General features: G+C 69.4%; 54 protein-coding genes (1 of these 54 cut by a window edge). 33 read left to right on the top strand and 21 right to left on the bottom strand.

Annotation, left to right across the window (positions count from 1 at the left end; genetic code table 11):
- Positions 1-395, bottom strand: the 5' portion of a protein-coding gene (locus AVS7_RS05960) for a tripartite tricarboxylate transporter substrate binding protein (RefSeq protein WP_020227515.1). 601 nt of this gene lie to the left of the window's left edge; only the first 395 of its 996 coding nucleotides appear in the window; the start codon lies at positions 393-395; its stop codon lies off the left edge, out of view.
- A gap of 109 nt (positions 396-504) precedes the next feature.
- Between AVS7_RS05960 and AVS7_RS05955 the strand changes: the two genes are divergently transcribed.
- The gene (locus AVS7_RS05955; RefSeq protein ID WP_020227514.1) at positions 505-1,392 is read left to right on the top strand and encodes a LysR substrate-binding domain-containing protein; all 888 of its coding nucleotides are present in this window, start codon (positions 505-507) and stop codon (positions 1,390-1,392) included.
- A gap of 177 nt (positions 1,393-1,569) precedes the next feature.
- Entirely contained in the window at positions 1,570-1,893 is a 324-nt protein-coding gene (locus tag AVS7_RS05950; RefSeq protein ID WP_020227513.1) for a metalloregulator ArsR/SmtB family transcription factor, read from the top strand.
- Between the two features lie 12 nt (positions 1,894-1,905).
- On the opposite strand, the gene AVS7_RS05945 is transcribed toward AVS7_RS05950, so the two are convergent.
- Positions 1,906-2,319 carry a DsrE family protein gene (locus tag AVS7_RS05945; RefSeq protein ID WP_020227512.1) on the bottom strand — a complete coding sequence of 138 codons (414 nt, stop codon included), beginning with the start codon at positions 2,317-2,319 and terminating at the stop codon, positions 1,906-1,908.
- An 87-nt stretch (positions 2,320-2,406) separates the two neighbouring features.
- Positions 2,407-3,516, bottom strand: a complete 1,110-nt coding sequence (locus AVS7_RS05940; protein ID WP_020227511.1) for a YeeE/YedE family protein — start codon at positions 3,514-3,516, stop codon at positions 2,407-2,409.
- A gap of 47 nt (positions 3,517-3,563) precedes the next feature.
- Here AVS7_RS05940 and AVS7_RS05935 point away from each other — a divergent pair, with 47 nt between their 5' ends.
- The 11 genes from AVS7_RS05935 (at position 3,564) to AVS7_RS05885 (ending at position 13,449) form a co-directional block, all read left to right on the top strand.
- Positions 3,564-4,556, top strand: a complete 993-nt coding sequence (locus tag AVS7_RS05935) for an MBL fold metallo-hydrolase (RefSeq protein ID WP_234449973.1) — start codon at positions 3,564-3,566, stop codon at positions 4,554-4,556.
- A complete protein-coding gene (locus AVS7_RS05930) occupies positions 4,553-5,023 on the top strand; it encodes a hypothetical protein (RefSeq protein WP_020227509.1) in 471 nt (156 codons plus the stop codon). The genes AVS7_RS05935 and AVS7_RS05930 overlap by 4 nt, the downstream gene beginning before the upstream one ends.
- A gap of 137 nt (positions 5,024-5,160) precedes the next feature.
- Positions 5,161-5,472, top strand: coding sequence for a c-type cytochrome (locus tag AVS7_RS05925; RefSeq protein WP_020227508.1), 312 nt, complete (start codon positions 5,161-5,163; stop codon positions 5,470-5,472).
- A 40-nt stretch (positions 5,473-5,512) separates the two neighbouring features.
- Positions 5,513-6,868, top strand: coding sequence for a sulfite dehydrogenase (gene soxC, locus AVS7_RS05920; RefSeq protein ID WP_034690133.1), 1,356 nt, complete (start codon positions 5,513-5,515; stop codon positions 6,866-6,868).
- Entirely contained in the window at positions 6,852-7,910 is a 1,059-nt protein-coding gene (locus AVS7_RS05915) for a c-type cytochrome (RefSeq protein WP_020227506.1), read from the top strand. Before soxC ends, AVS7_RS05915 begins: the two co-directional genes overlap by 17 nt.
- Before the next feature lie 49 nt (positions 7,911-7,959).
- On the top strand, positions 7,960-8,427 hold the full coding sequence (gene soxY / locus AVS7_RS05910) for a thiosulfate oxidation carrier protein SoxY (protein WP_020227505.1): 468 nt from the start codon (positions 7,960-7,962) through the stop codon (positions 8,425-8,427).
- Between the two features lie 181 nt (positions 8,428-8,608).
- Positions 8,609-8,920, top strand: coding sequence for a thiosulfate oxidation carrier complex protein SoxZ (gene soxZ, locus AVS7_RS05905; RefSeq protein WP_024001025.1), 312 nt, complete (start codon positions 8,609-8,611; stop codon positions 8,918-8,920).
- 81 nt (positions 8,921-9,001) lie between these two features.
- Entirely contained in the window at positions 9,002-9,802 is an 801-nt protein-coding gene (gene soxA / locus AVS7_RS05900; RefSeq protein WP_024001024.1) for a sulfur oxidation c-type cytochrome SoxA, read from the top strand.
- Positions 9,803-9,819: 17 nt separating this feature from the next.
- Positions 9,820-10,500 (top strand): sulfur oxidation c-type cytochrome SoxX, encoded by a 681-nt coding sequence (gene soxX / locus AVS7_RS05895; RefSeq protein WP_020227502.1) that lies wholly within the window; start codon positions 9,820-9,822, stop codon positions 10,498-10,500.
- 16 nt (positions 10,501-10,516) lie between these two features.
- A complete protein-coding gene (soxB, locus tag AVS7_RS05890; protein ID WP_020227501.1) occupies positions 10,517-12,244 on the top strand; it encodes a thiosulfohydrolase SoxB in 1,728 nt (575 codons plus the stop codon).
- Between the two features lie 98 nt (positions 12,245-12,342).
- A complete protein-coding gene (locus AVS7_RS05885) occupies positions 12,343-13,449 on the top strand; it encodes a YeeE/YedE family protein (RefSeq protein WP_020227500.1) in 1,107 nt (368 codons plus the stop codon).
- Positions 13,450-13,455: 6 nt separating this feature from the next.
- Here the strand turns inward: AVS7_RS05885 and AVS7_RS05880 are convergent, their stop codons facing one another.
- The 3 genes from AVS7_RS05880 to AVS7_RS05870 are packed head-to-tail and all read right to left on the bottom strand — an operon-like array spanning position 13,456 to position 17,148.
- A complete protein-coding gene (locus AVS7_RS05880; RefSeq protein ID WP_020227499.1) occupies positions 13,456-15,090 on the bottom strand; it encodes an ABC transporter ATP-binding protein in 1,635 nt (544 codons plus the stop codon).
- Between the two features lie 2 nt (positions 15,091-15,092).
- A complete protein-coding gene (locus tag AVS7_RS05875) occupies positions 15,093-16,133 on the bottom strand; it encodes an ABC transporter permease (RefSeq protein ID WP_024001023.1) in 1,041 nt (346 codons plus the stop codon).
- Entirely contained in the window at positions 16,117-17,148 is a 1,032-nt protein-coding gene (locus AVS7_RS05870) for a microcin C ABC transporter permease YejB (protein WP_020227497.1), read from the bottom strand. Before AVS7_RS05870 ends, AVS7_RS05875 begins: the two co-directional genes overlap by 17 nt.
- Before the next feature lie 60 nt (positions 17,149-17,208).
- Between AVS7_RS05870 and AVS7_RS05865 the strand changes: the two genes are divergently transcribed.
- Both AVS7_RS05865 and AVS7_RS05860 read left to right on the top strand, forming a co-directional pair.
- Positions 17,209-18,150 (top strand): hypothetical protein, encoded by a 942-nt coding sequence (locus tag AVS7_RS05865; RefSeq protein WP_020227496.1) that lies wholly within the window; start codon positions 17,209-17,211, stop codon positions 18,148-18,150.
- On the top strand, positions 18,147-19,316 hold the full coding sequence (locus AVS7_RS05860) for a GGDEF domain-containing protein (RefSeq protein ID WP_020227495.1): 1,170 nt from the start codon (positions 18,147-18,149) through the stop codon (positions 19,314-19,316). Before AVS7_RS05865 ends, AVS7_RS05860 begins: the two co-directional genes overlap by 4 nt.
- 59 nt (positions 19,317-19,375) lie before the next feature.
- Here AVS7_RS05860 and AVS7_RS05855 read toward each other — a convergent pair whose 3' ends face one another.
- Entirely contained in the window at positions 19,376-21,196 is a 1,821-nt protein-coding gene (locus AVS7_RS05855) for an extracellular solute-binding protein (RefSeq protein ID WP_024001022.1), read from the bottom strand.
- A gap of 45 nt (positions 21,197-21,241) precedes the next feature.
- Here AVS7_RS05855 and fabI point away from each other — a divergent pair, with 45 nt between their 5' ends.
- Positions 21,242-22,042: an enoyl-ACP reductase FabI gene (gene fabI, locus AVS7_RS05850; RefSeq protein WP_020227493.1), complete on the top strand. Its 801-nt coding sequence runs from the start codon at positions 21,242-21,244 to the stop codon at positions 22,040-22,042.
- 135 nt (positions 22,043-22,177) lie between these two features.
- Positions 22,178-24,529 (top strand): arginine/lysine/ornithine decarboxylase, encoded by a 2,352-nt coding sequence (locus AVS7_RS05845; RefSeq protein WP_020227492.1) that lies wholly within the window; start codon positions 22,178-22,180, stop codon positions 24,527-24,529.
- 49 nt (positions 24,530-24,578) lie between these two features.
- On the opposite strand, the gene AVS7_RS05840 is transcribed toward AVS7_RS05845, so the two are convergent.
- Positions 24,579-25,475, bottom strand: a complete 897-nt coding sequence (locus AVS7_RS05840; RefSeq protein WP_024001020.1) for a DNA ligase — start codon at positions 25,473-25,475, stop codon at positions 24,579-24,581.
- Positions 25,476-25,617: 142 nt separating this feature from the next.
- Here AVS7_RS05840 and AVS7_RS05835 point away from each other — a divergent pair, with 142 nt between their 5' ends.
- From AVS7_RS05835 to AVS7_RS05825, 3 genes are all read left to right on the top strand, one after another.
- A complete protein-coding gene (locus tag AVS7_RS05835; RefSeq protein WP_020227490.1) occupies positions 25,618-25,842 on the top strand; it encodes a YdcH family protein in 225 nt (74 codons plus the stop codon).
- A gap of 165 nt (positions 25,843-26,007) precedes the next feature.
- The gene (locus tag AVS7_RS05830) at positions 26,008-26,781 is read left to right on the top strand and encodes a GGDEF domain-containing protein (protein WP_020227489.1); all 774 of its coding nucleotides are present in this window, start codon (positions 26,008-26,010) and stop codon (positions 26,779-26,781) included.
- A gap of 10 nt (positions 26,782-26,791) precedes the next feature.
- Entirely contained in the window at positions 26,792-27,643 is an 852-nt protein-coding gene (locus tag AVS7_RS05825) for a MinD/ParA family protein (RefSeq protein WP_020227488.1), read from the top strand.
- 69 nt (positions 27,644-27,712) lie between these two features.
- On the opposite strand, the gene AVS7_RS05820 is transcribed toward AVS7_RS05825, so the two are convergent.
- A complete protein-coding gene (locus AVS7_RS05820) occupies positions 27,713-28,597 on the bottom strand; it encodes a pirin family protein (protein ID WP_020227487.1) in 885 nt (294 codons plus the stop codon).
- A gap of 119 nt (positions 28,598-28,716) precedes the next feature.
- On the opposite strand from AVS7_RS05820, the gene AVS7_RS05815 reads away from it, so the two are divergent.
- The 4 genes from AVS7_RS05815 (at position 28,717) to AVS7_RS05800 (ending at position 33,505) form a co-directional block, all read left to right on the top strand.
- Entirely contained in the window at positions 28,717-29,271 is a 555-nt protein-coding gene (locus tag AVS7_RS05815) for a TetR/AcrR family transcriptional regulator (protein ID WP_020227486.1), read from the top strand.
- Positions 29,268-31,016, top strand: a complete 1,749-nt coding sequence (locus AVS7_RS05810) for an MFS transporter (RefSeq protein ID WP_020227485.1) — start codon at positions 29,268-29,270, stop codon at positions 31,014-31,016. Before AVS7_RS05815 ends, AVS7_RS05810 begins: the two co-directional genes overlap by 4 nt.
- Positions 31,013-32,131 carry an HlyD family secretion protein gene (locus AVS7_RS05805; RefSeq protein WP_020227484.1) on the top strand — a complete coding sequence of 373 codons (1,119 nt, stop codon included), beginning with the start codon at positions 31,013-31,015 and terminating at the stop codon, positions 32,129-32,131. The genes AVS7_RS05810 and AVS7_RS05805 overlap by 4 nt, the downstream gene beginning before the upstream one ends.
- 66 nt (positions 32,132-32,197) lie before the next feature.
- On the top strand, positions 32,198-33,505 hold the full coding sequence (locus AVS7_RS05800) for an efflux transporter outer membrane subunit (RefSeq protein WP_020227483.1): 1,308 nt from the start codon (positions 32,198-32,200) through the stop codon (positions 33,503-33,505).
- A 41-nt stretch (positions 33,506-33,546) separates the two neighbouring features.
- Here AVS7_RS05800 and AVS7_RS05795 read toward each other — a convergent pair whose 3' ends face one another.
- The 5 genes from AVS7_RS05795 to AVS7_RS05775 are packed head-to-tail and all read right to left on the bottom strand — an operon-like array spanning position 33,547 to position 37,183.
- Positions 33,547-33,993, bottom strand: coding sequence for an SRPBCC domain-containing protein (locus AVS7_RS05795; protein WP_020227482.1), 447 nt, complete (start codon positions 33,991-33,993; stop codon positions 33,547-33,549).
- Positions 33,994-34,001: 8 nt separating this feature from the next.
- Positions 34,002-34,982 carry an LD-carboxypeptidase gene (locus AVS7_RS05790; RefSeq protein WP_020227481.1) on the bottom strand — a complete coding sequence of 327 codons (981 nt, stop codon included), beginning with the start codon at positions 34,980-34,982 and terminating at the stop codon, positions 34,002-34,004.
- Positions 34,969-36,024 (bottom strand): tRNA adenosine(34) deaminase TadA, encoded by a 1,056-nt coding sequence (gene tadA / locus AVS7_RS05785; protein WP_020227480.1) that lies wholly within the window; start codon positions 36,022-36,024, stop codon positions 34,969-34,971. Before tadA ends, AVS7_RS05790 begins: the two co-directional genes overlap by 14 nt.
- 60 nt (positions 36,025-36,084) lie before the next feature.
- Positions 36,085-36,318: a hypothetical protein gene (locus AVS7_RS05780; protein ID WP_020227479.1), complete on the bottom strand. Its 234-nt coding sequence runs from the start codon at positions 36,316-36,318 to the stop codon at positions 36,085-36,087.
- Between the two features lie 52 nt (positions 36,319-36,370).
- Positions 36,371-37,183 (bottom strand): sulfite exporter TauE/SafE family protein, encoded by an 813-nt coding sequence (locus AVS7_RS05775; protein WP_020227478.1) that lies wholly within the window; start codon positions 37,181-37,183, stop codon positions 36,371-36,373.
- 167 nt (positions 37,184-37,350) lie between these two features.
- Between AVS7_RS05775 and AVS7_RS05770 the strand changes: the two genes are divergently transcribed.
- The 3 genes from AVS7_RS05770 to AVS7_RS05760 all read left to right on the top strand — a co-directional run bounded on the left by AVS7_RS05770 (position 37,351) and on the right by AVS7_RS05760 (position 41,388).
- Positions 37,351-39,339, top strand: a complete 1,989-nt coding sequence (locus AVS7_RS05770) for a U32 family peptidase (RefSeq protein ID WP_020227477.1) — start codon at positions 37,351-37,353, stop codon at positions 39,337-39,339.
- A gap of 61 nt (positions 39,340-39,400) precedes the next feature.
- The gene (locus AVS7_RS05765) at positions 39,401-40,015 is read left to right on the top strand and encodes a 3'-5' exonuclease (RefSeq protein WP_020227476.1); all 615 of its coding nucleotides are present in this window, start codon (positions 39,401-39,403) and stop codon (positions 40,013-40,015) included.
- Positions 40,016-40,107: 92 nt separating this feature from the next.
- On the top strand, positions 40,108-41,388 hold the full coding sequence (locus AVS7_RS05760) for an O-acetylhomoserine aminocarboxypropyltransferase/cysteine synthase family protein (RefSeq protein WP_020227475.1): 1,281 nt from the start codon (positions 40,108-40,110) through the stop codon (positions 41,386-41,388).
- A 42-nt stretch (positions 41,389-41,430) separates the two neighbouring features.
- On the opposite strand, the gene egtB is transcribed toward AVS7_RS05760, so the two are convergent.
- The 5 genes from egtB to AVS7_RS05735 all read right to left on the bottom strand — a co-directional run bounded on the left by egtB (position 41,431) and on the right by AVS7_RS05735 (position 46,320).
- Complete coding sequence (gene egtB / locus AVS7_RS05755; protein WP_020227474.1) at positions 41,431-42,690, bottom strand: ergothioneine biosynthesis protein EgtB; 1,260 nt, start codon at positions 42,688-42,690, stop codon at positions 41,431-41,433.
- Entirely contained in the window at positions 42,677-43,684 is a 1,008-nt protein-coding gene (gene egtD, locus AVS7_RS05750; RefSeq protein WP_020227473.1) for an L-histidine N(alpha)-methyltransferase, read from the bottom strand. Before egtD ends, egtB begins: the two co-directional genes overlap by 14 nt.
- Positions 43,685-43,844: 160 nt before the next feature.
- The gene (locus AVS7_RS05745) at positions 43,845-44,462 is read right to left on the bottom strand and encodes an OmpW family protein (RefSeq protein ID WP_034690117.1); all 618 of its coding nucleotides are present in this window, start codon (positions 44,460-44,462) and stop codon (positions 43,845-43,847) included.
- A 115-nt stretch (positions 44,463-44,577) separates the two neighbouring features.
- Positions 44,578-45,555: a DUF808 domain-containing protein gene (locus AVS7_RS05740; RefSeq protein WP_020227471.1), complete on the bottom strand. Its 978-nt coding sequence runs from the start codon at positions 45,553-45,555 to the stop codon at positions 44,578-44,580.
- Positions 45,556-45,654: 99 nt separating this feature from the next.
- Positions 45,655-46,320: a GntR family transcriptional regulator gene (locus AVS7_RS05735; protein WP_020227470.1), complete on the bottom strand. Its 666-nt coding sequence runs from the start codon at positions 46,318-46,320 to the stop codon at positions 45,655-45,657.
- Positions 46,321-46,475: 155 nt separating this feature from the next.
- Here AVS7_RS05735 and pcaC point away from each other — a divergent pair, with 155 nt between their 5' ends.
- The 5 genes from pcaC (at position 46,476) to AVS7_RS05710 (ending at position 49,983) form a co-directional block, all read left to right on the top strand.
- Positions 46,476-46,874 (top strand): 4-carboxymuconolactone decarboxylase, encoded by a 399-nt coding sequence (gene pcaC / locus AVS7_RS05730; protein ID WP_020227469.1) that lies wholly within the window; start codon positions 46,476-46,478, stop codon positions 46,872-46,874.
- 11 nt (positions 46,875-46,885) lie between these two features.
- Complete coding sequence (locus tag AVS7_RS05725; RefSeq protein WP_020227468.1) at positions 46,886-47,749, top strand: NAD(P)-dependent oxidoreductase; 864 nt, start codon at positions 46,886-46,888, stop codon at positions 47,747-47,749.
- 132 nt (positions 47,750-47,881) lie between these two features.
- Positions 47,882-48,856 (top strand): tripartite tricarboxylate transporter substrate-binding protein, encoded by a 975-nt coding sequence (locus tag AVS7_RS05720; RefSeq protein ID WP_020227467.1) that lies wholly within the window; start codon positions 47,882-47,884, stop codon positions 48,854-48,856.
- A gap of 13 nt (positions 48,857-48,869) precedes the next feature.
- Complete coding sequence (locus AVS7_RS05715) at positions 48,870-49,490, top strand: glutathione S-transferase family protein (RefSeq protein WP_020227466.1); 621 nt, start codon at positions 48,870-48,872, stop codon at positions 49,488-49,490.
- An 82-nt stretch (positions 49,491-49,572) separates the two neighbouring features.
- Positions 49,573-49,983: a hypothetical protein gene (locus AVS7_RS05710; RefSeq protein ID WP_020227465.1), complete on the top strand. Its 411-nt coding sequence runs from the start codon at positions 49,573-49,575 to the stop codon at positions 49,981-49,983.
- Here the strand turns inward: AVS7_RS05710 and AVS7_RS05705 are convergent, their stop codons facing one another.
- Both AVS7_RS05705 and purL read right to left on the bottom strand, forming a co-directional pair.
- Positions 49,984-50,916, bottom strand: a complete 933-nt coding sequence (locus AVS7_RS05705; RefSeq protein WP_024001014.1) for a hypothetical protein — start codon at positions 50,914-50,916, stop codon at positions 49,984-49,986.
- Complete coding sequence (gene purL / locus AVS7_RS05700) at positions 50,913-54,920, bottom strand: phosphoribosylformylglycinamidine synthase (protein WP_020227463.1); 4,008 nt, start codon at positions 54,918-54,920, stop codon at positions 50,913-50,915. Before purL ends, AVS7_RS05705 begins: the two co-directional genes overlap by 4 nt.
- A 256-nt stretch (positions 54,921-55,176) precedes the next feature.
- On the opposite strand from purL, the gene AVS7_RS05695 reads away from it, so the two are divergent.
- Positions 55,177-55,609 (top strand): helical backbone metal receptor (locus AVS7_RS05695; protein ID WP_144425054.1); only part of this gene is annotated, 433 nt, incomplete at its 3' end.

Here is a 55,609-nt window from a genome sequence, read left to right as displayed (position 1 = left end):
GAGCTGACCACCATGCCGATGGGCGCCAGATCCTTGAGCGTGTCGTAGGGCATCTTCGGCGTGAGCGACGGGTTGATCGCCAGCGACACGGTCTGCAGGCCGATGGTGTAGCCGTCGGCCGGGGCCTTGGCCACCATGTCCACGCCGATGTTGCCGCCCGCGCCGCCCTTGTTCTCGACGAACATCGTGCCGCCGAGCGCGCGGGCCCATTCGTCGGTGATCAGCCGCGCGGCGATGTCGGCGCTGCCGCCCGCCGCGTAGGGCACGACGAGCCTGACCGGCTTGGCCGGATAGCTTTGCGCCATGGCGCCCGTGGCGGCCAGGGCCAGGCCTGCCAGCGCACCCAGCGCGAAGCGGCGGGTGGCGCGGGGGAAAGAGGTGGAGTGGATGGTCATGGGCTTGTCTCCTGTGCTTGTGGGTATGGGGTGAATGGTATGAGTGAATAAAAATCGCATAAAGTCCTGCTGGTTTATTTCATTCATAAGTCAAACGCACGAATCTGCCATGGACGGCTTTTCAGACCTGCGCTTTTTCGCCCTGCTCATGAAGGAAGGCAGCCTCGCCGCCGCCGCGCAGCAGATGGGCCTGACGGCGCCCGCCGTCAGCCGGCGCCTGGCGCTGCTGGAAAAGCGCCTGGGCGTGCGCCTCCTGCACCGCACCACGCGGCGCATGCGCCCCACGCCCGAGGGCGAGACCTATCTGCTGGAGGGCGCCCGCGTGCTGGCCGAGCTGGATGCGCTGGAGCGCACCGTCTCCGGCGCGCGCAGCACGCCGCGCGGGCTGCTGCGCATTGCGGCCACGCTGGGCTTCGGGCGGCTGCTGCTCGCACCCGCGCTCTCGGCCTTCGCGCGGCGCTATCCCGAGGTGGAACTGCAGCTGCACCTGACCGACCGCCCCGTGAACCTCGTCGAACAAGGCTTCGACGCCGTGGTGCGCTTCGGCGAGCTGCCCGATTCGCGCCTGACGGCCCGCAAGCTCATGGACAACGAGCGCGTGCTCTGCGCTGCCCCCGCCTACCTCGACGCCGCCGGCGAGCCGCGCACGCCCGCCGACCTGCTGCGCCACCGCTGCATCGTGCTGCGCGAGGCCGACGAGACCTACGGCACGTGGCATCTGCGCCAGGGCGACCGGCAGGAGACGGTGAAGGTCGCCAGCCCCTTGAGCACCAACGACGGCGGCGCCGCGCTGGCCTGGGCGCTGGACGGCCAGGGCATCCTGCTGCGCTCGCTGTGGAACGTGGAAGATGCGCTGCACAGCGGCCTGCTGCGCCCCGTGCTGCCCACGTGGAAGCTTCCGCCGGCGGACATCTACCTCGTGCATCCCACGCGCAGCGAGCTGTCGGCCAAGACGCGGGCGCTTTCGGAATTTCTCTGCGAGTGGTTCGCACGCTAACCACCGCACTTCTCTTTCGATAGCTGCTTGCGCTTGTGCAGCAAGCGATCAAGCCCGATTTTTTCGCAATATCCAGATTTATATAGCGGTATAGGAGGCTATCGCGTATTCCCGCGTAGACTACGAACCCAATGGCACCGCAGGCCGTCCGGCTCGCGGGAAACAAGGCAGGCTTCCATGGGCACCACGCACACCACATCAACGGCGATCGAGGATGACAGCGTCTTTGAGACCGCTGCGGAACTGTTCCGCGCCATGGCCGCGCCCATGCGGCTCAAGATCATCAGCCTGCTGTGCAACGGCGAGAAGAACGTGAGCGAGCTGCTCGCCGAGATCGACACCACGCAGCCCAACATGTCCCAGCACCTCAACACGCTGTACCAGGCCGGCGTGCTGGGCCGCCGCCGCGAGGGCGTGAGCATCTATTACTTCATCACCAACGACAACGTCGTGCAGATGTGCCGCAGCATCTGCGTGCAGATCGCCATCGACCAGGAGTGACGGAGACGGCCCTCAAGGCTTGAGGTAGGCGTAGCCTTCCTTGGCCTGCAGGCGCGCCACCTCGGCCACGCCCGAGGGCACGACCTTGGCCTCCATCAGCAGGCGGCTCTCGTCGATCTTGCGCGACTCCATCGTGTTGCCGCAGGCGCGGAACTCCACCCCGCGCGAGGCCAGCGCGCTCACCTGCCCGCTGAACTCGCGCCCCTGGGCATCCTTGGCGTCGGAGAGCAGGAAGTCGATGCCCGCGCCGTGCGTCACGACCACGATCTTGGCCTTCGGATCGGCATTGAGATGGTTGGTGACGTTGCCCAGGATGCGCGACGCCGATTCGACGCCGGTGTTCACGTGGTACACGGCCTTGATGTCCTGCGCGCTGGCGGTGGCGGCGCAGAACGCGAACAGCAGGGCGAAAAAGGCTTGTCTCATGGTGTCGTCTCCTTGTGGTTCTGCGGGGCTTGCGGGATAGGCGCTTTTCAATCGCCCGTCACTTATATTAGCACCCGTAGATCCAGGTTAAGGCGCCACCGGCGTCACCACCGGCGCCTGCTGCGTGGGCGGCTGCGCGGTCTGCACCGGCTCGGCGAGCCAGCGCTCCATCAGGCCGGCGCCGCCCCACATGCCCAGCAGCGTGAGCCAGGCGGTCAGGGCGAAGATCGCGCCGCCGGTCATCCCCGCCCCCACGGCGCAACCGCCGGCCAGCATGGAGCCGAAGCCCATCGCCATCGCGCCGGCGATGTAGCGCGCCATGCTGTAGCCGTCCTTGAAGCCCTCGACCTTGAACTCGCGCCCCACCAGCGCGCCGATGAACGAGCCGGCGAACACGCCGGGCAGCATGCCCGCGTCGAATCCGAACGCCGGCGCCGGGCTCGCCAGCACGCGCATCAGCCATTCGGCCGAAGGGCCGCTGAAGGTCAGGCCCTGGATCTGCACCACGTCGAAGCTGGCCTGCGACACCGCATAGGTGAACCACCAGGCCAGCGCCACCGCCAGCCCGCTGCCCACGCCGCCCACCCACATCCACGGCCGGTTGCCGCTGCGCAGCGAGAAGAACACCGCCACCGCCATCCACGCGAGGCCGAAGGCCAGCCCCGCGAGGCGGCCCGCGCCGAGCAGGGCCAGCAGATCGCGCGACGCCCCGCCCTCCACCGTCCACCAGCCGGCGACCGCAAGGCGCAGCGGTGCCAGGCTGCCCGACAGCGCCGCCTGCGCCGTGACCGCGAACACAAGCCCCGACAGCAGCGCGCGCAAATTGCCGTTGGCCGACAGCACCAGCAGGCGGCTGGCGCAGCCGCGCGTCATGATCATGCCCGCGCCGAACAGCAGCCCGCCCGCCAGCGCGCCCGAGAGGCTGCCGCGGTTGGCGAGCTGGCGCGCGTTGCCCACGTCCAGCCCACCGGCCAGGATCAGCGCCTGCACGGCCACCAGCGCCGTCGAAAACGCCAGCAGCCATACGGAGAGCTTCTCGCCGAACTTGCCGTGCCAGAACTCGATCACCGCCGCGCGCAGGCAAAAGCGCGAGCGCTGCGCGAAGAAACCGAACAGCACCCCGATACCCGCGCCGCCCACGGCCAACGCAGCGCTGGTACCGTAGCGCTCCACCATGCTTGCCAGTTCGACCGCCATATTCAATAATTAAATAAGCAATAACTGATAAATAGTAAGGGGACTTCATGCGATCCGTGATTGATCGGCGTCAAATTCTCCAGCGCTGCGGTTGCGCGGCGCTGTCGGCGGGCCTGGGGCTGGCCTGGGCGCGCTATGCGGAAGCAGCCGCCAGTGGCCCCGCCGCTGCGCCGCCGATGGTGCCGCGCGAGGTGGCGCCCGGCTGCTGGTATGTGGAAGGCCTGTCGGCGCTGGGATCGCCGGCCAACCAGAACTTCATCTCCAATGCCGGCTTCGTGGTCACGCCCGCAGGGGTGGTGGTGATCGACGCGCTCGGCTCGCCAGCCCTGGCGCGCCGCCTGCTGGCCGAGATCGCCAAGATCACGCCGCAGAAGGTCACGCACGTGGTGCTGACGCACTACCACGCCGACCACGTGTACGGCCTGCAGGTGTTCGAGGAGGCCGGCGCGCGCATCATCGCGCACAAGGCCGGGCGCGAGTACCTCTACGCCGACACCGCGCAGCTGCGCTTGCAAGCTTCTCGCGAGGAGCTGGCGCCCTGGATCGACGCGCAGACCCGCCTGGTGGCCGCCACCGAATGGATCGACGGGCGGCGCGAACTCACCATCGGCGGCACGCGCCTCGTCGTGCAGCCGGTGGGGCCGGCGCACACGCCCGAGGATCTGGCGGTGTTCGTACCGGCTACCCAGGTGCTGTATGCGGGCGACCTCGTGTTCCGCAGCCGCATTCCCTTCGTCGGCCAGGCCGACAGCCGCAACTGGATCTCGTCGCTGGACAAGCTGCTGGCCTTCGGCGCCACGGTGGTCGTGCCCGGGCATGGGCCGGCCTCGACCGAGGCGGCCAAGGACATGCGGCTCACGCGCGACTACCTGGCCTACCTGCGCACGTCGATGGGACAGGCCGCACGCGACATGACGCCGTTCGACGAGGCCTACCAGGCGGCCGACTGGTCGGCATTCGCGCACCTGCCCCTGTTCCAGGCCGCCAACCGCATGAATGCCTACAACACCTACCTGCTGATGGAGCGGGAGGCGCAATGAATCCGACCTGGCGCCGGCGCGAATGGCTGCTGGGAGTGGGGCTCGCCGGCACGCTGCCTGCGGCGCTGGCCGCGGAGGGCGCGCTGCCCGTGCCCTCCTCCATGGCCGGCGCCCTGGCGGCCGCGCTGGCGCGGCGCGAGCCGCTGGTGGTGATGGCCAGCCTCGCAGGCTGCCCGTTCTGCCGCATCGTGCGCGAGCACTACCTGCTGCCGGCATGGCGCGAAGGCATGGCCGTCGTGCAGATCGACTTCCGCGACCCGCGGCCCGTGCGCGACTGGGAAGGCCGCGTGACCACGCAGGGCGCGCTGGTGAAGGAGCTCGGCGTGACGGTGGCGCCCACCGTGCTGTTCTTCGGCCGCGCGGGCCGCGAGGTGGCCGAGCGCCTGAGCGGAAGCTACATCTCCGACTTCTACGGCGCCTATCTCGACCAGCGCATGGCCCAGGCCCGCGCAGCGGTCCGCGCCTGACCCGCATCAAGGGTTTTCACTGAGGCGATCGGCCATGCGAGGCCTCGTCTTCGCCTCTAGAATCATTACATAAACATATACTTATTTAATGAACCGCCGCAGAGCGGATCCAAGGAGTACCCCAAGTGACGCCCTCGATGAAACCGGCCCTGGCCGCCCTGGGACTGGCCGCAGCCCTGAGCCCCCTCGCCGCTTCCGCCAACCAGGCCCTGGCCCAGCAGAAGGCCTGCCTGGCCTGCCACGCGCTGGACAAGAAACTGGTCGGCCCGGCCTTCCAGGACGTGGCGAAGAAGTACGCCGGACAGAAGGACGCCGAGGCCGCGCTGGCGCGCAGCATCAAGGCCGGCGGCTCGGGCAAGTGGGGCCCCGTGCCCATGCCGCCGCAGCCCACGCTGAGCGAGAGCGAAGCCCAGACCCTGGCCGCCTGGGTCCTCACGGGCGCACGCTGATGCACACCCTCTTCTTCAATTGCCGGGAGCAGACGTGAATCTGCAGACATGGATCTCAGGCCGGGTGCGCAAGGCACCCGAGAACTTCATACCGGGCAGCGGCGTGGGCACCGTCTTCGCCGAGGCGCGTGCCGGCCGGCGCGACTTCATCCGCAATGCGTTCGCCGCGGCGGCCTCGGGCGTGGCCGCCAGCGCGGCGGTCGCCCAAGGCGCGGCCGCCGCGGGCGACGGCGATCCCGCCATTCTGAAGCTGCCCGCGCACAGCACGGGCCTGGGCCAGCCGGTGGCCGCGGAAGGCTACGGCAAGCCCTCGAAATACGAAACCAACGTGCAGCGCCGCACCAGCCCGGGCCTGACGCAGACGCGGCAGGCATCGGTGTCGTTCGCGCCGCTGCAGTCGCTGTTCGGCATCGTCACGCCCAGCGGCCTGCACTTCGAGCGCCACCACCAGGGCTGGTGGGACATCGACCCGTCCCAGCACCGCCTCATGGTCAACGGCATGGTCAAGGCCGCCAAGGTCTTCACCATGGACGAGATCATGCGCTTGCCCTCGGTGTCGCGCTTCCACTTCATCGAGTGCGGCGCCAACACCGGCATGGAATGGGGCAACGTGGCCGTGCCCACGGTGCAGTACACGCACGGCATGCTCTCGTGCAGCGAGTTCACGGGCGTGCCGCTCATCACGCTGCTGCAGATGGCGGGCGCCGACCTCAAGAAAGGCCGCTTCGTGCTGGCCGAGGGCGCGGACGGCTCGTCGATGACGCGCACGATCCCCATGGAACTCATCGAGTCCGGCGAGGTGCTCGTCGCCTACGGCCAGAACGGCGAGATGCTGCGGCCCGAACAGGGCTACCCACTGCGCCTCGTAGTGCCCGGCGTGCAGGGCGTGAGCTGGGTGAAATACCTGCGCCGCATCGAGGTGGGCGACCAGCCCTGGGCCGCCAAGGACGAGGCCGTGCACTACATCGACCTGATGCCCGACGGCCAGCACCGCCAATACTCCAGCATCCAGGAATGCAAGAGCGTGGTGACCACGCCCTCGGGCGGCCAGATGCTGCTGGACAAGGGCTTCTACAACATCACGGGCCTGGCCTGGTCCGGCCGCGGCAAGGTCCAGCGCGTGGACGTGAGCGTGGACGGCGGGCGCAACTGGCGCACCGCGCGGCTCGAGTCGCCCGTGCTGTCAAAGTGCCTCACGCGCTTCAACATCGACTGGGTGTGGGACGGCCAGCCCGCCATCATCCAGAGCCGCGCCATGGACGACACCGGCCACGTGCAGCCCAGCTACCAGCAACTGCGCGCCGCACGCGGCTCGCGCTCGATCTACCACAACAACGCCATCCAGTCCTGGGCGGTGCAGGCCAACGGGGAGGTGATCAATGTCCAGCTCTCCTGATCTGCTGCGCGCCGCGCTGCTGGCGGCGGCGCTCTGTGCGGGCCTGGGCGCCCAGGCGCAGGGCAAGTCCGCTGCATACCCCGGCATCGGCCGCGACGCTACACCCAAGGAAGTGGCGGCCTGGGACATCGACGTGCGTCCCGACTTCAAGGGCCTGCCCACCGGCTCCGGCAGCGTGCAGCGCGGCCAGGACGTGTGGGAATCCAAGTGCGCCTCGTGCCACGGCGTGTTCGGCGAATCCAACGAGGTGTTCAGCCCTCTCGTGGGCGGCACCACGCCCGACGACATCCAGACCGGCCGCGTGGCGCGGCTGCGCGACACGGGCTTTCCGGGGCGCACCACGCTCATGAAGGTGCCCACCGTCTCGACGCTGTGGGACTACATCCACCGCGCCATGCCCTGGAATCAGCCCAAGACGCTGAACACCGAGGAGGTCTATGCCGTCACGGCCTATCTGCTCAACCTCGGTGGCATCGTGCCCGACGACTTCACGCTCTCGGACAAGAACATCGCCCAGGTGCAGGCGCGCATGCCCAACCGCAACGGCATGACGACCGACCACGCCCTGTGGCCCGGCCCCGAGTTCGGCAAGGGCCGCAAGCCCGACACGGCCGCCAAGGCCTGCATGCGCGACTGCCCCGTGGAGCCCAAGGTGGCGTCGCGCCTGCCGGACTTCGCGCGCAACAACCACGGCAACCTCGCGGACCAGAACCGGCCCGTGGGCGCCCAGCGCGGCGTACAGACGGCCGACCCGGCCGCCGCCCCCGCCAAGCCGGCAGCGGCCGCAGGCGCCGCTGCGCCGACCGCCCTGCTCGAAAAGAACGCCTGCACGGCCTGCCACGCGGCGGACAGCAAGCTCGTGGGCCCCTCCTTCTCCGACATCGCCAAGAAATACGGCGGCCAGGCCGACCACATCGCAGGCCGCATCCGCTCGGGCAGCAGCGGCGTGTGGGGCAACATCCCCATGCCGCCGCAAACGCTCGGCGACGACGAGGCGCAGGCCATCGCGCGCTGGCTGGCCGGCGCCGCGGCCCAGCCGTAACCGCACAATCCCCTCCCCCATCCCAGATTCATTGCAACAGGAGACGACGATGATTTCTCGCAAGACCTCTCGCAGAGCAGCCCTCCAGCAGAGCCTGGCCGTCGCCGGCATGCTGGTGGCCGCAGGCGTGCTGCCGCGCACGGCCCTGGCCTACAACAAGGAAGCCTTCGACGCCAAGACCGTGGCCGATGTGGTCAAGGCCCTGGGCGCCGGCGCTCCCGCCGAGAGCAAGGACGTGACCATCACCGGCCCCGACATCGCCGAGAACGGCGCCGTGGTGCCGCTGGGCGCCGCGACCACGCTGGCCGGCGTGAAGCAGTTGCTCGTGCTCGTCGAGAAGAACCCCAACACCATGGTGGCAGTCTTCAACGTGACCGATGCCGTGGAGCCCAACTTCCTCACGCGCGCCAAGCTCGGCCAGTCGTCCGACGTGTACGCCGTGGCCATCACCAACGACGGCAAGGCCTTCTACGCCAAGAAGGAAGTCAAGGTCACCCTCGGCGGCTGCGGCGGCTGAAGCAGGGACAACCCCCTGAGCGGCTGCGCCGCTTCCCCCTTCTCTCGGCTTCGTCGGGAAGGGGGACGCCACCAGCGCGGCGGGGCGGCCCTTGCGCGGTGGCCCTCGCTCGGGGCGCGTCAGCTCCATAAGCAGCGCGCAAGGCACAACGAATACCAACCCTTTTGCACAGGAGAAGAACATGGCAGATCCGATGCGCATCCGCGCCCAAGCCTCCGGCGGCAACGCCACCGTGCGTGTGCTCATGGCCCACGAGATGGAAACCGGCCAGCGCAAGGACGCTTCCGGCAAGACCATTCCCGCCTGGTTCATCCAGGAAGTCACCGCCTCGCTCAACGGCAAGCCGGTGCTGACCGCCGAATGGGGCCCGGCCGTGTCGAAGAACCCCTTCATGCAGTTCACCGTGAAGGGCGCGAAGGCCGGCGACAAGATCGCCGTAACCTGGAAGGACAACCGCGGCGACACGCGGACCGACGAAGCCACGGTGAGCTGACGCCCGCCGTGCCGGCCGCCTGCCCATCCCGGCGGGCGGCCGCGGTTTTTTGCCAAAAGCACTACAAGGAGAGGTGGCCCCATGAGGAAGACAACACTGTGCGCCGTGCTGGCGCTCGCCGCGTTCGCGCCCCACGCGTGGGCGCAGAAATCCACGTCCGACGGCATCGCCGAATACCGCGAGATGCTGCAGGACGGCAACCCCGCCGAGCTGTTCGAAGCCAAGGGCGAGGACCTGTGGAAACAGAAACGCGGCCCCAGGAAAGCATCGCTCGAACGCTGCGACCTGGGCAAGGGGCCCGGCGTCGTCAAGGGCGCCTTCGTGGAGCTGCCCCGCTACTTCGCCGACACCGGCAAGGTGCAGGACCTGGAGTCGCGCCTGGTCACCTGCATGAGCCAGCTGCAGGGCATCGACCCCAAGGAAGTCATCGACGGCGCCTGGGGCAAAGGCGAGCGTGCAAACGTCACCGCGCTGGCCACCTGGGTCGGCTCGCAGTCCAAGGACATGAAGTTCAACCTGCCGCAGTCGCAGCAGCAGGAGCGCGCGTTCTACGAGGTGGGCAAGCGCCTGTTCTTCCAGCGCGGCGGCTCGCACGACTTCTCCTGCGCGTCGTGCCACGGCGAGGAAGGCAAGCGCATTCGCCTGCAGGACCTGCCGCACCTGAGCGGCAAGGCCGAAGACGGCGTGGGCTTCGCGGCCTGGCCGGCCTACCGCGTCTCCAGCGGCGAGATGTGGACCATGCAGCACCGCCTGAACGACTGCTACCGCCAGCAGCGCTTCCCCGAGCCCATCTACGCCAGCGACGCCACCATCGCTTTGGGCGTCTACCTGGGCGTGAACGCCAAGGGCACGAAGTCCGCCGTTCCGGCCATCAAGCGCTGAGGCGAAAGGAGCACACGATGACACGCAAGAACACCCTCCGCTTTTCCCTCGCCTTCTCTGCTGCCGGCCTGGTGCTGGCGGGCTGCGCCGGCAGCATGCAGCAGGGCGCCGGCATGACCCCGGCCCAGCTCGATGCGCTGACCCAGAAGGTCGTCAAGGAGTCCTTCCGCGACAAGGGCATCGTCAAGGTCAGCCAGGCTTTCGCCGACGACCCCACCACCCGGGCGTGCGACGCGTCCGACGTGGCCGGGCAGCCGCTGTCCGCCGAACGCGCCAAGGAGATCGAGGCGCTCAACATGAAGACCATCCGCTGGCCCGCCGACGGCAAGTACCTGGGCGACTGGAAGGAAGGCGAGAAGATCGCCCAGAGCGGCCGCGGCCGCACCTGGACCGACAAGGCCGGAGCGGCCAACGGCGGCAACTGCTACAACTGCCACCAGATCACCAAGGAGGAAATCTCCTTCGGCACCATCGGCCCGAGCCTCTACAACTACGGCAAGATCCGCGGGGTGACCGATCCGAACAGCCCGCAGACGCTGGAGATCGTCAAGTACACCTGGGGCAAGATCTGGAACAGCAAGGCCTACAACGCCTGCTCCAACATGCCGCGCGCCGGCCATGCCGGCATCCTCGACGAGAACCAGGTGCGCCACATCGTGGCCCTGCTGCTCGACCCGAAGTCTCCCGTCAACCGCTGACCAGCCGCGGCGTGCCATGAACCTTTCCAAGCGTGAATTCCTGCAGGTGCTGGGCGCGGCCGGCGCAGCCGGCATGGCCCTGGGCACCCATGCCCAGGCCGATGCCGCCACGGCGGGCAACGCCCTGTACGACGTGCCCGCCTTCGGCAACGTCTCCTTCCTGCACATGACCGACTGCCATGCGCAGCTGCTGCCGATCCACTTCCGCGAGCCCAATGTCAACATCGGCATCGGCGCGATGAAGGGGCAGCGCCCGCACCTCGTGGGCGAGGCGCTGCTGAAATCCGTCAACGTGCGCCCCGGCACGCCGGGCGCGCACGCGTTCACCTACCTGGACTTCGAGCAGGCAGCGCGCCGCTATGGCCGCGTGGGCGGCTTCGCGCACCTCTCGACGCTGGTGCAGCGCATGAAGGCCGGCCGCAAGGGCGCGCTGCTGCTCGACGGCGGCGACACCTGGCAGGGCTCGGCCACGTCGCTGTGGACGAACGGGCAGGACATGGTGGACGCCTGCAAGCTGCTCGGCGTGGACGTGATGACCGGCCACTGGGAGTTCACCTACGGCATGGAGCGCGTGCAGGAGATCGTGGAGAAGGACTTCGCGGGCAAGGTGGACTTCGTCGCGCAGAACGTCAAGACCGCCGACTTCGGCGATCCGGTGTTCAAGCCCTATGTGATCCGCGAGATCAACGGCGTGCCCTGCGCCATCATCGGCCAGGCGTTCCCCTATACGCCCATTGCCAACCCGCGCTACATGGTGGCCGACTGGAGCTTCGGCATCCAGGACGACAACCTGCAGAAGATGGTGGACGAGGCGCGCGCCAAGGGCGCCAAGGTGGTCGTCGTGCTCTCGCACAACGGCATGGACGTGGACCTCAAGATGGCCAGCCGCGTGCGCGGCATCGACGCCATCCTGGGCGGCCACACGCACGACGGCATGCCCGTACCCACGCTGGTCGAGAACGCGGGCGGCAAGACCATCGTGACCAACGCGGGCTCGAACGGCAAGTTCCTCGGCGTGCTCGACTTCGACGTGCAGGGCGGCCAGGTGCGCGACTTCCGCTACCGCCTGCTGCCCGTGTTCGCCAACCTGCTGCCGGCCGACAAGGCCATGGACGCGCTCATCACGCGCATCCGTGCGCCCTACGAGGCCAAGCTGGCCGAAGTGCTGGCGCGCACCGACGGCACGCTGTACCGGCGCGGCAACTTCAATGGCACGGGCGACCAGCTGCTGCTCGACGCCATGATGGAGGTGCAAGGCGCGCAGATCGCGTTCTCGCCGGGCTTCCGCTGGGGCACCTCGCTGCTGCCGGGCCAGGACATCACGCGCGAATGGCTCATGGACATGACGGCCACCACGTATTCCTACGCCACCGTGACCGAGATGACGGGCGCCACCATCAAGACCGTGCTCGAAGACGTGTGCGACAACCTCTTCAACCCAGACCCCTACTACCAGCAGGGCGGCGACATGGTGCGCGTGGGGGGCCTCAGCTACACCTGCGACCCCACGGCCGGCATGGGCCGGCGCATCGACAACCTGCGGCTGGGAGATGCCCTGCTGGAAGCCGACCGCGTCTACAAGGTGGCCGGCTGGGCGCCCGTGGCCGAGGAAGCCAAGAGCGCGGGCAACAAGCAGATCTGGGAAGTGGTCGAGCCCTGGCTGCAGTCCAAGAAGGTCATCGCGCCGCGCAAGCTCAACGAGCCCGCGCTGAAGAACGTGCTGCCCAACCCGGGAATCGCCTGAATTGAGATAAAAAAGGGCTCCAGCGATTGCCAGTCAAGCGCTGGCAGCTCTCTTTTTTGAATTCCTGCCATTCCCCTGCGCGGTCCCTAGAATCCTGCATGGCTCCCGCAGACTTCCAAGCCCTCGTCACCTCCACCCTCGCCCTCGCCTTCGTGATCTCGGCCCTGTTCGGGGCCGTGGCGCGGCACACGCATTTCTGCACCATGGGCGCCATCAGCGACGCGGTGAGCCTGGGCGACTGGTCGCGCATGCGCCAGTGGGCCATGGCCGTGGGCGTGGCGATGTGCGGCTTCGCGGTGCTGGCCCGGATCGGCTGGGTGGACCCGGCCCACACGCTCTACGCCTCCACCAGCGTGCTGTGGCTCTCGGCCCTCGTCGGCGGTGCGCTGTTCGGCTTCGGCATGGTGATCGCCTCGGGCTGCGGCAGCAAGAACCTGATCCGCCTGGGCGGCGGCAGCCTCAAGTCGCTCGTGGTGTTCGTCGTGATGGGCCTGGCCGCGTTCGCCACGCTCAAGGGCATCACGGCCGTGCTGCGCGTGCTCACCGTCGATGCGGTGCAGTGGCCGCTGCAGGGCCAGGCCTTCCTGCCCGACGTGCTGGCGCGCTGGTCGGGTGCGCCGCTGCCGATGCTGCGGCTGAGCGCTGGCCTGCTGCTGGGCGGCCTGCTGATCGCCTGGGCGCTGGGTGGGCGGCGCGACGCGCGCAGTCTGCTCGGCGGTGCGGGCATCGGCGCGCTGGCGGTGGCCGCGTGGTGGCTCAGCGGCCACTGGGCCGAGGTGCAGGAACACCCGCAGACGCTGGAGCACATGTACGCGGCCACCTATACGGGCCGCATCGAGGCACTGAGCTTCGCCACGCCGGTAGCCCACACGCTCGACTGGCTGATGTTCTTCAGCGACCGTAACAAGGTGCTCACCGTGGGAGTGGTGTCGGTGCTCGGCGTCATCGCGGGCGCGGCCGTGCATGCGCTGTGCACGCGCGAGTTCCGCTGGCAGGGCTTCGCGGGCACGGATGACCTGGCGCACCACCTCGCGGGCGCCGCGCTCATGGGCGTGGGCGGCGTGACGGCCATGGGCTGCACCATCGGCCAGGGCGTCAGCGCGATCTCCACGCTGCACCTGGCGAGCTTTCCGGCGGTGCTTGCCATCATCGGCGGAGCCGCCGCGGCACTGCGCTACCAGAACTGGCGGCTGGAGCGCATGTAGCCGGTATTACGCGGCGGCGGCTTCCACCAGTTGCCGCGTGTAGGGGTGGCGCGGCGCGTCGAGCACCTGGCGCACGGGGCCGCTCTCCACCACCTCGCCGTCCTTCATCACGATCACCTCGTGCGCCATGGCGCGCACCACGGCCACGTCGTGGGTGATGAGCAGGTACGACAGCGCCCGCTCCTTCTGCAGGCGCTGCAGCAGGCCCAGCACCTGCTGCTGGATGGTCACGTCGAGCGCGCTCGTGGGCTCGTCGAGCACCAGCAGCTGCGGCTCCACCACCAGCGCCCGCGCGATCGCCAGGCGCTGGCGCTGGCCGCCAGAGAATTCGTGCGGGTAGCGCGCGAGCAGGCCGGGGAACTGCGCCTCGGTCAGCCCCACCTCGGCCAGCATGGCCGCCACGCGCGTTCGGCGCTCGGTCGCGGGCATCTCCGGCGCATGCACGCGCAGGCCCTCGCCCACGATCTCCTCCACGGTCATGCGCGGCGAGAGCGACGAGAACGGGTCCTGGAACACCACCTGCACCTGCCTGCGCAACTGCTGGTTGTGCGGTGTGTTGCGGTGCGCGGGCTGCTGCCACGGCTGGCCGGCGACCTGCAGCTCGCCCGAATGCGGCAGCAGGCCCAGCAGTGCCTGCGCCAGCGTCGACTTGCCCGAGCCCGACTCGCCTACCACGCCCAGCGTGCGTGCGCGCGGGATGCGGAAGCCCGCGCTTTTCACGGCCACGAACTCGCCCTTGGCGAACCAGCCGCGCACACCGGGCAGCGGCACGGGGTAGGCCACGCGCAGCGCGCCGGCCTGCGCGGCGGGCGGCACGCCTTCGGCCACCACGCCTTCGATCACGTCGCGCCGGGGCGCGCTGCCGATCAGGCGGCGCGTGTAGGCATGCTGCGGCGCGCCGAAGACCTGCGCCACGGTGCCCTGCTCCACCAGCACGCCCTGCTCCATGACGGCCACGCGGTCGGCGAAGCGGCGCACCAGCGGCAGGTCGTGCGTGATGAGCAGCACGGCCATGCCGGTCTGGCGTTGCAGGTCGGAGAGCAGGTCGAGGATCTGGCCGCGCAGCGTCACGTCCAGCGCCGTGGTGGGTTCGTCGGCCAGCAGCAGGCGCGGCCGGCTGGCCAGCGCCATGGCGATCATGGCGCGCTGGCGCTGCCCGCCCGAGAGCTGGTGCGGATAGCTGCGCGCACGCCGCCCGGGTTCGGGGATGCCCGTGCTCGCCAGCAGTTCGACGGCGGCATGTGCGCCCTGCGCTTTGCTGAGGGCTTGCTTCAGCACCAGCACTTCGGCCACCTGCTCGCCCACCGTCATGAGCGGGTTGAGCGCGGTCATCGGCTCCTGGAACACCATGGCGATGTCGCCGCCGCGCACGCCGCGCATCTCGCGCTCCGTCAGCGCCAGCAGGTCGCGCCCCTGCATGAGCGCACGGCCCGCGAGCTGCGCGTCGCCCGCCAGCCGCAGCAACGACAGCGCGGTGATGGTCTTGCCCGAGCCCGACTCGCCCACCAGCGCGAGCTTCTCGCCGGGCAGGATGTCGAAGCTCACGCCGCGCACGACCTCCTTGGCGCCGAAGCGCACGTGCAGGTCCTGCACCTGCACGAGCGGCGCGGGAGATGGGGAAAGCGGGGGCGTGGCGCGCATGTTCAGTTCTTGCGAGGGTCCAGCGCGTCCCGCAGCGCGTCGCCCATGAAGGTGAGCAGCAGCAGCGTCGTGACGAGCACGGCGAAGGTGAAGATGGAGATCCACCACGCATCGATGTTGTTCTTGCCCTGCGAGAGCAGTTCGCCCAGGCTGGGCGTGCCCGGCGGCACGCCCAGGCCCAGGAAGTCGAGCGAGGTGAGCGCGAGGATGGCCGCACCCATGCGGAACGGCAGGAAGGTCACCACCGGCGTCATGCTGTTGGGCAGGATGTGGCGCCCGATGATCTGCCCGTTGCCCACGCCCAGCGCCCGCGCGGCCTTCACGTAGTCGAGCTGGCGGTTGCGCAGGAACTCGGCGCGCACGTAGTCCGACAGGCCCATCCAGCCGAAGAGCGACAGCAGCACCAGCAGCAGCGTGATGCTGGGCGCGAACACGGCGCTGAAGATGATCAGCAGGTACAGCTCGGGCATGGAGCCCCAGATCTCGATGAAGCGCTGGAAGGCCAGGTCGGTCTTGCCGCCGAAGAAGCCCTGCACGGCCCCGGCCGCCACCCCCAGCACCACGCCCACCACCGTGAGGGCAATACCGAACAGCACGCTCACGCGAAAACCGTAGAGCAGCTGCGCGAGCAGGTCGCGCCCGCGGTCGTCGGTGCCCAGCCAGTTGTCGCGCGAAGGGCCGGAGGGGTTGGGCTCCTTGGCGAAATAGTTCAGGGTGCCGGGCCCGTAGCGGTTGAGCGTGTAGATGGCCCAGTTGCCGCCCGCCGAAAGGCGCTCGCGGATGAACGGGTCGAGGTAGTCCGTGGGCGTCTGGAAATCGCCGCCGAAGGTGGTCTCCGGATAGTCGTGGAGCATGGGGAAGTACAACTGCCCCTCGTAGCGCACGAGCAGCGGCCGGTCGTTGCTGACCAGTTCGGCCCCCAGGCTGACGACGACCAGCACGCAGAACACCACCAGGCTCCAGAAGCCCAGGCGGTTGGCACGGAAGCGCCGCCAGGCGCGGCGGCCCGGCGACAGGGAAACCGAATCAGTCGAACTTGACACGCGGATCCACCCACACGTAGCAAAGGTCGCTGATCAGCTTGGTCACCAGGCCGATCAGCGTGAACAGATAGAGCGTGCCCAGCACCACGGGATAGTCGCGGCGGATCACGCTTTCGTACGACAGCAGGCCCAGCCCGTCGAGCGAGAACAGCGTCTCGATGAGCAGCGAGCCCGCGAAGAAGGCGCCGATGAACGCCGCCGGAAAGCCGGTGACGATGGGGATCAGCGCGTTGCGCAGCACGTGCTTCCACAGCACCTGCCGGTCGGACAGGCCCTTGGCGCGCGCGGTCAGCACGTATTGCTTGCGTATCTCCTCCAGGAAGGCATTCTTGGTCAGCATGGCCGTCACCGCGAAGCTGCCGGCCACCATGGCGGTGACGGGCAGCGTGATGTGCCAGAGGTAGTCGACGATGCGCGCGCCCCAGGGCAGCTCTGCCCAGTTGGCCGAGGTGAGCCCGCGCAGCGGGAACCACTGCAGCTGCCCGCCGAAGACCACGAGCAGCGCCACGCCGAGCACGAAGCCGGGAATCGCATAGCCCACGAGGATGATGAGCGTGGTCACGAAGTCGAAGCGCGAGCCCGCGCGCACCGCCTTGGCCACGCCCAGTGGCACGGCCACGAGGTAGCTGATGAGGAACGTCCACAGGCCCAGGCTGATGGAGACGGGCAGCTTTTCCTTCACGAGCTGCCACACGTCCTTGTTCTGGAAGAAGCTGCGCCCCAGGTCGAAGCGCGCGAACTGGCCCAGCATCTGGAAGAAGCGCTCGTGCGCGGGCTTGTCGAAGCCGTAGAGCTGCTTGATCTGCTCCAGCCGCTGCGGGTCGACGCCCTGCGCGCCGCGGTAGGCCATGCCCCCGCCCTCGCCGCCCCTGCCGGCGGCACCCGCCTTGGCCTCGGCCAGGTATTGCTCCACCGGGCCGCCGGGCACGAACTGGATGACCACGAATGTCAGCAGCAGCACGCCCAGCAGCGTGGGCAGCATGAGCAGGACGCGCTTGAGAACGTAGGCAAACATGGTTGACGATTATGTCGTGCGGATTCCATTAAGCTGCCCCTGTTTGTTTCATTTGGACACATGGATACCCGCCCCTGCTCCCGCCGCGCCGCGCTGGCCTTGCTGGCCTTGCTGGCCTTGCTGGCCTTGCTGGCCTTGCTGGCCTTGCTGGCCTTGCTGGCCGGCGCCAGCCTGCCCGCCCATGCGGCCGGCCCGGCCGCGTTCGTGGTGCAGAACGAGCCGCACCTGGCGCACGCCCGCGCGCTGGTGCGCGCCGCGCTGCAGGCCGCTGGCATGCAGGCGGAGTTCACCGATGCGCCGCGCGGCAACGAGCGGCGCAACCTGTTCCAGATCAGCCAGGGCCAGACCCACGTGGACATGATGCCCGCCACGCCCGCGCGGCTGCGCCTCGTGCAGCAGGGCCGGCTGCGCATGGTGCCCGTGCCGCTGGACCGCGGCCTGCTGGGCTGGCGCATCAACCTGCTGCTGGAGACGCACAAGGCCAGGCTCGCCCACGTGCGCACCGTGGCCGACCTGGCGCACTTTTCCATGGGGCAGAACGTGGGCTGGATGGACGTGGAGATCTACCGGGCGGCGGGCATTCCCACCAAGGAGGTCAAGCGCTGGAGCGACGGCGAGTTCGCCGAGCAGATGGAGGCGGGTTTCCTCGACCTCTTTCCCCTGGGCCTGGAGGAGACGCTGAACTACTTCCTGCCGCATTTCCGCAAGCGCTACCCCCAGCTCACGGTGGACCCCTACATCCTCGTGCGCTACCCCTGGTTCCGCTTCGTCTGGATCGCCCCGGGTCCGCGCACCGACGCGCTGCACGCGGCGCTGCTGGCGGGGTTCGACCGCATCGTGGCCGACGGCAGCTTCCTGCAGGTGTGGGCGCGGCACCGCCAGCCCCCGGCCCCGGAGGTCTTCAAAAGCCGCACCGTCATCGACATCCCCAACCCGTTCTACGACCAGACGCTGGTGCCCGAGCGCTACCGCCATCTGCTCGTGCAGCAGGACCGCCCATGACCGCAGCAGCCCCTTCTGGGCCCGTACGGCGCCGCACGCTGCACGCCCAGTTCGTGCGGCGGCTGCTGTGGCCGCTGGTGACCGCGTTCGTGCTGGCCGCCTCGGTCACCGCGCTGGTGGGCTACCACGCCGAGAAGAGCGAGCAGGACACCCAGCGGGCGCAGACGCTGGCCATCTTCGCGCGCTCGCTCATCAAGCCGCTGTGGGACTGCGACGGCGCCACCGCCCAGGGCATCGCGGACACGCTGGCGCAACTGCCCATCGTGCGCGGCGTGCGCCTGCAGGACGTATGCGCCGACACCGCCGTGGAGACCGGAAGTGTGGCCGCTCCCGATGCCGCGGACCCCGACCTGCTGCAGACGCCCGTGGTGCACCGCGACGAGCAAGGCCGCGCCTTCACCGTGGGGCACCTGGCGATCCAGTTCCACCCGTTCTCCGTCGCCAGCACGGCCAGCCAGGGCTTGCTGCAGCAGCTGGCCATTTTCGGCGCCATGCTGGCCGTGGTGCTGGCGGGCGCGGCGCTGGTCTTTCGCAGCATCATCGGCCGGCCGCTGGCGCGCTTCCGCGAGGCCATTCTGGCGCACCGACCCGTGCACGAGGACGCGCCCGCGCCCGCGCGCTTCGCCGACGAGCTGACGGACGTGACCCACGCCTACGACGAGCTGGTGCGCGAGCTGCGCCGCCTCGCGCGGCACGACCCACTGACCGACCTGGGCAACCGCGTGGTGCTGGAGGAGCACCTGGCCAGCGCCATTGAGCGCGCCGTCACGCACGGGGGGCACGGCTACGTGCTGCTGCTCGACCTGGACGGCTTCAAGCCCATCAATGACACCCATGGCCACGCCGTGGGCGACTTCGTGCTGCAGACCGTGGCCCGGCGCCTGCGCGCCGCCACGCGCGGCACCGACATGGTGGCGCGGCTGGGCGGCGACGAGTTCGTCATCGTCGCCGAGGGGCCGCAGCCTGGCCTGTCCGACCTCATGGTCCGCGTGGCCCGTGCGGTGGAGGAACCCATCGCCTCCGGCGCAGGCCTGCTGCGCGTGGGCACCAGCATCGGCGCCGCGCGCTTTCCCGACGACGGCCGCACCAGCCTGGCATTGCTCATGCATGCCGACGAGGCCATGTACGCGGCCAAGCAGGGCAAGCGCCGCGCGCCGAAGGCATAGAGACAAATCGGCCTCCAGCGCTTATCCACCAAGCGCTGGCAGCTATTATTCAAGGAGCATCAGGGCTTCGCTGCCGGCGTGGCCCACCAGGTACCGATGGCCCACAGCTCGCCGGGAGAATACGGTGGCACCACGTCGGGCCGCTGCAGGCGCCAGGCGTTGTAGGCCATGCGGTGCGTGGCGCCATACCACTGCGGGATCAGGTAGTGGCCGTGGGCGATGATGCGCTCCAGCGCGTGGCAGGCGGGCAACAGCCCCTCCTGCGACTTGGCGCCCACGATGGCGCCGACCATGGCGTCCACCGCCGGGCTGCGCACGCCGGGGAAGTTGCCCGAATCCTCGGTGTCGGCCGCGCGCGAGCCGAACAGGTCGGCCAGTTCCTGCCCCGGGTTGAGCGTGCCCTGGTAGGCGATGGTGGTGATGTCGAAATCGAACTTCTGCAGCCGCTGCTGGTAGAGCGCGTAGTCCACCGCACGAAAGCGCAGCGTGATGCCGAGCTTGGCCAGGTTGCGCATCCACGAGGCCACCGTGTTGATCCGCGTCTCCCCGCTGTCCAGGTATTCCAGCTCCATGGCCTGGCCCTGCGCGTTGCGCAGCACGCCGCCCTTGACCTCCCAGCCGGCCTGCCGCAGCAGCTCCTGCGCGCTGCGCAGGTTGGCGCGCAGCGACGAGGGCGGGTCCGTGCTGGGCGGCACGGTCATGGGGCCGAAGGCGGCAGCGGGGATCTCCTGCCGGTAGGGCTCCATGAGGGCCAGCTCCTGCGGCGATGGCTCGCCGCGGGTCTCGCACGGGGTGTTGCCGAAGATGCCGTTGACGCGCCGGTAGGCGCCATAGAACAGCTGGCGGCTCATCCACTCGAAGTCGAACGCCAGCCCCAGCGCCTCGCGCACGCGCACGTCCTGCAGGAAGGGCCTGCGGGTGTTGAGCACATAGCTCTGGAAGCCGGTGGGCAGGCTGTTGGCGAATTCGCCCTTGACGAGCTCGCCCGAATCGAACTTGCGGCCATTGACGCGCCGCGCCCAGTCGCCCGCGCTGAAGAAGCGCATGAGGTCGAACTCGCCCGCCTTCAGCGCCTCCAGCCGTGCCGTGTTGTCCTTGTAGATCTTGACCAGGATGCGGTCGAAGTTGCCCGTGCCGCGGCGCACGGGGAGATCGCGCGCCCAGTACTGCGGATCGCGCACGTAGGTGATGTCCTTGCCGAAGTTCACGGGGCCGACGCGGTAGGGGCCGCTGGCGATGGGCGGCTCCATCACCACCTGGTCGAAGGGCTTGCCCTTGCCCCAGTCGCGGCTGAACACCGGCAGCAATGTACCCACCGTGAGCGGCAGCTCGCGGTTGGGCTGCTTGAAGCGGAAGCGCACGGTGCGCTCGTCCAGCACGTCCACGCCGGCCACCTCGAACATCAGGGTCTTGTAGGCAGGCGAGGTGTAGGGCCCCACCAGGGTGTCGAAGCTGTACTTCACGTCCTGCGCCAGCACGGGCTTGCCGTCGTGGAAGCGCGCCGCGCGCCGCAGGCGGAAGGTGGCCGACAGGCCGTCGGGCGCCACCGCCACGTCCTCGGCCAGCAGGCCGTAGCCCGTGGCCGGCTCGTCCAGCGAGGCGGACAGCAGCGTGTCGAACATCAGCTCGCTCAGGTAGGCGGGCGCGTTGCCGCGGATCGTGAACGGGTTGTACTTGTCGAAGGTGGACACGCGCAGGTTGCTCACCAGGCGCAGCTCGCCGCCCTTGGGCGCGTCGGGATTCGCGTAGGGGAAGTGGGTGAAACCCGCCGGCAGCTTCGGCTCGCCCCACAGCGCATAGGCGTGCGCCGCCCATGCGGAGCACGCCAGCAACGGGGCCAGACACAGGAAGGACAGTGAACAGATCAGCCGGTACCGCATGCGACAATTCTGCATCACACACACCGCATCCTCAGGAGAACAACAATGGGTTTCCTCGCCGGCAAGAAGCTGCTCGTCACGGGCGTGCTGTCCAACCGCTCTATCGCCTACGGCATCGCCAAGGCCTGCCACAGCCAAGGCGCAGAGCTGGCCTTCAGCTACGTGGGCGAGCGTTTCAAGGACCGCATCACCGAATTCGCCGCCGAGTTCGACTCCAAGCTCGTCTTCGACTGCGACGTGGCCGACGACGCGCAGATCGAGAAGATGTTCGCCGACCTCGCCGCCGCCTGGGGCACGTTCGACGGCTTCGTGCACAGCATCGGCTTCGCGCCGCGCGAGGCCATCGCGGGCAATTTCCTCGAAGGCCTCTCCCGCGAGGGCTTCCGCATCGCGCACGACATCAGCGCCTACAGCTTCCCGGCCATGGCCAAGGCCGCCCTGCCCCACCTGAACGACAAGTCCTCGCTGCTCACGCTGTCGTACCTGGGCGCGCTGCGCTCCATTCCCAACTACAACACCATGGGCCTGGCCAAGGCCAGCCTGGAGGCCAGCGTGCGCTACCTGGCCGAGGCCGTGGGCCGCACCACGGACGGCCGCAGCATCCGTGCCAACGGCATCAGCGCCGGCCCCATCAAGACCCTCGCGGCCAGCGGCATCAAGGACTTCGGCAAGCTGCTCGGCCGCGTGGCCGACGCCGCCCCGCTGCGCCGCAACGTGACCATCGAGGACGTGGGCAACGTGGCCGCCTTCCTGCTCTCCGACCTTGCCAGCGGCGTGACGGCCGAGATCACCTACGTGGACGGCGGCTTCAGCCAGACCGCCGGCCTGTCGGCGGACCAGGTGTAAGCCCGGCCGCCTGCTGCTCCAGCGCCCCGCAGGCCCGCAGCGGCTTGCGGGGCGCTTTCTTTCACGGGCCGATCACGTAGATTCCTTACACTCGCGCCTGTTTCGTTTTTCTCACCCGGTTGCCGGAGGCAGCGCATGAAATTCCGCTTTCCCATCGTCATCATCGACGAGGACTATCGTTCCGAGAACACCTCCGGCCTGGGCATCCGTGCGCTGGCGCAGGCCATCGAGCAGGAGGGCTTCGAAGTCCTGGGAGTGACCAGCTACGGCGACCTGTCGCAGTTCGCCCAGCAGCAAAGCCGCGCGAGCGCGTTCATCCTCTCGATCGACGACGAGGAATTCACGCTGGGCACCGGGCAGGACCCGATCGTGCACAGCCTGCGCACCTTCATCGCGGAAGTGCGCCGCAAGAACGTGGACGTGCCCATCTACGTGCACGGCGAGACCAAGACCGCGCGCCACCTGCCCAACGACATCCTGCGCGAGCTGCACGGCTTCATCCACATGTTCGAGGACACGCCGGAGTTCGTCGCACGCCACATCATCCGCGAGGCCAAGAGCTACCTGGAGGGTGTGCAGCCGCCGTTCTTCAAGGCGCTGCTGGACTACGCGGAAGACGGTTCCTATTCCTGGCACTGCCCCGGCCACTCGGGCGGCGTGGCTTTCCTGAAAAGCCCCGTGGGCCAGATGTACCACCAGTTCTATGGCGAGAACATGCTGCGCGCCGACGTGTGCAACGCGGTGGAGGAACTGGGCCAGCTGCTGGACCACAACGGCGCCATCGGCGAATCCGAGCGCAACGCCGCGCGCATCTTCAACGCCGACCACTGCTTTTTCGTGACCAACGGCACCAGCACGAGCAACAAGATGGTCTGGCACCACACCGTGGCGCCCGGTGACGTGGTGGTGGTGGACCGCAACTGCCACAAGTCCATCCTGCACTCGATCATCATGACCGGCGCCATCCCGGTCTTCCTCAAGCCCACGCGCAACCACTTCGGCATCATCGGACCGATCCCGCAAAGCGAGTTTGAACCGGCGGCCATCCAGGCCAAGATCAAGGCCAACCCGCTGCTCAAGGGCGTGGATGCCAAGAAGGTCAAGCCCCGCGTGCTCACGCTCACGCAGAGCACCTACGACGGCGTGCTCTACAACACCGAGACCATCAAGGGCATGCTCGACGGCTACGTGGAGAACCTGCACTTCGACGAGGCCTGGCTGCCCCACGCGGCCTTCCACCCGTTCTACGGCAGCTACCACGCCATGGGCAAGAAGCGCGCGCGTCCGCAGCATTCGGTGGTCTACGCCACGCAGTCCATCCACAAGCTGCTGGCCGGCATCAGCCAGGCATCGCACGTGCTGGTGCAGGACAGCCAGACCACCAAGCTGGACCGCCACCTGTTCAACGAGGCGTACCTCATGCACACCTCGACCAGCCCGCAGTACAGCATCATCGCCAGTTGTGACGTGGCCGCCGCAATGATGGAGCCGCCCGGCGGCACCGCGCTGGTGGAGGAAAGCCTGGTCGAGGCCCTGGACTTCCGCCGCGCCATGCGCAAGGTGGAGGAGGAGTTCGGCAAGAACGACTGGTGGTTCAAGGTATGGGGACCGGACAAGCTCGCCGACGAGGGCGTGGGCCGCGCCGAGGACTGGATCATCCGCAGCGATGGCAAGGGCAGGAAGAACGGCAGCAAGTGGCACGGCTTCGGCCAGCTCGCCGACGGCTTCAACATGCTCGACCCGATCAAGTCCACCATCGTCACGCCGGGCCTGAACCTCGACGGCAAGTTCGACAAGACCGGCATTCCCGCAAGCATCGTCACCAAGTACCTCGCCGAGCACGGCGTGGTGGTGGAGAAGACGGGCCTCTACAGCTTCTTCATCATGTTCACCATCGGCATCACCAAGGGCCGGTGGAACACGCTGCTGGCCGCTCTGCAGCAGTTCAAGGACGACTACGAGAAGAACCAGCCCATGTGGCGCATCCTTCCGGAGTTCTGCCAGCAGCACAAGCGCTACGAGCGCATGGGCCTCAAGGACCTGTGCCAGCACGTGCACCAGCTCTACGCCAAGTACGACATCGCGCGCCTGACGACCGAGATGTACCTCTCGGACCTCACGCCCGCGATGAACCCGAGCGACGCCTACGCCCACATCGCCCACCGCAAGACCGAGCGCGTGGAGATCGACCATCTCGAAGGCCGCATCACCACCAGCCTGATCACGCCCTACCCGCCCGGCATTCCGCTCTTGATCCCCGGCGAGGTGTTCAACAAGAAGATCGTGGACTACCTCAAGTTCGCCCGCGAATTCGCCAAGATGTGCCCTGGCTTCGAGACCGACATCCACGGCCTCGTGGAGATCGAGGACGACAACGGCCACGTGCGCTACTACGCCGACTGCGTGGCCGAGGAAGGCCGCACGGCCAAGCCCAAGGGCAAGCTGGTACAGGTGGGCAGCGACGGACCGTTCGGCCGCACCATCTGATGCTCCTGAATTAGGAGCTGCCAGCGCTTGACGGGCGCGCGCTAGAGGCCTATTTGGCTTGAATTTCTGGCGCGGGCGGCGCATCCGCCCGCACCCGCCAGAAGCGTGCGAAGCGCGGCAGGCCGCTTGCGTGCATGCCGTTGTAGCGGTAGGTCACCACCGTGCCCACAGGCGGCGGCGCGCGGCGCAGCGCATCGGGCAGGCCGCTGCCCAGACGCAGACGGCGGCCGTCCGGCAACTCCACGACCAGCGCGCCGGTCTGGCCCGCGTATTTGCCTTTGCCAGGCGCGTGGCCGACGACTACGGCCTCGGCGTCGTCGAAGGACTTGAGCTTGAGCAGGTCGTCGCTGCGCCCTCCCCGATAAGGTGCGTCTGCGCGGCGCAGCATCAGGCCCTCGGCGCCGGCCTTCTCGTGGTCGTGCAGCTGCTTCATCAGCGCGGCGTGGCTCGCCACGCGCCACTGCGGCACGGCCTGCACCCAGGGCTGGCCCAGCGCGGCCACGGTGCGGCGCAGCGCCGGCAGGCGTTCATCGAAGCCGCCCGCGTGGCCCGGCAGGTCGAACACCATGTAGCGCAGCGTGCGCCACTGCGCATCCTGCGGCGCGGCCTGGGCCACGGCGGACTGCGCTGCGTCGAAGCGGCCGCGGCCGGCCCAGAGCTCGCCGTCGAGCGGCGTGGCGGGCCAGCCGGCGGTGAACCATGCGGGGGCGCGGATCGGCAGGCCCTGGCGGCTCCGCAGTTCGGTGCCCGTCCACAGCGCGCGCACGCCGTCGTACTTCTCGCTGACCCAGTAGGCCGCCACGTCGATGCCGGGCCGATAGTGCTGCGCCAGCGTGGGCGGCGCAGGCTGCGCGCGGGCCAGCGCCGTGCCCAAGAGCACCAGAAACCACAGCTGCCCGCGCCCCATGGACAGGCGCTGCAGGCAGGAAACAGGGGACGGTCGCATGGCACCGGCATTCTCACGCACGGCCGCGCGCCATGTGGCCGTGGTTTTCCCCGCTTGATCCAGATCACGTTGTGTTCGCGCCGCAGTACCACGGACCGGGCGCCTCCCTAGAATGGAATCGCCAGCAACCCCAGGAGAGCCGATGTTTCCCGAATACCGCGAACTGATCACCAAGCTCAAGGGCAGCGACGCCCACTTCCCCCGCCTGTTCGACAAGCACAACGACATGGACCAGCTGATCAAGAACATGGAGTCGCGCGTCGTCCAGGCTACGGCGGTGGAGATCGAGACCCTGAAGAAGGAAAAGCTCCAGCTCAAGGACCGGATCTACGCGCACCTGCGCAGCGCGGAGGGCGCGCAAGCCTGAGCGCCGTTCCCGCCCTGCCCGGCCCAGTTGCTCCGGAAACAATAGCTGCCTGCACCTGTCCGGATTGCGCTTGCGCCATGGAGGAGCACGTATACCGACAGGCTAGGCCCACGCCGGGTTTTACGGACGCTGCTAGACTCGGCGCAGAGCCATTTGTTTCACTTTGTGTTTAAGCCTGCGTACACCGCCACCGTCAAGCTCAGCGACCTGCGTCTGGGCACCGCACATGCGCTGGTAGCGCAGTCCATAGGTTCCGAATTGCCGCTGCGCGCCGACACGCCGCTGCGCTACCTGCAGAACCTCATCGACGGCCTGTGCGAGCTGTCGCTCAAGGACCCTCTCACAGGGCTGCCGAACCGGCGGCATCTGCGGTCGGTGCTGGAAAGCGAGATCGACCGCGTGGCCCGCTCCGGCGAAGCGGCGCTGCTGCTGATGCTGGACATCGACCATTTCAAGCGCGTCAACGACGTCCACGGCCACTTGGCGGGAGACATGGTCCTGCAGTCGGTCGCCCACACCCTCGAGTCGTGCCTGCGCCCCATGGACACCGTGGCCCGCTATGGCGGCGAGGAGTTCGCCGTCATCCTGCCCGCCTGCCAGTTCGGCTTCGGCCGCGTGGTGGCCGAGCGCGTGCGCCGCGCGATCGAATCCACGCCGGTGCGCATCTCGCCCACGCTGACGCTGAACGTCACGGTGAGCATCGGCGGCGCGTTCGCGCTGCAGTGGATCCGCAGCACCGCCCCGCTGTGGATCGACCGCGCCGACGCCGAGCTCTACAAGGCCAAGCAGGGCGGGCGCAACCGGATCAGCATCGAGGAGCAGCCCGACAGCACGGTGAGCGCCGAGGAGAAAAGCCTCCTGTTCGGCCCGCTATACACTCCCTCGGGTTGGGGCGACCTCCCCCCACCTCTGGACACTCCCACAGGCAGCGCCTTTTGAAAGCCAAGCGATGAACGACGCGCTGTCCCCGCAACCGACTTCCCCTGCCGGCTCGCCCATGCCCGCCCCCCAAGCCGCCTCCCCGGCCGAAGCACGCATCATTGCCATCACCAGCGGCAAGGGCGGCGTCGGCAAGACCTTCGTGTCCGCCAACCTGGCCGCCGCGCTCACGCGCCGCGGGCACCGCGTGCTGGTGCTGGACGCCGACCTGGGCCTGGCCAACCTGGACGTGGTGCTGAACCTGCACCCCAAGATCACCCTGCACGACGTGTTCACCGGCAAGGCCCAGCTGGAAGATGCCGTGATCGAGGCGCCAGGAGGCTTTTCCGTGGTGCTGGCGGGCTCCGGCATGGTGGAGTATTCGCGCCTCACGCCCGAGGTGCGCAGCGAATTCCTCAACGTCATCCAGACCCTCGCGCCGCGCTACGACGTGGTGCTGCTGGACACCGGCGCGGGCATCTCCGACGTGGTGCTGTTCTCCGTCTCGCTCGCGTCCGAGGTGCTGATCGTGGCCACGCCCGAGCCCACCTCGCTCACCGACGCCTATGCCGCCATCAAGGTGCTGGCCACCCAGCAGAAGCGCCAGCACGTGCGCATGGTGGTCAACCAGGCCGCGCGCGCCGGCGACGGCCGGGCCATCACCAGCCAGCTGCAGCAGGTGCTGGACCGTTTCGTGACCACCGACTCCGGCCGCCCCATGCGGCTGATCCACATGGGCGACATACCGGCCGACCCCTCGGTGCGCGACGCCGTGATGCGCCGCCAGCTCCTGCTGCAGCAGATGCCCGGCTGCCCCGCAGCCCTGGCGGTGGCCCAGCTGGCCAACAAGGTCGAGTCCACGCTGCTCAAGCCTGCCGCTTGACGCGGCCTGCGCTCCTGAAAAGGGAGCTGCCCGCGCTTGCCACGCAAGCGCTGGAGGGTGATTCGGCGTTCAAGGCTTGAAATGGCGCGGCGGCAGCGGGATGCGCTCGGTCTCACCGGGCACATGCCCCAGGCGGTCGTCCTCCCAGGCCTGCGCGGCCTGCAGGATGCGGTCCTTGCTGCTGGACACGAAGTTCCACCAGATATGCCGCGGGCCGTCCAGCGGCGCCCCTCCGATGACGACGCAGCGCACGCCCCCGGGCCCGGCACGCAGGTGCGCCGCCCGTCCGGGCGCGAGCAGCGCCAGCGTCTGGGCGTCGATGCGCTCGTCGTCCAGCACCAGGCCGGCGTCCACGGTGTAGAGCGCCATCTCCGGCGCCAGCGCAGGCAGCTCCAGCCCTGCGCCCGGCGCGAGCTGCACGTCCAGGTAGAGCGTGGGCGAGAGCGTGGCGACAGGCGAAGCCAGCCCGAAGGCCGAGCCGACCAGCACGCGCACGGTGCAGCCCTCGCCCTGGTGGTGCGGAATGTCCGCCGCCGGGGTGTGGACGAAGGCCGGCTCCGCCTCCTCGTGCGCCTGCGGCAGCGCGGCCCAGAGCTGGATGCCGTGGTTCACGTAGGTGCTGCCGGCCAGCGCCGGCGGACGCCGCTCGGAATGCACGATGCCGCGCCCGGCCGTCATCCAGTTGATCGCGCCGGGCTCGATCTGCTGCACCGAGCCCAGGCTGTCGCGGTGCAGGATCGCCCCCTCGAACAGGTAGGTGACGGTGGCCAGGCCGATGTGCGGGTGCGGGCGCACGTCGAATTCCGATGCGGGCGCCACCGTCGCCGGCCCGAAGTGGTCGAAGAACACGAACGGCCCCACCGACCGGCACTGCAGCGCGGGCAGCAGGCGGCGCACGGTGAAGCCGCCGCCCAGGTCCTTGAAATGCCCCGTCAGGCGCAGCGGCTGGGTCATGGTGTCGATACCTCCTCGGCCCACTGTAAACGCGTTCCCGCCGAGGCATGCCCAGCGCAGGGCCAGGGTTATTTCGGCGGCGCCGAAAAAACGGACAACTTTGTCCGAAAATTCACCCCATGTCCACCAAGCGCCCCGACGCCGCCACCCGCCGCACGCAGCTGCTGGACGCGGCCGACGCCGTGTTCCGCATCCACGGTGTGCATGCGCCGCTGGAGCTGGTGGTGGCCCAGGCCGGCGTGGGCCGCGCCACGCTGTACCGGCAGTTCCCCGATCGGCACGCGCTGCTGCTCGCGCTCATGGAACGCTCCGTGGAGCGCCTGCACGCCAAGGTGGACAGCCTGCGCGGCCAGCCGGACGCCTTCTTCGTGCTGCTGCAGTACCTGGCCGACCGCATCGTGCATTCGCCCGCGCTGTCGGACTACTGGCGCACGACCGGGCTGCGCGACCCGCGCTTCACCCCCGTGCGAGAGCGCGCCGCGGGCGCCTTCGCCGACGCGCTGCGCAGCAGCCAGGCCGCCGGCCTGCTGCGCGCCGACGTGGAGCCGCAGGATCTGACGCTGCTCTCCGGCATGCTGGGCGCGGCCCTGCGCGGCGCCACCGAAGCCGAGCGCCGCCGGCTGGTGCAGCGCGCCCTCGACTTCCTCACCCACGGGCTCCACCCCCCGCCATGACGCAGCCCGTCTACCTGCAGCGCCCGCCCGACTGGGAGGAGCACGAGAAGCCCACCCTGCCCGGCTCGCCCGCCATGCCCTACCACCCGCCGTGGGAGCGCGCCTGCTACGCGCTGGTGGCCGTGCTGGTCGGGCTGACCGGCGGCCTGGGCAATGCGCTGTTCACGGCCAACCTGCCCACCATCCAGGGGCAATTGGGGCTGACCTCGGCCGAGGCCGCATGGCTCACGGGCGCCTATGTGACCTTCAACGTCACGGCCAACCTGCTGGTCTACAAGTTCCGCCAGCAGTACGGCATGCGGCTTTTCGCCGAGATCGGGCTGGGCGTGTACGCCGTGCTGTCGGTGCTGCACCTGCTGCTGGGCAGCCCGCAAAGCCTGCTGCTGCTGCGCGCCGCCAGCGGCCTGGCGGCGGCGGCCTGCACGTCGCTGGGCACGCTCTACATGCTGCAGGCGCTGTCGCGCACCTACGTGCTCAAGATGCTGGTGCTGGGCGTGGGCATCTCCCAGGTGGCCACTCCGCTCGCCTGGGTGCTCTCGCCCAGCCTGCTGGAGCACGGGCAGTGGCACAACCTGTACCTGCTGGAGGCGGGCCTGGCCCTGCTGTCCTTCGCCGCCGTGGTGATGCTCAAGCTGCCCACGGGCGTGCGCATCAAGGCCTTCGAGCGGCTGGACTTCCTGTCCATGGCGCTGCTGATCCCCGGCGTGGGCCTGCTCGTGGCCGTGCTGGTGCAGGGCACGATCCGCTGGTGGAGCAACGCGCCTGAGCTGGCGTGGATGCTCTCGGGCGCCATCGCGCTGCTGTGCGCGGGGCTGTACCTGGAGCACCACCGCACCAACCCCCTGCTGCACACGCGCTGGTTCACCCAGAGCGCCACCGTGCGCTTCGTGATCGGCGCCATCGTGCTGCGCTTCCTGACCACCGAGCAGAGCTACGGCGTGGTCGGCATGCTGCGCACGCTGGGCATGGCGCCCGACCAGATGCAGCCGCTGTTCGCGGTCATCCTCGTGGGCACGGTGGCGGGCATCGCGCTGTCCAGCCTCACCTTCACGGTGGACAACGTGGGCCGGCAGCTGCTCGCCGCCCTCGTGCTGCTGGGCGTGGCGGCGGTGATGGACTTCGGCCGCACCAGCCTGGACCGGCCGGCGGACTTCTACGTCAGCCAGTTCCTGCTGGCCATGGGCTCGGGCATCTTCATGGGGCCACTCATGCTCACGGGCGTGGTGCAGGGGCTGAAGTACGGCCCCAACCACATGCTCACGGCCATCATCACCATCTCGCTCACGCAGGCGCTGGGCGGGCTGGCGGGCTCGGCCCTGCTGGGCACCTACCAGACCTTCCGCGAGCAGCAGTATTCCGTGGCCCTGACGCAGCAGGTGAACCCCGCCAACCCGGTGGTGGCCGCGCGCCTGCTGCAGCAGCAGCAGGCCCTGGCCCCCCAGGTGGGCGACGCGCAGCTGCGTGCCGCGCAGGGCGCGGCGCAGCTCGGCCAGGTCGTGCGGCGCGAGGCCAACGTGCGCGCCTACAACGACGTCTTCCACGTCGCGGCGCTGGTGGCCTTCGCCTACCTGGCCTGGTCGCTCTGGCAGGCCCGCCGGGCCCAGCGCGCCGCCGCCCGGGCCGCCCTGCAGAACCAGCCCGCCACGGCGGGCGGGGCCGACGGCGAGGTGGGCACCGACGCAGCGATCACCGACGCGCCCGAGCCCGAATCGGCCTCCGGCCCTTCCAACGAGAAAACACCATGAGCGACAACGCCACCACCCCACCCGTGCCGACTCCAGCCGCGCCAGGCCCCTCCCCCACGCCCAAGAAAACGCGCCCCACGCTGCGCAGCGCGCTCGTCGCCCTTGTCATCGCCGTGGCCGGCATCCTGCTCGTGCTGCGCGCCTGGGACCTCGGGCCGTTCCACAGCCACGTCATCTCCACCGACAACGCCTACGTGCGCGGCCAGGTCACGGTGCTCGCGCCGCAGGTCAACGGCTACGTGACCGAGGTGCTGGTCAAGGACTACGAGCAGGTCGCCGCCGGCCAGCCGCTGGTGAGGATCGACACACGCAGCTACGAGGCCGCGCTGGCGCTGGCCCAGGCGCAGCTGGCCAACGCGCAGGCGCAGCTCGCCAACTCCGACCAGACCCAGGCGCAGAACCGCGCCGCGCAGCAGGCCAGCCGCGCGGGCCTGACCGCCGTGGGCGCCGAAGCCGAGCGCGCCCAGGCCGACCTGCGCCGCGTGGAGGAGCTCGCCGCGCGCGGCTCCGTCTCGCTGAGCGAGCGCGACCGCGTGCGCGCCGCCGCCAAGCTGGCCGCCACCAACGTGGACAAGGCCCGGGCCGACATCGCCATCGCCGCCGAGAAGATCAAGGCCACCACCGTGAACCGCGCCGCGCTCGAAGCCCAGGTGCAGATGGCCCAGGCCCAGGTGCGCCAGGCGCGCATCAACCTGGACAACACCACCGTGCACGCGCCCGCCGACGGGCAGGCCAGCGACGTCTCGGTGCGCGTCGGCCAGTACGTGGCGGCGGGCTCGCAGCTGCTCTTCGTCGTACCCAGGCAGCTCTGGGTGACGGCCAACTTCAAGGAAACGCAGATGGCCCACGTGCGCCCGGGCCAGGCCGCCAGCTTCACCGTCGATGCGCTCGAAGGCAAGCGCCTCACCGGCAAGGTGCTGGAGATCGCGCCCGCCACCGGCTCGGAATTCAGCGTGCTCAAGGCCGACAACGCCACCGGCAACTTCACCAAGGTCGTGCAGCGCCTGCCCGTCAAGATCGCCATCGACCCCGATCAGCCCCTGGCCGAGCGGCTGCGCCCCGGCATGTCGGTCGTCGCGCGCATCGACACGGCCCCGGCCCGGGAGCAGCCATGAACGCACGCCTGAGCGCGGCGGCTCTCTCGCTGCTGCTGGCCGCCTGCGCCCCCCCTGCCCCACGCCGTGCCCGACAACGCCCAGGTCGCGCTGCCCGCTGCCTGGAGCGAGGCCGCGCCCGGCGGCCACGCCATCGAAGGCGCATGGTGGCGGCAACTGGGCGATGCGCAGCTCGACGCGCTGGTCGCCGAAGCCCTGGCGAACAACAACGACCTGCTGACCGCCCTGGCCCGCGTTCAAGAGGCAAGCGCCAACCAGACCGCCGCGGACGCCGCGCGCAGCCCCAGCCTGAACTTCTCCACCACCGCCCAGGCCGGCCGCAGCCTGGGCGCCCTCGGCCCCACGCACGCGCGCTCCGTGCAGCCCGGCCTGCAGGCCGCTTGGGAGCCGGACCTGTGGGGCCGCCTGTCGGCGCAGAGCCAGGCCGCGGGCGAACGCCTGCAGGCCACCCAGGCCGACCGCGACGCCGTGGCCCTGGCCGTGGCCGCCGCCACGGCGCAAACCTACGTGGGCCTGCGCTCGCTGCAGGAGCAGCTTGCCATCGCCCAGGCCACCGTGCAGTCGCGCGAAAAAGCCCTAGCCCTGGCGCAGGACCAGCAGCGCGTGGGCTACATCTCGCAGTTGCAGCTCACCCAGGCCGAATCCGAGCTGCAGAACGTGCTGCAGCAGGCGGAGCAGCTCGACCTGGCCGCGCGCCGGCAGGCCAATGCCCTGCACCTGCTGCTGGGCCGCGCGGGCGGCACCGTTCCCGACGGCTTGCCGCTGCGCAGCTTGCGCCTGCCGCCCGTGCCCGCCACCCTGCCCTCGCAGCTGCTGGAGCGCCGCCCCGACATCGCCCGCGCCGCGCACCTGCTGGCCGCCGCCGGCCACACGCTCGAAGCGCAGCGCGCCGCCTTCCTGCCGCAGGTCTCCTTGAGCGCCAGCGCGGGCAGCCTGCTCGTCAACGCGCTCGATTACAACCCGCTCACCGTCTGGAGCCTCGGCGGCAGCCTGCTCGCCCCCCTGTTCGACGGCGGCCGCCGCGAAGCCGCGCTGGACGCCGCCACCGCCCAGCGCGACCAGGCCGCCTACGCCTACCGCGGCGCCGTGCTGGCCGCCTTCGCCGACGTGGAGAACGCCCTTACCGCAAGCAGGCGCCTGGCGCGACAGACGGAGCACGCGGTGCAGCGGCGCGGCGTGCTGCAGCGCTCGCTGGGCTTCGCGCACGACCGCTACGAGGCGGGCTACGCCTCGTACCTCGAAGAGCTGGACGCGCAGCGCAACCTGTTCCAGGCCGAGCTGGAAGTGGTGAAGCTGCGCCAGGCCGAGCTGGAAAACCGCGTGCTGCTCTACAAGGCGCTGGGCGGCGGGTGGCAGCCGAATCAAAAACCATAGCTTCCCGCGCTTTCCCAGCAAGCGCTGGAGGCACTTTTGGCTTATGAAGCCGATTCGGCCCGCGCCACCCAGGCTGCGTTCATGGCCTCGAAGCCCTGGCGGGTGCCGCCGTCCAGGCTCTTTCGGAACAGCGGCACGAGCAGGCCGCTGAAGTTTTCGCTCTGGCGCACGCGGCAGCCGCCGCCTGGCAGGGGGTCGATGTGGAAGTAGTGTTCCCCGTCGAACAGACCCGGCACGATCAGGTGACCCAGCCAGGCGAATTCCCGCTCAGGCTCCACCCGCAAGACCCGGGGGCGAAAGACCATGCCACCGTCCTGGCCCGGCGGCTGGATACGGATCTTGAGTCTGGAGCCCGGCAGCGGCTCGCCTTCGGCCTCGCGGATGAACGGGTTCCACTGCGGGTAGCGCGCGAAATCCGTCAGCACACTCCAGACCTGCGCGGGGGATGCGCGCGTGCCGATCTCCGTGGCGATGCGATGCGTGGGCATGCCGCCGTTCAGTGCGCGTGGCCCCAGTAGAGGAGCGCGTCGCGCCTTTCCACCGACAGCGAAACTTGCGCGCCCACCGGCAGCAGCACCTTTGTGGGCACGTGGCCGAACGGCAGGTTGGTGAGCACGGGGGCCTTGATCTGCGTGCGCAGCCAGTCCACCACGCTCTGCAGCTTGAAGCCCTTGTCGTGCGGGGCGAGCTGGTAGTTGGTGAACTGGCCCAGCACCACGGCCTTCTGCTGGGCCAGCACGCCCGCGTGCAAAAGCTGGGTCAGCATGCGCTCCACGCGGTAGGGGTGCTCGCTGACGTCTTCCAGGAAAAGGATGCCGCCCTTGACCTGCGGGAAATACGGCGTGCCCACCAGCGAGCACAGCACGGCGAGGTTGCCGCCCCAGAGCTGCGCCTGCTTCACGTAGATGTCGCGCACGGCGGGCCGGCCGTCCGGCAGGGGCTTTTCGGCGTTCATGCGCCAGCCGCTGCCCTCGCCATGGCCGGTGAGCAGGTCGTCCAGGCAGGCGAGCATGATGTCGTCGGGCTCGCCCTGCACGCCCAGGTCGGCCGTGAGCGCGGGGCCCGCCCAGGTGGTGGCGCCGGTGCGCGCCAGCACCGCGCTCTGGAAGGCCGTGAAGTCGCTCACGCCCACGAACTTCATGCCGCGCGCGACGGCCTTGGCCACCTGCTTGTACTGGATGCCCGGCAGGATGCGCGTGAGGCCGTAGCCGCCGCGCGAGATCAGCGCCACGTCGGCGCCGCTGGCCGCGGCACGGTGGATGGCGGCCAGCCGCGTGGCGTCGTCGCCTGCGAAGCGCGTGTGGGTGGCGAGCGCGTCGGGGTCCACCTCCACCTCGTGGCCCAGGGCCTTCAGGCGCGCGATGCCGCGCTTGAAGGCGGCCTTGTCGCGCACGGCGCTGGACGGGGAATAGATGTAGATGTGCTGGGGGCCGTGTGCGTGGTGGCAGTCGTGGCCGCAGTGGTCATGGTCGTGCATAGCGGGCGAAGTATTCCACAGCGCGTTCGGCCGAAGCCGCGCTGGCGTCGGGCACGGTGAGCGCCGGCGGCGCATCGTCGACGGCGAAGCGCGCGAACGCGCGCGGCCCGGCGCGGTGGCCTGCGTCGGGGAAAGGTGCCGGGTCGTCCCGCGCGCCTTCGCGCACGCGCAGCACGGGCGCGCCCAGCAGGGGCAGCACCGCGCCCGGCTGGGCCGCGATGACCACGTTGCGCAGCGCCAGCCGCTGCGCCAGTTCGCCCAGCACCTGCCGGTGCCAGTCCAGGCGGTGCGCGGCCTCCTTCTTGGGCTTGTCGCTGCGGCCGAAGCCGATCAGGTCGGGCGCGACCACGCGGTGGCCCGCGCGCAGGAACACGGGCAGCATGTGCCGCCAGGCGTCGCTCCACGCCGGGCTGGCGTGCAGGCACAGCCAGGTGACGGGCGCGTCGCGCGGGCCCGCGTCCTGGTAATGCAGCCGCAGCCCGTCGAAGAGCGCGTAGTGCCCCTCGGAGCTGGCGAAGCGCGAGAAGTGCGATGTGGGCGTGCGCAGCGCGTCCTCGCGCAGCGGCTGGGCCTGCGCGCGCTGGGCACTGCGGCGCTCGCTGAAGAAGGCCTGCAGCAGCGCGCCGCACTCCCCGGCCAGCACGCCACCCGTCACCTGCGTCTGGTGGTTGAGGCGCGGCTCGGCGAACAGGTTCACCACCGAGCCCGCCGCGCCCGTCTTGGGATCGGCCGCGCCATAGACCACGCGCGGCAGCCGCGCGTGCAGCATGGCGCCGCTGCACATGGCGCAGGGCTCCAGCGTGACGTAGAGCGTGCAGCCGTCGAGCCGGTAGTTGCCCTGCAGCGCGGCCGCCGCGCGCAGCGCCGCGATCTCGGCATGCGCCGTGGGGTCGTGGCCCGCGATGGGCGCGTTGCGGCCGGTGGCGATCACCTCGCCGCCGCGCACCAGCACCGCCCCCACGGGCACTTCGCCTGCATCGCCGGCGGCCCGGGCCTGCTCCAGGGCCAGGCGCATCCAGTGCGCGTCGTTTTCCTCGGTCATTGCTACTCGATCAATAGCTTCAAGCGCTTGATGGACAAGCGATGGAGCCGATTTTTCCACTTATTTCTCCAGGTCCTCGGGGCTGGGGCGCTGCTGTTGCATCAGCGCCTCCATCTGCTGCTTCACCTGTTGCTGGATTTGCTGGCTCTGCTCACGCACGGAGCCGCCCGCGCCCTGCCCTGCGGGCGCAGGCACTGGCGCGGCCACCTGCATGGCCGCCATCTGTTTCTTGACCAGCAGGCCCACCAGGGCCAGCACGATGACGAGGCCGATCAGCCCGAATGCTCCGCGCATGGCGCTTCCCTCCTTCGAAGATCAATATGCCCGGGCACCGGCACAGCCCGTGTCAGCGGCCCGCCAGCCCCTTGTAGAGCATGTAGCCCGCCAGCAGGTACAGCAGGCAGGCGAACACGCGCTTGAGCGACTTGACCGGCAGCGCGTGCGCGGCTTTGGCGCCCAGCGGCGCGGTGAGCACGCTGGCGCAGGCGATCACCGCCAGCGCGGGCAGCCACACGTAGCCCAGCGCCCCCGCGGGCAGGCCGGGTGCACCCTGCCCTGCCACCACGTAGCCCGCCACGTTGGCCAGCGCGATCGGAAAGCCCAGCGCCGCGCTGGTGGCCACGGCGCTGTGGATGGGCACGTTGCACCACGTCATGAAAGGCACGCTGACGAATCCGCCGCCCGCGCCGACCAGCCCGGACAAGAAGCCGATCGCCCCGCCCGCCCCCAGCCGCCCGGCCGTGCCCGGCAACTGCCGCGTGGGCTGGGGTTTTCTGTCCAGGAACATCTGCGTGGCCGAAAAACCCACGAACAGCCCGAAGAAGATGGCCAGGCTGCTCCCCTTGAGCAGCGCGAACATGCCCAGGCTGGCCAGCAGGCTGCCGATGACGATGCCGGGCGCCAGCGTCCTGACCAGGTCCCAGCGCACCGCGCCGCGCCTGTGGTGCGCGCGCACGCTGGAGAGCGACGTGAACATGATGGTCGCCATCGACGTGGCGATGGCCATCTTCACCGCCAGGTCGGCCTGCACGCCCTGCTTGGACAGAAAGAAGGTGATGAAGGGCACCATCACCATGCCCCCGCCGATGCCCAGCAGTCCCGCCAGGAAGCCGCTGCACAGGCCGAGCAGCACGAGTTCGATCAACAACAGCCAGGACATACCGCCACCCAATAAGTTACCCAAGCCAAGCTGCACCGGCAGCGCGCTTCGCCATGAAGCCAGGCGCGCCGCCCGGGCCCGCGTGCACGCCGCGGCGCAAAAGGCATTGTGCCAGCGCGTTTGCGGCTCCCCTGGGATAATTCGCGCCCCACGAGACACAGCCCGCCATGTCCCTCCTGCCCCACCAGCTCGAACTGCTTTCCCCCGCGCGCGACGCCGACATCGGCATCGAGGCCGTGAACCACGGCGCCGACGCCGTCTACATCGGCGGCCCCGCCTTCGGCGCGCGGGCCACGGCAGGCAACGAGTTGCGCGACCTGGAGCGGCTCATCACGCACGCACACCGCTTCAACAGCCGCATCTTCGTCACGCTCAACACCATCCTGCGCGACGACGAGCTGGAGGGCGCGCGCCGCATGGCCTGGCAGGTCTACGAGGCCGGGGCCGACGCGCTCATCATCCAGGACATGGGCCTGCTGGAGCTGGATCTGCCGCCGATCCAGCTGCACGCCAGCACGCAGACCGACATCCGCACGCCGGAAAAAGCACGCTTCCTGCAAGACGCGGGCCTGTCGCAGATCGTGGTCGCGCGCGAGCTGGACCTGCAGCAGATCCAGGCTATCCGCGCCGCCACCGACCCGGCGCGCACCACCATCGAATTCTTCGTGCACGGGGCGCTGTGCGTGGCCTATTCGGGCCAGTGCTTCATCAGCCACGCCCACACCGGCCGCAGCGCCAACCGGGGCGACTGCAACCAGGCCTGCCGCCTGCCCTACGAAGTGCTGGACGGCCAAGGCCGCATCATCGCGCACGAAAAGCACGTGCTGTCGATGAAGGACAACAACCAGTCGGACAACCTGCGCGCGCTGATCGATGCGGGCGTGCGCAGCTTCAAGATCGAGGGCCGCTACAAGGACATGGGCTACGTGAAGAACATCACGGCGCACTATCGGCACCTGCTCGACGAGATCATCGAACAGGGCGAATTCACGCGGTCGTCGAGCGGGCGCACCACGTTCAGCTTCACGCCCGACCCGGATCAGAACTTCAACCGCGAGTTCACCGACTATTTCGTCAACGGCCGCCATCAGGATATCGGCGCCTTCGACACGCCCAAGACACCCGGCCGCGCCATCGGCTGGGTCACCCAGGTCGGCGACAAGTGGTTCGAGCTGGAGACCAGCGACAAGGCCACGGTGCTGCACAACGGCGACGGCCTGTGCTACTACGACCTGCAGAAGGAACTGGTGGGCGTGCACATCAACCGGGCCGAGTCCGTGCATGCGAAGAAAGGCATCTGGCGCGTGTTCCCCAAGGACGCCATCGACGGCTTCAAGGATCTGCGCAAGGGCCTGGAGATCAACCGCAACCGCGACATGGACTGGGTGCGCACGCTGGAGAAGAAGTCCAGCGAGCGGCGCATCGGCCTGTGGGCCGAGTTCAGCGAAACCGTTGACGGCTTCGCGCTCACGCTGACGGACGAGGACGGCTTCGTGGGCCACGCCGCCATGGCGCAGGCGCACCAGGGCGCCACGGACGCGGCGAAGGCCGAGGCCACGCTTCGCGAGCAACTGGGCCGCTTCGGCGCGACCCTCTTCGCCGTGCACGACATTGCGCTGCGGCTCTCGCAGCCCTGGTTCGTTCCCGCCTCCGCGCTCAACCAGTTGCGCCGCGACGCGCTGGCCGCGCTCGAACAGGCGCGCGCCAAGGGTTTCGTGCGCCTGCCACGCGCCACGCCCGTGGAGCCGCCCGCGCCCTTCCCCGAGGACACGCTCACGTATCTCGCCAACGTGTTCAACCACAAGGCGCACGACTTCTATGTGAAGCACGGCGTGAAGGTGATCGACGCAGCCTACGAATCGAAAGAGGAAGAAGGCGAAGTCAGCCTGATGATCACCAAGCACTGCGTGCGCTTTTCGATGAGCCTGTGCCCCAAGCAGGCCAAGGGCGTTATCGGCGTGAAGGGCACCATCAAGGCCGAGCCGCTGCAGCTCGTCAACGGCAAGGAAAAGCTCACGCTGCGCTTCGACTGCAAGCCCTGCGAAATGCACGTGGTGGGCCGCATGAAGAAGTCGGTGCTGAACCAGCACCGCAGGGACATGCAGGAACACCCCATGCAGTTCTACCGCACGCGCCCCCAGGCGCAACGCGATTGATAGCCGAATCGGCCTCAAGCGCTTATCTGGCAAGCGCAAGCAGCTCCTGAACCCATAGCACATGCCGCGCCGCAAAGCGCCCACCAAGGAAGACTCCGCGCTGCTGCCGCCCTTCGCGCAGCTGCCCGATGCGGCCATCCACGTGCCGGCCACGCCGCAGCCGTTCGCTGTCGCGCGCGCCGCACTGCTGGCCGCGCCGGTGCTGGGCTTCGACACCGAGAGCCGGCCCCTGTTCAACGCCGGGCAGGACGACACGGGCCCGCACGTGGTGCAGTTCGCCACGCCCGACGCCGCGTGGCTGCTGCAGCTGCGCCACCGCGAGGCGCTGGAGATCGCCCGCGCCGTGCTGGCCGACGCGCGCATCCGTAAGGTGGGCTTCGGGCTGGACAACGACCGCCACAGCCTGCCGCGCCGCCTGGGCGTCGAGCTGGAGCACCTGGTGGATCTGGACCGCGTGTTCGGCCGCCACGGCTTCGGGCGCAACACGGGCGTGCGCGCCGCCGTGGCGCTGGTGCTCGGGCAGAACTTCCGCAAGTCCAAGAAGACCAGCACCTCCAACTGGGCCGCACGCCAGCTCACGCCCAGCCAGATCCGCTACGCCGCCAACGACGCCCATGCGCCCGCCGTGCTGTTCCACGCCCTGCCCGCGTGGGAGGCCGCGCAGGCGCCCGCGTAAGCGGCGCATAAGCACATAGCCAGCGCGTCGTTCCACGGCGGGCGGCCCTGGCCGACAATGCGCGCTTCACATCACATCCAAGGAAGACACCGATGCGCATCGAAACCCTGGCCGTCCACGCAGGCTACTCGCCCGACCCGACCACCAAGTCCGTGGCGGTGCCCATCTACCAGACGGTGGCCTATGCGTTCGACAGCGCGCAGCACGGCGCCGACCTGTTCGACCTGAAGGTGCCGGGCAACATCTACACGCGCATCATGAATCCGACCAACGACGTGCTGGAAAAGCGCGTCGCGGCGCTCGAAGGCGGCCTCGCCGCCGTGGCCGTGGCCTCGGGCATGGCAGCCATCACCTACGCCATCCAGGCCATCGCCGAGGCGGGCGACAACATCGTCAGCGCCAGCACGCTCTACGGCGGCACCTACAACCTGTTCGCCCACACCTTCCCGCAGCAGGGCATCGAGGTGCGCTTCGCCGATCCGCGCGACCCGGCGAGCTTCGCCAGGCTCATCGACGCGCGCACCAAGGCCGTGTTCTGCGAATCCATCGGCAACCCGCTGGGCAACGTGACCGACATCCGGGCCCTGGCCGACGTGGCCCACGCCCACGGCGTGCCGCTGATCGTGGACAACACGGTGCCCAGCCCCTACCTGCTGCGCCCCATCGAGCACGGCGCCGACATCGTGGTGCACGCGCTCACCAAGTACCTGGGCGGCCACGGCAACAGCATCGGCGGCATCATCGTCGACAGCGGCAAGTTCCCCTGGGCCGAGCACAAGGCGCGCTTCAAGCGCCTGAACGAGCCCGACGTGAGCTACCACGGCGTGGTCTACACCGAGGCCCTGGGCCCTGCCGCCTACATCGGCCGCGTGCGGGTGGTGCCGCTGCGCAACACCGGCGCGGCGCTGGCGCCGCACAGCGCCTTCCTGATCCTGCAGGGCATCGAGACGCTGGCGCTGCGCATGGACCGCATCTGCGAGAACTCCCAGAAGATCGCCGAGGCGCTGCAGTGGCACCCCAAGGTGGAATGGGTGCGCTACGCGGGCCTGAAGGACCACCCCGACCACGCGCTCGTGCAGCGCCAGTCGGGCGGCCGTGCCTCGGGCATCCTGTCGTTCAGCCTGAAGGCCGAGGGCGATCCGCGCGCGGCCGGGGCGCGCTTCTTGGATGCGCTGCAGCTCTTCACGCGCCTCGTGAACATCGGCGACGCCAAGTCGCTGGCGACGCACCCGGCATCGACCACGCACCGCCAGCTCAACGCCGAGGAACTGGCCAAGGCCGGCGTGACCGAGGGCATGGTGCGCCTGTCGGTGGGCATCGAGCACATCGACGACCTGCTCGAAGACCTGCACCGGGCGCTGGACGCGGTCTAAGGTATTTTCAGCCTCCAGCGCTTGCCAGCCAAGCGCTGGCAGCTATTTTTCCGATAGCACGTCGCGCGCCAGCCGCAGCCCGCTGAACTGCCAGCGCGCCGTGGCCGGGAAGAAGTTGCGGTAGGTGGGGCGCACATGCCCCGCCGGCGTGGCGCACGAGCCGCCGCGCAGCACGTACTGGTTCACCATGAACTTGCCGTTGTATTCGCCCACCGCGCCCTCGGCCACGCGAAAGCCGGGGTACGGCGCGTAGCTGGACTGCGTCCACTGCCATGCCGCGTCGCAGCGCTGCGCGATGTTCTCCGGGTGCGTCTGCACCGCGTGCTCCCATTCCGCCTCGGTGGGCAGGCGCGCGCCGGCCCAGCGCGCATAGGCGTCGGCCTCGTAGTACGACAGGTGCACGGCTGGCCCCGCCGCCTCCAGCGGCCTCAGGCCGGCCAGCGTGAACGCATGCCAGGCGCCGCCTTCCGCGCGCTGCCAGTAGAGCGGCCGCTCCAGCCCCAGGGCCGCGCGCCAGTCCCAGCCCTCGGCCAGCCACAGCGCCGGATCACGGTAGCCGCCGCTGTCGATGAACGCGGCGAACTCGGCGTTGGTCACCAGGCGCGAGGCCAGCGCATACGGCTGCAGGTACACGCGGTGGCGGGGGCTTTCGTTGTCGAAGGCGAAGCCGCCGCCCGCATGGCCGATCTCCGCGAGCCCGCCTTCCATCCGCAGCCATTCCAGCGCTGCCGGGCCCTGCGCCGGTGCAGGCGCGTCGGGACTGTAGGCGGGCAGCAGCGGGTTGCACGAGAGCAGGTGCTGGACATCGGTGAGCAGCAGTTCCTGGTGCTGCTGTTCATGGTGCAGGCCCAGCTCCAGCAGGCCCAGCACCTGCGGCGCACCCTGCGCGAGCAGCCGCCGCATGCGCGCGTCCACATCGGCGCGGTAGGCCAGCACCGTGGCCAGCGAGGGCCGCGTGAGCAGGCCGCGCTGCGGACGCGGGTGCTGGCGGCCCACGCCCTGGTAGTAGGAGTTGAAGAGCACGCGGAACGCCGGGTCGAAGGGCTGGAACCCTTCCTCGTGCGTCTCCAGGATGAAGGTCTCGAAGAACCACGTGGTGTGCGCCAGGTGCCACTTGGCGGGGCTGGCGTCGGGCATGGACTGGGCACAGCAGTCCTCGGGCGACAGCGGCTGGGCCAGCGCCTCGGTGGCGGCGCGCACGGCGGCATAGCAGTGCAGCGCCTGCGCCTCGGGTGCCTGGGGGGTGTCGGAGGGATAGCGCACGGCGCGGGACTCCTTTCGCGCCGCGTCAAGCGCGCGCATGGACCAGGGCGTACCAGCCGCGCGGGTCGGTCCAGTGGCGGGTTTCGCCGAAACCCGCCTCGCGCAGCAGCGCGGTGAAGGCGGGCAGCGGGTACTTGTAGCTGTTCTCGGTGTGGATGCGCTCGCACGCGGCGAAGTCGCGCCCGCCGCCGGGCCAGCGCACGCGCTGCGGCCCCATGGCCTCCAGGTGCATCTCGATGCGCGAGGCGGCGGCATTGAAGAAGGCACGGTGGCGCCACTGGCGCGGGTCGAAGTCGCTGCCAATCAGCCGGTTCACGTGCGCCAGCACGTTGCGGTTGAACTCGGCGGTGACGCCGGCCGCGTCGTCGTAGGCGGCCTCCAGCACCGCCACGTCCTTGGGGCAATCGATGCCGATCAGCAGCCCCCCGCCGTCCAGCGCCAGCGCGTGCATGTGCCGCAGCAGCCGCAGCGCCTGCGGCGGATCGAAGTTGCCGATGGACGAGCCCGGGTAGAACACCAGGCGCCGCTCGCGCGGAATGTCTGGCGGCAGCTGCACCCCGGCGGTGATGTCGCCGCCCACCGCGCGCGCGTCCAGCCCGGGCAGCGCCGCGCGCAGCCGCGCGACGGCACCGTGCAGGAAGTCCTCGGAAATGTCCACGCCCACGAAATGCGAGGCCCGCAGCCTGCGGCACAGCAGCCGCGCCTTCTCGCAGCTGCCCGCCCCGGGCTCGATCACCACGCCGCCCGTGCCCGCCGCGCGGGCGATGTCGCCGCCATGCTGGCGCAGGAGCGCGTGCTCGGTGCGCGTGGGGTAGTACTCGGGCAGGCCGGTGATGTCCTCGAACAGCTCCGAGCCGCGCTGGTCGTAGAAGTATTTGGGCGAGATGCTTGCCGCCGCACCCTGCAGGCCTGCCGCGATGGCGGCCCGCTCGGAGGGAGAGGCCCGCGCGTGCGCGCCTCCTGGGGGCAGCGCGCCGAGGGCGGCACGCCCGCTGTCGATGGATGTCGTGGGGTGGTTCTGGACGGTGGGCATGTCGGTCCAGCGTAGTCCCCTGCCCCTTCGGCGCCGGGCAAGCCAAGACGCCCCGCGCTTGTAGGACAGGGCCGCATCGCCCGCCTCATAAAAAAGGGCCGGCACCCTGCGGCACCGGCCCACCCCACCATGAAGAACTGAAAAAATGCGCTGTGTTTTCTTAGAAGCGCCAGCCCAGGCCCACGCCGGCCAGCACCGGGTTCACCTTGAACGTGCCCACCTTGTTGCCGGCGGAGAACACGTCGGTCTTGATGAACACCTTCTTGACGTCGAAGTTCAGGTACAGGTTCTTGGACAGGGGAATGTCCACGCCCACCTGCAGCGCGCCGCCCCAGCTGTCCTTGTCGATGGAGGGGTTCAGTGCGGCCTGCACGGCCGGATCGAAGCGCACGTTGGAGAAGCGCGTGTAGTTGATGCCGGCGCCCACGTAGGGCTTGAAGCCACTGAAGTTGGTGAAGTGGTACTGGGCCAGCAGCGTGGGCGGCAGGTGCTTGAGCGAGCCGATCTTGCCCAGGCCGCCGGCGCGCAGATCATGCTTCTGCGGGTAGGTCAGGATCAGCTCGGCCGCGATGTTGGGCGTGAAGAAGTACGACACGTCCACTTCGGGGATGACCTTGTCGTTGATCGACAGGCCCAGGCCCGTGCTGTCCTTGTTGGCGCTGTCGAGGTTGACGGCGCGCGCGCGCACCATCCAGGAACCTTCAGCGGCCTGCTGGGCGAAGGCAGCGCCGGAGGTCATTGCACACAGAACGGCCAGGGCCAGAAGATTCTTTTTCATAGGGCTGAATGTGGTTGTTGAACGGGGACGGCCCCCGTGCAGCTATTAAGCCTATGAACCGTCAGGTCAATGTTGCCGTAGATCAAACCTTCGCTGCGCTGCAGCATGACGCAGCTCAACGGCCGCGCAGGCGCCCCAGCAGCGTCCATGCAGCGAGCACCACGGCCCCCACCGCCATGCCCGCCAGCGCGTTGAGCACGTGGGGCAGCACGGCCGCCCACAGCCCGCCCAGCGGCCACGTAACCGCCGCCTGGCCCGCCGCTTCCACCGCATGGTGCAGTGCCGGCACGCCGTGCACCACGATGCCGCCGCCCACCAGGAACATCGCCGCCGTGCCCGCCACCGACAGCCCCTTCATGAGCCACGGCGCTGCCGCCACGATGCCGCGCCCCAGCGCGCGCGCCGCGCTGCTGGCCCGGCCGCTGAGCCACAGGCCCAGGTCGTCCAGCTTCACGATGCCCGCCACCAGGCCATAGACGCCCAGCGTCATCAGCACCGCGATCCCCACCAGCACCGCCACCTGCTGCGCGAACGGCGCGCCCGCCACCGCGCCGAGGGTGATGGCGATGATCTCGGCCGAAAGGATGAAGTCGGTGCGCACGGCGCCCTTGACCTTGTCCTTCTCGAACGCGGCCATGTCCACCGCCGGGTTGGCGTTGGCCTTGGCGTGGCTTTCGTGCTCGGCCTCGTCCTCATGGGCGCTGTGCAGGAATTTGTGCGCCAGCTTCTCGCAGCCCTCGAAGCACAGGAATGCGCCGCCCACCATGAGCAGCGGCGTGACGGCCCAGGGCGCGAACGCGCTGATGAACAGCGCGGCAGGCACCAGGATCGCCTTGTTCACCAGCGACCCCTTGGCCACGGCCCAGACCACGGGCAGCTCGCGGTCCGCGCGCACGCCCGTCACCTGCTGGGCGTTGAGCGCCAGGTCGTCGCCCAGCACGCCGGCCGTCTTCTGCGCCGCCACCTTGGTCATGGCCGACACGTCGTCCGCCATCGCGGCGCTCTTCTTAGCTGCCACCTTGGTCATGAGGGCAACATCGTCGAGCACGGTGGCGATGTCGTCGAGCAGGGTCAGCAGGCTGCCAGCGGCCATGGGGGCGTTCCTTTCAAGAAGCCCGGATTGTGAACGTAATCGGGCTCCAGCGCTTGTGGGACAAGCGCTGACAGCTATTGTTTTGCAACTTGGCGTCAATCAGGCATGCATGCTCTGCATCACGCTCTCGGCCGCGTGACGCACGTGCTCCTCGCACAGCCGCGCAGCGGCGTCGGCATCGCGCGCCTCGATGGCGTCGACGATGGCGCCGATCTCCCGCAGCGTGCGCGGCAGGCGGCCCGGCTGGGCCATGGAGATGCGCCGCAGCACCGTCACGCGGTTGTTCAGCTGCTTGAGCATCTGCCCGGCCACGAGGTTGCCACAGCCTTCCAGCAGGATGTCGTAGAACTGGTTCTTGAGCGTGAGCACCGCGGCCCGGTCCTGCTGCGGGTCCAGCGCCTGCAGTTCGGTCAGCTTGGCACGCAACGCGGCCCGCTGCGCGGGCGTTGCATGCTCTGCGAACCCCCTGCCCGCCAGGCTTTCCAGGCTGGCGCGCACGGCGTAGATGTCGCGCACCTCGCTGGCGGAGATGCTGGTGACCTCCGGCCCCTTGTGCGGAACGATGGTGATGAGCCCTTCGGCCTGCAGGTGCTGCAGCGACTCGCGCAGGCACGAGCGGCTCACGTCCAGGCTTTCGCACAGCTCCCGCTCCGACAGCTTCTGCCCGGGCGCGAACACGCCGTCGAGGATGGCCGTGCGCAGTGTCTGCGTCGTTCTCTGGCGCAGCGAGGTTTCTTCGCGGGGGACACGCAGCGTGGGGTTCATGGGCACCTGGAGTAGGAATGGCTGACAGCAGGATTGTCTTACACGAAAACCCGCCGTCGTGCCATTCCCATTTTCACTCAATCATATTGTCTGACAATCGGAATATATTTTCTCATCCGCTGCATGCTGCAGCCCTTTACTGGAGCCCTCGTCCCATGACCCGTCCCTACGCCCCCAAGAACCAGGCCCTGTTCGACCAAGGCCTCGCCACGCGCCGCGCGGTGCTGGGCGCCGAATACGTCGATGCCTCGATCAAGAACGCCACCGACTTCAACATCGACATGCAGGAACTGGTCACCCAGTACTGCTGGGGCGACGTGTGGAACCGCCCGGGGCTGGACCGCAAGACGCGCTCCTTCCTCAACCTGGCCATGATCTCGGCGCTCAACCGCCCCCACGAGCTGAAGCTGCACGTGCGCGGCGCCATCAACAACGGGCTGACCAAGGACGAGGTCAAGGAGGTGTTCCTGCAGGTCGCCATCTACTGCGGCGTGCCTGCCGCGATCGATTCCTTCCGCGTGGCATCGGAAGTGTTCAAGGAAATGGACCTCTGAAGGAGCCGCATATGACCCGTATCGGATTCATCGGCCTGGGCATGATGGGCCGCCCCATGGCCCACCTGCTCCATGCCGCGGGGCTGTCGCTGGTGGTGCGCGACGCCAACCCGGACGCCGCCGCGGGCTTCGCGGCGGAACACGCGGGCGTTGCCGTCGCGCAGGACGCCGCGGCATTCTCCGGCTGCGACGCGGTGATCACCATGCTGCCCAACTCGGACATCGTGGACGCGGTGGTCCGCGAGCTGGCCCCGCACCTGCGGCGCGGCGCCTGCGTCATCGAGATGAGCTCCGCCGACCCCGTGCGCACGCGCGCCCTGGCGGCGCTGCTGGCCGAGCGCGGCGTGGCGCTGATCGACGCGCCGGTCTCGGGCGGCGTGAAGAAGGCCGTCAACGGCACGCTGGCCATCATGGTGGGCGGCGACGCGGCGGTCTTCGCCCCGCACCGGCCCTTGCTGGAACGCATGGGCCAGGCCATTACCCACGTGGGGCCGGTGGGCGCAGGGCACGCGCTCAAGGCGCTGAACAACTACGTCTCCGCCGCCGCGCTCATCGCCACGGCCGAGGCGATCCATGCGGGCACGGCCTTCGGCATCGACCCGGCTACGATCGTGGACGTGATCAACGCCTCCACCGGCAAGAACAACACCACCGAGAACAAGGCCCACCAGTTCATGCTGAACGGGGCGTTCAACTCAGGCTTCTCGCTGCTGCTGCAGGCCAAGGACGTCGGCATCGCCGCCGCGCTGGGCGAGTCGCTGCAGGTGCCGATGGCGCTGGCGCAGCAGGTCAGCGCCCTCACGTCCGAAGCCTCGCGCCGCCTGGGGCCGGGCGCGGACCACACCGAGCTGTACCGGTTCGTGGCCCCGGCCTGAACCGCGCCCTTCCCTCTTCGCTCCCTTTGCCCCGTGCGACAAGCGGCTGCGCCGCCGCTTCGCCCTGGGCGTCCTCATCCCGTCCCTGCCGCACGGGCGGGGGTGCCTCATCCCCTCTTCCTGGAGATCCGCATGCGCAAAACCCTCAAGCCCCTCCTTGCCGCAGCACTGGCGGCCGTGTCCATTGCCGCATCCGCCAACGGCTTTCCCGCCAAGCCCCTGCTGATCGTCGTGCCCTATGCGCCGGGCGGCTCGACCGACGTGCTGGCCCGCGTGCTCGCCGAGGCCATGACGCGCGACCTGGGCCAGCAGGTGGTCGTGGAGAACGTGGGCGGCGCGGGCGGCACCATAGGCACGGCCAAGGTGGCGCGTGCCGCCGGCGACGGCTACACGCTGCTGCTGCACAACATGGGGATCGCCACGGCCCCCGCGCTCTACAGCAAGCTCGCCTACGACGTGAACCGCGACCTCGTGCCCGTTGCGCTGGCGGGCGACGTGCCCATGATCCTCGTGGCCAACAAGAACTTCGCCCCCGCCACGCTGGGCGACTTCCTGAAGCACATGCAGTCCCACCCCGGCGCGGTGAAGTTCTCGCACGCAGGCATCGGCGCCACCTCGCACCTGTGCGCCATGCTGCTGAACCAGGAAGCCCGCACCACCGTCACCATGGTGCCCTACCGCGGCACGGGACCGGCGCTGCAGGATCTCGTGGCCGGCAACGTGGACGTGATCTGCGACCAGCCCGTCGCCACCGGGCCGCACATCCAGGGCGGCACGCTCAAGCCCTATGCCGTGGCCACCAGGGAGCGCATCGCCATCCTGCCGCAGGTGCCCACCTTCGCCGAGGCGGGCATGCCGGGCTTCGAGCTCGCGGTGTGGCATGGCACCTATGCGCCCAAGGGCACGCCGGCCGCCGTCATCGAGCGGCTGAACAAGGCCATCCGCACTGCGCTGGCCGACCCCGCGCTGGTCAAGCGTTTCACGGACATGGGCGTGATGATCCCCGCCGGCGAGCGCCTCTCGCCCGAGGCGCTGGGCCAGCACACGGCCGCCGAGATCAACCGCTGGGCTCCAGTCATCAAGGCCGCGGGTGCCAAGGCCGAATAACCGGAACCCGCCCATGACCGCACCCCTGACGCTCTACTACGCCCCCGGCACCTGCGCCCTGGCCACGCGCATCGCGCTGCTCGAAGCGGATGCGCCCCACGACGCCGTCCGCATCGACTTCGCGGCCAATGCGCAGCGCAGCCCCGCCTACCTCGCGATCAACCCCAAGGGCCGCGTGCCCGCGCTGGCGACCGAGCACGGCGTGCTGAGCGAGACGCCCGCGCTGCTGGCGTACGTGGCCCAGCGCTTCCCGGCCGCCCGGCTGGCGCCGCTGGACGACCCGTTCGCCTTCGCGCGCATGCAGGAGTTCCACGGCTACCTCGCCGCCACCGTGCACGTGGCCCACGCGCACCGCCGCCGGGGCAGCCGCTGGGCCGACGAGGCCGAGGCCATCGCCGCCATGCAGCGCAAGGTGCCCGCGAACATGGCCGAATGCTTCGGCGTGATCGAGCAACACTACATGGGCAGCGGCCCGTGGGTGATGGGGGAGCGCTATTCGGTGGCCGACGGCTACCTGTACACCGTCGCGGGCTGGCTGGAGGGAGACGGTGTGGACATCGCCGAGTTTCCCAAGGTGCATGCCCATTTCCAGCGCACCGGCGAGCGTCCCGCAGTACGGCAGGCCCTGGGCTGATACTGGGCCGAATCGGGCTCCAGCGCTGGATACACAAGCGCTGGCAGCTCACATTTTCGAGTTTTCGCATGCCCGGGGCACAATGCCCTTCATGACGCATCGCACCGCACGCCCCCTTGCCGCCGCCCTGGCGCTGCTGCTGTCCGCCTGCGCGGGCCCCTCGGCGCGCGTGGGCGTGGGCGTGCCCGTGGGGCCGTTCAGCGTGGGGGTGGGCGTGGGCTCGGGCGGCGTGTCCGCCGGGGTCGGCACGGGCGTGGGCCCGGTGGGCGTCGGCGTGGGCGTGCACCAGGGCGGGCAGGTCACGGGGCATGCGGGCGTGGGCGCCTCGGTGCCCGTGGGTGGTGCGCGCGTGGGCGCGGGCGTGGGCTCTTCGACCGTGCTGCACGACCCGCAACGGCCGCAACCCGCCGCGACCCCCGGCAGCCCGGCCGTGCAATGGCGCGACGCCCAGGGGCGCGTCGTGCCCGAATGCCAGGCGCGCGGCGGCTGCTGATCAGTCCCGCAGGGCTTCCGGGACGACGCCGTGCGGATTGGCGCACGGGTCCATGGGCTTGTTGGGCGCGATGCAGGCGGCCAGGTACTCCTTGACGGCGCGCTGGCGGCGGGCGTCTTTTTCTTCCAGCCGCGCCAGTATCTGGCGGGGCAGCGTCACGTCCCACGTCGCCTGTGCCACCTGCGGGCGCAGGGCTGCCGTGGCCTGGTATTGCAGCACCAGGCGGCGGCGGGCCACGTCCAGCGTCAGCAGCACGATGCGGCCCGGCACCAGGGCCTGCTGGGTCGGGCGGCCCGCGAAGCGCAGGGTCACGTAGGGCATCGGGTCGGGCGGAATCTGCAGGCGCAGCGTGCCCTTGGCACCGGCGGGCTGCACCTCCAGCCAGTCGCCCGGGGCCACGTAGCCCACAGTACGGTGGCCCTCGCGCACGCGGCGCTCGCCCACGCAGGGCACGTAGCCGTATTCGATCTCGCGCGCCTGCGGGCCGGCGACGACGCTCATCGTGCCGCCGTCGCCCTCGCTCAGGGCTACCAGCGGGCGCGGCTGGCCGCCGGCGGCCGCGATGCCCACCCAGCGCGCGCCGGAGAGGAACAGGCCGGTGTCGGGAAACCAGGTGGTACGCTGGTTGAACGCGGCGCCGTGCGGCAGGCAGGCCGTTTCCTGGTCGGTGGGCGTATGCTGGCCGATCGTGGGTTCCTGCGCCGATTCCTCCAGCCGCATGCGGCCGCGCTCGTCGAAGACCCAGGTCATCTTCAGCAGCAGCGAGGTGTATTCGCCGAACTTGTCGATGCCGGTGAGCGTGACGTAGGGCAGCGGCGTGTTGTTGACGATGCTATGCGGCGGGCGCGCCTCGTCCTGCGGCACGGGCGCGGGCGGAGCCGCGCAGCCCGCCAAGGCGGCGGCCAGCGCGAGCCCGGGCGCCGCGGCCCTCATGCCACCCACTTGCGCGCGTTGCGCCACACGCGCATCCACGGGCTCAGGGCGGATGGGTCGCCGCTGGTCCAGCTCATCTGGATGTTGCGGAACACGCGCTCGGGGTGCGGCATCATGGCCGTGAAGCGGCCGTCCTTTGTCGTCACGGCCGTGAGGCCTCCCGCGCTGCCGTTGGGGTTGAACGGGTAGCACTCGGTGGGCTGCCCGTGGTTGTCCACGTAGCGCATGGCGCCCACCACGCGGTCCGCATTGCCGCGGTGCTGGAAGTTGGCGTAGCCTTCGCCATGCGCCACGGCGATGGGCAGGCGGCTGCCGGCCATGCCTGCGAAGAACAGGCTGGGCGAGTCGAGCACTTCCACCATCGACAGGCGCGCCTCGAAGCGGTGGCTCTGGTTGGTGGTGAAGCGCGGCCAGTCCTCGCTGCCTGGGATGATGTCGGCCAGCTCGGCGAACATCTGGCAGCCGTTGCACACGCCCAGGGCGAAGGTGTCGGCGCGGCCGAAGAAGCGCTGGAACTGCTCGGACAGGCGTTCGTTGAAGGTGATGGAGCGCGCCCAGCCGATGCCCGCGCCCAGCGTATCGCCGTAGCTGAAGCCGCCGCAGGCGACGACGCCCTTGAACTCGGCCAGGTCGGCGCGGCCGGTCTGCAGGTCGGTCATATGCACGTCGAACGCCTCGAAGCCCGCTTCGGTGAAGGCATAGGCCATCTCCACATGCGAGTTCACGCCCTGCTCGCGCAGCACGGCAACGCGCGGGCGTGCGAGATTGAGGTACGGAGCGGCCACGTCCTCGGCCGGGTCGAACGCCAGGTGCAGGTGCATGCCGGGATCCAGCGGATCGCCCGCCGCTGCGTGCTCGCTGTCGGCGCAGGCGGGGTTGTCGCGCTGCTGGCAGATCTTCCAGCTCACGGCGTCCCAGACCTGGTGCAGGTCGGAGAGCGAGGCGCTGAACACGGCCTTGGCGTCGCGCCAGACCTGCAGCTCGCCCTTGCCCGCGTCGATGGGCGAACTGGCGGGCCGCGTCTTGCCGACGAAGTGGCTGCAGGTGGCCAGGCCGTGCTCGCGCAGCGTCTGCATGACCTGCGTGCGGTCGGCAGTGCGCACCTGCAGCACCACGCCCAGCTCCTCGTTGAACAGCGCGCGCAGCGTGAGTTCTTCACGGCGGCCGCTGACCTGCTGGGCCCAGTTCTTGGCGTCGCCGGTTTCCATGCGGCTGTCGCTGATGCCGTCGCCTTCTGTGACGAGCATGTCCACGTTGATCGCCACGCCCACGTGGCCCGCGAAGGCCATCTCCGCCACGGCGGCGAGCAGGCCGCCGTCGCCGCGGTCGTGGTAGGCCAGGATGCAGCCCTGCGCGCGCAGCGCGTTCACGGCGTTCACCAGGGCGATCAGGTCCTGCGGATCGTCCAGGTCGGGCACCTCGTCGCCGCTTTGCTCCAGCACCTGCGCGAGGATGGAGCCGCCCATGCGCATCTTGCCGCGCGAGAGGTCGATGAGCACCAGGGAAGTGTCGTCTTCCTGCGCGTCGAGCTGCGGCGTAAGCGTGCCGCGCACGTCCTGCAGCGTGGCGAAGGCGGTGATGATGAGGCTGACGGGCGAGGTAACCTTCTTCAGCGCGCCGCCCTCGCTCCACTGCGTGCGCATGGACAGGCTGTCCTTGCCCACGGGGATGGAGATGCCCAGTTGCGGGCACAGCTCCATGCCCACGGCCTTGACGGTGGCGTAGAGCGCGGCGTCCTCGCCGGGCTCGCCGCAGGCGGCCATCCAGTTGGCCGAGAGCTTCACGCGCGGCAGCTCGATGGGCGCGGCCAGCAGGTTGGTGATGCTTTCCGCTACCGCCATGCGGCCCGATGCGGGAGCATTGATGGCAGCCAGCGGCGTGCGCTCGCCCATTGCCATCGCCTCGCCCGCGAAACCCTTGAAATCCGCCAGCGTGACGGCCGCATCGGCCACGGGCACCTGCCAGGGGCCGACCATCTGGTCGCGGTGCGTGAGGCCGCCCACGGCCCGGTCGCCGATGGTGATGAGGAAGCGCTTGGAGGCGACCGTGGGGTGCGCCAGCACCTCGATGACGGCCTTCTCCAGCGGCAGGCCGTCCAGGTTCACCGGGGCGAGCGGGCGCTGCACGCTGGCCACGTCGCGGTGCATCTTGGGCGGCTTGCCCAGGAGCACGTCCATGGGCATGTCCACGGGGTATTGCTGCGCGCCTGCGGCCACGGCCGTGTCTTCGAGCACCAGGCGGCGCTCCTCGGTGGCGGTGCCGATCACGGCGAAGGGGCAGCGTTCGCGTTCGCAGAACGCGGTGAACTGCGCCAGCGACTCGGGCGCGATGGCGAGCACGTAGCGCTCCTGGCTCTCGTTGCTCCAGATTTCCTTGGGCGCCAGGCCCGACTCCTCCAGCGGCACGGCGCGCAGGTCGAAGCGCGCGCCGCGGCCGGCGTCGTTGGTCAATTCAGGGAAGGCATTCGACAAGCCGCCCGCGCCCACGTCGTGGATCGCCAGGATCGGGTTCCGGTCACCCTGCGCCCAGCAGTGGTTGATGACCTCCTGCGCGCGGCGCTCGATCTCGGGATTGCCGCGCTGCACGGAGTCGAAGTCCAGCTCCGCCGCATTCGTGCCAGTAGCCATGGAACTGGCCGCGCCGCCGCCCATGCCGATGCGCATGCCGGGGCCGCCGAGCTGGATCAGCAGCGTGCCGGCGGGGAATTCGATCTTCTTGGTGAGCCGCGCGTCGATCACGCCCAGGCCGCCCGCGATCATGATGGGCTTGTGGTAGCCGCGCACCACGCCGCCCACCTGCTGCTCGTACTCGCGGAAGTAGCCCGTGAGGTTGGGCCGGCCGAACTCGTTGTTGAACGCGGCGCCGCCCAGCGGCCCCTCGGTCATGATCTGCAAGGGGCTCGCGATGTGCTCCGGCTTGCCCACTTCGCTGCCCCAGAGCTTGGAGACGGTGAAGCCCGTCAAGCCCGCCTTGGGCTTGGAGCCGCGCCCCGTCGCACCCTCGTCGCGGATCTCACCGCCCGCGCCGGTGGCGGCACCGGGGAACGGCGAGATGGCCGTTGGGTGGTTGTGCGTTTCCACCTTCATCAGCACGTGGTGCGTGGCACTCCGCTTTTGATAGCTGGGCGCGCTTATCCTGTCTGCAAAAGACTCGAATTTGGCAATGAACTGCTCGACCGCGCTGCCCTCCATGATGGAGGCGTTGTCGGCATAGGCCACGATGGTGTGCTGGGGCGAAGTCTGCTCGGTATGGCGGATCATGCCGAACAGCGATTTCTCCTGCGCCTGGCCGTCGATGGTGAACTGCGCATTGAAGATCTTGTGGCGGCAGTGCTCGCTGTTGGCCTGGGCGAACATCATCAGCTCCACGTCCGTGGGGTTGCGCTGCAGGCCTTGGAAGGCGCTCACGAGATAGTCGATCTCGTCATCGGCCAGCGCCAGGCCCCAGGCCTTGTTGGCGGCCTCCAGCGCGGCGCGCCCGCCCTGCAGCACGTCCACGAAGGCCATGGGCTCCGCTTGCAGTTCGGTGAACAGGCGCTCGGCCTCGGCGCGGCTGGCCACCACCGATTCGGTCATGCGGTCGTGCAGCAGCGCGGCGACCTGCTGCAGTTGCTCGGGCGACAGCTCGGGCGTGCCGCCCAGGAGCCCGCTCTTGAACGTGAGGCGGTATTCGGTGATGCGCTCCACGCGATGCACCGCCAGGCCGCAGTTGCGCGCGATGTCGGTGGCCTTGGACGCCCAGGGCGACACGGTGCCCAGGCGCGGCGTGACGATGAGGGGCACGCCCTCCTCGGGGCCCGCGTATGCTTCGCCGTAGGTCAGCAGCGCCTCCAGGCGTTCGCGCTGCCCGGGGGCGGGCTCGGCATCCAGGGCCACCAGGTGCACGAAGCGCGCCGCGATGCCGGTGATCCTGGGATGGACGGACGCCAGGGCGCCTTGGAGTTGCTGCGCGCGGAAAGGACTGAGGGCGTTGCCCCCGGCAAGCGGGATCAGGTGCAAGGTCACGGTGGAGCGGCCTTTTGGGGAAGGTTCGGGAGGGATGGAGCGGTCTTCCGCGCCAGGGCGGCGCCCACGGGAGAAAAGCCCTTGATTTTAAGGCAAGGCGAGGTCACGGATAATCGCGCGCCCCTTGTCTTGCCAGCGGCCGCAGCAGATGGTGCATTGCGCCCTGCCGACAAGGCCTGGAGAAGAGAGCCAAAACTCTCCTGCGGGCCCCATCGTCCAGGTGCCCTGCTTTGTCCGGGGAACCCACAACGACAACATGAGCACACTACTCAAAGCTCTGGCACTGACCTGCCCCATCTGGATGTCTGCGGCGCCTGCCAAGGCTGTTCCGCAAGAAAGGCATGGCCCCGTCGATGCACAGCACGCGAGCGATTCCTTCATTCGGCCCGCAACGCGCATTGTCTCGCTTCAACCGTCATTCACCGAAGCCATCTGCGCGCTCGGGGGCTGCGACGCACTGGTGGGCGTGGACCGGTTCTCCCTGTGGCCGCAGCAGGTCAGCGCCCTCCCCAAGGTCGGAAGCCTGCGCGACCCGGATATCGAGCGCATCGTGGCCCTGCGGCCGGACGTGGTGCTGTCCAGGCCCGGACACAGGGTAGACGACCGCCTGGAAGGCCTAGGGAAGGTCTGCACAACGCTCGTTGCGACGAGTGCTGATGCGCGAGTTTTCAGATGGCGGCAACTGCGGC

Source organism: Acidovorax sp. MR-S7, assembly GCF_000400995.2.
GTDB lineage: Bacteria > Pseudomonadota > Gammaproteobacteria > Burkholderiales > Burkholderiaceae_C > MR-S7.
Note: the sequence above shows the minus strand (reverse complement) of the source record. Positions and strands in the feature narration are given on the sequence as shown.

Coding starts and splice junctions, on each gene's coding strand:
- AVS7_RS05955 (WP_020227514.1), top strand. CDS start 505: ATGGACGGCTTTTCAGACCTGCGCTTTTTCGCCCTGCTCATGAAGGAA.
- AVS7_RS05950 (WP_020227513.1), top strand. CDS start 1,570: ATGGGCACCACGCACACCACATCAACGGCGATCGAGGATGACAGCGTC.
- AVS7_RS05945 (WP_020227512.1), bottom strand. CDS start 2,319: ATGAGACAAGCCTTTTTCGCCCTGCTGTTCGCGTTCTGCGCCGCCACC.
- AVS7_RS05940 (WP_020227511.1), bottom strand. CDS start 3,516: ATGGCGGTCGAACTGGCAAGCATGGTGGAGCGCTACGGTACCAGCGCT.
- AVS7_RS05935 (WP_234449973.1), top strand. CDS start 3,564: ATGCGATCCGTGATTGATCGGCGTCAAATTCTCCAGCGCTGCGGTTGC.
- AVS7_RS05930 (WP_020227509.1), top strand. CDS start 4,553: ATGAATCCGACCTGGCGCCGGCGCGAATGGCTGCTGGGAGTGGGGCTC.
- AVS7_RS05925 (WP_020227508.1), top strand. CDS start 5,161: ATGAAACCGGCCCTGGCCGCCCTGGGACTGGCCGCAGCCCTGAGCCCC.
- AVS7_RS05915 (WP_020227506.1), top strand. CDS start 6,852: ATGTCCAGCTCTCCTGATCTGCTGCGCGCCGCGCTGCTGGCGGCGGCG.
- soxY (WP_020227505.1), top strand. CDS start 7,960: ATGATTTCTCGCAAGACCTCTCGCAGAGCAGCCCTCCAGCAGAGCCTG.
- soxZ (WP_024001025.1), top strand. CDS start 8,609: ATGGCAGATCCGATGCGCATCCGCGCCCAAGCCTCCGGCGGCAACGCC.
- soxA (WP_024001024.1), top strand. CDS start 9,002: ATGAGGAAGACAACACTGTGCGCCGTGCTGGCGCTCGCCGCGTTCGCG.
- soxX (WP_020227502.1), top strand. CDS start 9,820: ATGACACGCAAGAACACCCTCCGCTTTTCCCTCGCCTTCTCTGCTGCC.
- soxB (WP_020227501.1), top strand. CDS start 10,517: ATGAACCTTTCCAAGCGTGAATTCCTGCAGGTGCTGGGCGCGGCCGGC.
- AVS7_RS05885 (WP_020227500.1), top strand. CDS start 12,343: ATGGCTCCCGCAGACTTCCAAGCCCTCGTCACCTCCACCCTCGCCCTC.
- AVS7_RS05880 (WP_020227499.1), bottom strand. CDS start 15,090: ATGCGCGCCACGCCCCCGCTTTCCCCATCTCCCGCGCCGCTCGTGCAG.
- AVS7_RS05870 (WP_020227497.1), bottom strand. CDS start 17,148: ATGTTTGCCTACGTTCTCAAGCGCGTCCTGCTCATGCTGCCCACGCTG.
- AVS7_RS05865 (WP_020227496.1), top strand. CDS start 17,209: ATGGATACCCGCCCCTGCTCCCGCCGCGCCGCGCTGGCCTTGCTGGCC.
- AVS7_RS05860 (WP_020227495.1), top strand. CDS start 18,147: ATGACCGCAGCAGCCCCTTCTGGGCCCGTACGGCGCCGCACGCTGCAC.
- AVS7_RS05855 (WP_024001022.1), bottom strand. CDS start 21,196: ATGCGGTACCGGCTGATCTGTTCACTGTCCTTCCTGTGTCTGGCCCCG.
- fabI (WP_020227493.1), top strand. CDS start 21,242: ATGGGTTTCCTCGCCGGCAAGAAGCTGCTCGTCACGGGCGTGCTGTCC.
- AVS7_RS05845 (WP_020227492.1), top strand. CDS start 22,178: ATGAAATTCCGCTTTCCCATCGTCATCATCGACGAGGACTATCGTTCC.
- AVS7_RS05840 (WP_024001020.1), bottom strand. CDS start 25,475: ATGCGACCGTCCCCTGTTTCCTGCCTGCAGCGCCTGTCCATGGGGCGC.
- AVS7_RS05835 (WP_020227490.1), top strand. CDS start 25,618: ATGTTTCCCGAATACCGCGAACTGATCACCAAGCTCAAGGGCAGCGAC.
- AVS7_RS05825 (WP_020227488.1), top strand. CDS start 26,792: ATGAACGACGCGCTGTCCCCGCAACCGACTTCCCCTGCCGGCTCGCCC.
- AVS7_RS05820 (WP_020227487.1), bottom strand. CDS start 28,597: ATGACCCAGCCGCTGCGCCTGACGGGGCATTTCAAGGACCTGGGCGGC.
- AVS7_RS05815 (WP_020227486.1), top strand. CDS start 28,717: ATGTCCACCAAGCGCCCCGACGCCGCCACCCGCCGCACGCAGCTGCTG.
- AVS7_RS05810 (WP_020227485.1), top strand. CDS start 29,268: ATGACGCAGCCCGTCTACCTGCAGCGCCCGCCCGACTGGGAGGAGCAC.
- AVS7_RS05805 (WP_020227484.1), top strand. CDS start 31,013: ATGAGCGACAACGCCACCACCCCACCCGTGCCGACTCCAGCCGCGCCA.
- AVS7_RS05795 (WP_020227482.1), bottom strand. CDS start 33,993: ATGCCCACGCATCGCATCGCCACGGAGATCGGCACGCGCGCATCCCCC.
- AVS7_RS05790 (WP_020227481.1), bottom strand. CDS start 34,982: ATGCACGACCATGACCACTGCGGCCACGACTGCCACCACGCACACGGC.
- tadA (WP_020227480.1), bottom strand. CDS start 36,024: ATGACCGAGGAAAACGACGCGCACTGGATGCGCCTGGCCCTGGAGCAG.
- AVS7_RS05780 (WP_020227479.1), bottom strand. CDS start 36,318: ATGCGCGGAGCATTCGGGCTGATCGGCCTCGTCATCGTGCTGGCCCTG.
- AVS7_RS05775 (WP_020227478.1), bottom strand. CDS start 37,183: ATGTCCTGGCTGTTGTTGATCGAACTCGTGCTGCTCGGCCTGTGCAGC.
- AVS7_RS05770 (WP_020227477.1), top strand. CDS start 37,351: ATGTCCCTCCTGCCCCACCAGCTCGAACTGCTTTCCCCCGCGCGCGAC.
- AVS7_RS05765 (WP_020227476.1), top strand. CDS start 39,401: ATGCCGCGCCGCAAAGCGCCCACCAAGGAAGACTCCGCGCTGCTGCCG.
- AVS7_RS05760 (WP_020227475.1), top strand. CDS start 40,108: ATGCGCATCGAAACCCTGGCCGTCCACGCAGGCTACTCGCCCGACCCG.
- egtB (WP_020227474.1), bottom strand. CDS start 42,690: ATGCGCGCGCTTGACGCGGCGCGAAAGGAGTCCCGCGCCGTGCGCTAT.
- egtD (WP_020227473.1), bottom strand. CDS start 43,684: ATGCCCACCGTCCAGAACCACCCCACGACATCCATCGACAGCGGGCGT.
- AVS7_RS05745 (WP_034690117.1), bottom strand. CDS start 44,462: ATGAAAAAGAATCTTCTGGCCCTGGCCGTTCTGTGTGCAATGACCTCC.
- AVS7_RS05740 (WP_020227471.1), bottom strand. CDS start 45,555: ATGGCCGCTGGCAGCCTGCTGACCCTGCTCGACGACATCGCCACCGTG.
- AVS7_RS05735 (WP_020227470.1), bottom strand. CDS start 46,320: ATGAACCCCACGCTGCGTGTCCCCCGCGAAGAAACCTCGCTGCGCCAG.
- pcaC (WP_020227469.1), top strand. CDS start 46,476: ATGACCCGTCCCTACGCCCCCAAGAACCAGGCCCTGTTCGACCAAGGC.
- AVS7_RS05725 (WP_020227468.1), top strand. CDS start 46,886: ATGACCCGTATCGGATTCATCGGCCTGGGCATGATGGGCCGCCCCATG.
- AVS7_RS05720 (WP_020227467.1), top strand. CDS start 47,882: ATGCGCAAAACCCTCAAGCCCCTCCTTGCCGCAGCACTGGCGGCCGTG.
- AVS7_RS05715 (WP_020227466.1), top strand. CDS start 48,870: ATGACCGCACCCCTGACGCTCTACTACGCCCCCGGCACCTGCGCCCTG.
- AVS7_RS05710 (WP_020227465.1), top strand. CDS start 49,573: ATGCCCTTCATGACGCATCGCACCGCACGCCCCCTTGCCGCCGCCCTG.
- AVS7_RS05705 (WP_024001014.1), bottom strand. CDS start 50,916: ATGAGGGCCGCGGCGCCCGGGCTCGCGCTGGCCGCCGCCTTGGCGGGC.